The sequence below is a fragment of the Streptomyces lateritius genome (assembly GCF_014649715.1).
Lineage (GTDB): Bacteria > Actinomycetota > Actinomycetes > Streptomycetales > Streptomycetaceae > Streptomyces > Streptomyces lateritius.
Genome location: NZ_BMTO01000014.1, coordinates 21,604 through 73,217, shown reverse-complemented (window position 1 = coordinate 73,217; position 51,614 = coordinate 21,604). Strand labels below are relative to the sequence as shown.

The following is a 51,614-nucleotide window of genomic DNA, read 5'->3' as shown; positions in this document are numbered from 1 at the left end:
GAACGCGCCGCCGGGGGCCGCTCCCTTGCGAGCGCCGGCCAGGATGAACGGCGCCTCCCACGTCGCGTTGCCGATGAGCGCTTCACGCAGCGGCTCCGGGTAGAGACGCGTCTGCCCCTGCAGGGCTTGAAGCTCGCCACTGAGGTCGGCGAGGACGCGTCCGAGGGCGACCTCACCGGCATAGGCGTGGGAGTACACGCCCAGGGGGTGGCCGGGCTGGGTGCCGATCTCGAACTGCCCAGCCCGGCACTGCTGCCAGACGCGGCGGACTCGATCCAGGTCGCGGTAGATCCAGTCGACGCGATGGCCATCGATGGTCAGCCAGCCACCACCGTCCACCCAGGGCCCCCAGCCGCCCGGCTCGGTGACCTGCACCGGTCCTCCGGTCAGCTCGGCTGCCAGCAGACGCAGAGCAGCAGTGTCCAGCGGTGGCCTGTAGTACAGGCCCAGGTCGTAGTCGGAATCGGGGCTGTGCGTACCCCTCGCCCGGCTACCTCCCAGACACACACCGACGACGCCGTTGATCTCGGCCAGCCGATCCGCGATCTCCCTCAAACGATCCACGAGCCGCAGTCTGCCGAGGCAGATCACCGGCCGCGAACGAATTACCCGGCACCCTTGCTCATGTTGCGTCCGGACTCCCCCGCACGGGCTCCCACAGCTTCCTCACCGCGACGTCCGGTCCGGTCCGGTCCGGTGGGAGGGTGCTGCCGGCCCGACGGTTCAGCCGAGACTCGCCGCTATCAGGTCCGCCACCTCCCGCGTGTGTTCGGTCAGATAGAAATGTCCGCCTTCGTACTCCTCGAAGCGGCACCCCTCGGGCGCGTGCCGCTTCCAGTCCAGGACCGCGTCCGCCGGGGTCCGGGGGTCGCTGTCGCCCGTCAGGACCGTCACCGGGCAGGCCGGCTCGGGGCCGAGGCGCCACGCGTACGTACGCACCGCTCGGTAGTCCGCCCGCAGGGCCGGGAGGATCAGCTCGAGTACGGCCGGGTCCTCCAGCAGCTCCCCGTTCGTCCCGTCCAGGGTGCGCAGGTCGGCGACGAGGCCTTCGTCGTCCGTGATCGCCTCCTCGCCCTCGACGCCCCGGGACGGCGCCGGGCACCCTGACACGAAGAGACGGGCCGGTGTCAGCAGGCGAGCGGTCTCGTACGCCACGAGGGCGCCCATGCTGTGTCCGAATAGAACCAACGGACGCTCGTCCAGGACGGGTTCGAGCGCGGCGACGACCTGGTGCGCCACCTCGTGGAGGTCGTCGATCGCGGGCTCGTGCCAGCGGTCCTGTCGCCCCGGGTACTGGACCGCGAGCACGTCCGCGACCTCCGCCAGCTCGGCGGAGAGCGGTACGAAGTACCCGGCCGTGCCGCCCGCGTGCGGAAGCAGGACCACCTGGGCCCGCCGGGTCCCGGGGTCGGGGGTGGCGTGGAACCGGCGCAGCCAGCCCTTGGGTCTCATGACGCGGCCTCCGAGGTGCCGGTGAGGGCGGCGGCGGTCAGTTCGCGGGTCGTGCCGTCCGGGTACGAGAACGTGTACGTCAGTCTCGGCAGCGCCCGCGCCAGGGCGTCGAGCATCGAGGCGTGGTCGGCGCACGAGCCCCAGACGACGTCCAGTGGACGGGTCATCACCCCGCCCGGCAGCTCGGCGCCCGGCCGGACGTACGGGCGGATTCCGATGATGCCGTCGACCTGGCGCACCTCCGTGGCCCCCTGGATCCCCGTCAGCCGGCACGGCTCCACCGGAGCCATGGTGTTGAAGAGGAAGTGGACCTGGCCGGCGAAGTCGAGCTCGGGGATCTCGGGCGTCTCGCCGAGAGCGAGGAGCCCGCCCAGCCGGACCAGATCGACCCCGCAGACCCGGCGGGTCATGAGGTTCATGTGTCCCGACAGACGGCCGTTGACCTCGATGATGCGCGGGCCGTCGGGCGTGAGCTTCAGCTCGGTGTGGGTCAGGCCGAAGCGGACGCCCAGCGCGTCCAGAGCGCGGGTGGTGAGCTCGGTGACCTCCTCCAGTACGGCGGCGGGGAGGTGGGACGGCCAGTAGCTGCCGACCTCCCGGAACGGCTCGAGCAGCGGGAACTTACCGGTGACCGCCAGGTGCCGCACGCCCTGCGGCGTACAGACGCTCTCGACCGACACGTAGTCGCCGTACGGTGCGCTCGGGACGCCCTGAAGCAGTTCCTCGACCGTGTACTCCGCGTCCGGCGCGGAAGCCTGGAAGAGCCGGGGCAGCAGGTCCTCGGCCTCGGCGGCGTTCGTCACCGCGTACGTGTCGCGGCTGCCGCCGCCCCGGACCGGCTTGATGATCGCGGGCAGGCCGACGGCGTCGTACGCGCGCGGCCAGTCCTGGGGAGAGCACAGCGGGTGGGAGCGGACCTTGTCGACGCCCGCGTCGCGCAGCACCTGCCGCTGGCGGACCTTGTCGGTGACGGTGGCGGCCACGTCCGGCGTGTGGGACGACAGCCCCAGCGCCGCGGCCAGTTCCGCGGTCTTGCGGACCATTCGTTCGCTGTAGGTCAGCACCGCGTCCGGAACCAGCCCCCGTACGAGCGCGATGTCGCCCTCGGTGGAGCCGGTGAGCGGCACGACCGCTCCGAAGTTCTCCATCACGGGCCGCAGCAGCTCGGCGTGCGGGGTCGGCGGTATCAGGAACACGATGTCCCCGAGGTCGGCCAGGCCCACGCCGATCTCGCCGGCGGATGCCGCGCCGTCGTCGTAGAGCACCGCCAGGGTGCGTCGCCCCGCGCTCACGCCGGCTCCCCGGCGGCCGCCGTGAGCGCCGCCTCGAAGTGGCGCGCGTACTCCTGGACCCGGGCCTCGTCGAGCAGGGCCGGGTCGTAGGCGACCGAGATCCGGCTGCCGTCGCCGGCGGCGGCGACCTCGAAGTCGACGCGGAAGGGGAAGCTGGGCTTGCCACGGACCCACCACGAACGGGTCTGGAGGCCGGGAACGGTCTCCAGGTCCTCGTAGACGTGGAAGTTCATGTAGTTGAAGACCACGTCGAAGGGCGGACGGCCGAGCCGGCTCTCGATCTGGGCGAGCGGGAAGGCGCGGTACGGAGCCGACTCCCGCTCCCACGCGTGGGCCCGGCGGGCGAGTTCGGGCAGCTCGACGCCGAGGGCGTCGAAGCGCAGCGGCACCGTGTTGAGGTAGAGCCCGACCATGAGGTCGGCGCCGGGCCGCTCGGGGCGGGTGTTGACCACGACGCCGGTGACGACGTCACCGCGGCCCGTCCATGCGGACAGCGCCCGGGTGTGTGCCGCGAGCGCCAGGGACTTGAGCGATGTGCCCGCCGTACGGGCGGTGGCGCGCAGACGGTCGAAGACCGAGCCGTCCACGGTGAAGTCGACGCTCGCCACGGCGTCGGCCGCGCCGTGGAACTGGTTCCGGGCGAAGAGCAGCGGCTCGCTGTCGGCCTGGCGGTGCCAGAATTCGGCGGCCTCGGCGGAGGCGACGAGCTCGCGCTCGGCGAGGATGAAGTCCCGCTCGCCCGCGGCGGGCGGCTCGGGCGGCGTGGCGCTCTCGCCGCGCAGTTTCGCCGCGTACAGGTCGAGCAGGTCCACGATGACGCGGCCGTAGCTCCAGCCGTCGATGATCGCGTGGTGGCTGGCGATCGCGACGTGGAAGGAACCGGGCTGGGCGACCACGTGGCAGCGGAACAGGGGCGGCCTGCTCCAGTCGATGGGCAGGGAGAGGCCCTCGCGGCTCCAGCGGCGGATGCTCTCGTGGCCCTTGCCGGGGTCGTCGTCCCCCAGGTGCTCCACGGTCAGCGGCGGTGTGACGCGCGCCCACTGGAGCTGCACCGATTCCGAGTACGTACCGAGGTCGAAGGAGGTGCGCAGCGCGGCGTGGCGGTCGCACAGCTCGGTCAGGGCCTCGCGGAACAGGCTCTCGTCGAAGTCGGCGACCGTCTCCCAGCCGATGACGGAGTGGTACAGCTCGGGGTCGCCGCTGGTCTCGCACAGGTAGATGATGCCGACCTGGAGGGCGGAGGCGGGCAGCGCCTCGGCGACGTCGGCCGGTACGAGTACGCGGTCGCCGGCGTCGAGGAGCGCGCCCCGGCCCTCGGCCGGCCCCGGCGCGGCGGCCGTGGGCCACGCGGGCACGGAAGCGGCCAGGAACTCGGCGAGTTCGGCCACGGTGGGATGGAACAGCAGGTCCTTCAGGGTCATCGGGATGCCCTGTTCCTGCAGGTCCGTGACCACGCGCAGGGCGATCAGCGAGTCACCGCCCAGGGCGTAGAAGTCGTCGTCGGGCGTGACCTCCTGGCCGCCGAGCCGCCGGCTCCAGATGGCGCTCAGCAGCGTGGTCAGGTCCCTGGCGCCGGTCTGCTCCATGGGGCTGGTGTTCCTCTCGTTCATGTGCCCGCCACCGCCTCCGAGCGGCGCGGGACGGCGCGGACCGGAAGGCTCGTGAAGCCCGCGACGAAGTTGGATGTGAGATGGCTCGGCTCGCCGGCGGGGACGAACTCCTCGAACCGGTCGAAGACTTCCTCGAAGAGCATGCGCAGGGTCAGCCGTGCCACGGTCGCCCCCAGGCAGTAGTGCGCGCCGTAGCCGAAGGCGATGTGCCGGTTGTCCGCGCGCCGTACGTCGAAGCGGTACGGATCGGCGAAGACCTCGGCGTCGCGGTTGGCTGAGCCGACCCAGACGGCGACGGCCTCGCCCTTGGGCACCACTCCCCCGGCGATCTCGACGTCCTCCACCGCGTAGCGCAGGAAGCTGCTCGCCGGGGACGTCCAGCGCAGCCCTTCCTCGACGAGAGCGGGCACGAGCTCGGGGTTCTCGCGCACCGCACGGAACTGCTCGGGGTTCTCCATCAGCGCGAGCACGGTGCCGGCCACGGTGTGCGGCGTGGTCGCGTTGGCGCCGAGGAGCAGGCTGTAGCAGTTCACGACGACCTCCTCGCGGGTCAGTTCGCCGTCCCGCATGGTCATCAGGAGCCGGAAGGCGTCGTCGCCCTCGGTGTCCTTGCGCGCCTCGTACTGCGTGGCGAAGTACTCGAACAGCTGGTGGTGGGCGATGGCGAGGGTCGCGTGCGGGTTGCGGATCATGAAGACCGGGTCCTGCGGCGCGGCGGCCATGCCCGTCCACTGCACCAGGTCCGCCCAGTGCGGCTCGGGCAGGTCCATCAGGGCGCCCGCGATGGCCATCGGCAGCATGGTGGCCCGTTGGGCGATGTCCCACGCGTCCCCGCCGGGTGCGGGAGCGAGCAGGGAGCGCACGGCCGTGCGGATGCGGTCCTCGCTGCGGGCGAGGCCGCGCCCGGTGAACATCTTGTTCAGCGGCCGGCGCAGCTCGCTGTGGCGCGGCGGGTCGGTGGCGACGAGCATCCGGCCGGCCGCGGCGTCGTCGTGCCCGAGCTGGCCGAGCAGGCTGCCCCGCTCGGAGGTGAACTCGCGGTGGTCGCCCAGGACGCGGCAGGCGTCGTGGTAGCGGGTCACGTTGAAGAACGAGCGGCCGTCGGGCAGCCGGCTCAGGTGCAGCGTGGCCCGCTCGCGCATGACCGCCCAGGCCGCGTGCGGGTCGCCCTCGGCGTGGTAGGCGGCGTCGAACAGGTCAACCTGGGAGAGGTCGACGGCGGCCATGTCGGCGGCCGTCACTCGGGCCAGCTTCACCGCTCGACCCCCGCCTGCGTCAGCGCCCGGGCCAGTCCCGCCGGGGTCGGGTCCAGGTAGAAGGCGATCGGGGAGATCTCCACGCCGTACTCCCGGCGCAGTTCGCCGATGAGGGCCACCGCGAGCAGGGAGTGGCCACCGAGCTCGAAGAAGTCGTCGTCGGCGCCGATGCCCTCCAGGCCCAGGTGGTCGGACCACATCCCGGTGACGGCCCCCTCCAGGGCGCCCTCGGGCTCGCGGTGGAGGGCGTTGACCTCGGGGCGCTCGCGGACGGTGCGCTGCTCCAGGGCGGCCCGGTCCACCTTGCCGTTCGGAGTGAGCGGGAGTTCGTCCAGGACCCGGATGAGGGCGGGCACGGCGTACGCGGGCAGGGTGTCCGCGAGGCGGGTGCGCATCCGCAGGGCCGAGGGGCGGGTGTCGTCGGCGGGCACGACGTACGCGATCAGCTGGCGGGTGCCGGAGCCGTCGCGCGGGGCGACGACCTCGGCGCGGGCGACGCCGGGCAGGGCGGTGAGCGCGGTTACGACCTCGCCGGTCTCGATGCGGAAGCCGCGCACCTTGACCTGGCCGTCGGCCCGGCCGAGGAACTCCAGCGTGCCGTCCGCGGCTCGGCGCGCGAGGTCGCCGGTGCGGTACATGCGCTCGCCGGGGACGGCCGGGTCGGGGCGGGCGACGAACCGGGCGGCGGTGAGACCCGGGTTGTTGAGGTAGCCGTGTGCCAGCCCGGCGCCGGTGGCGTAGATCTCGCCCACCTCGCCGTCGGCGACCGGGCGCAGCCGCTCGTTCAGGAGCAGCACGCCGGTGCCTCGGACGGGGCGCCCGATCGGCACGGTGGCCGCGCCGGAGGGCGCGCTCATGGCGTGGACCGTGGTGAACGTGGTGTTCTCGGTGGGGCCGTAGCCGTTGGCCACGACGGTGTGCGGCAGCGCGGCCAGGGCCCGGTCGACGTGCGAGGCCGAGAGGGTGTCGCCGCCGGCCAGCAGCAGCCGCAGCGCGGGAAGCTCGTCGAGGCCGAGGTCCACGGCTTGGTGGAACAGGCCCGCGGTCAGCCACATGACGCTGACCTCCTCGTCCCGTACGAACGACAGCAGCTCGCGCAGGGAGAGGTCGCCGTCCGGCGCGACGGCCAGGCGCGCGCCGTTCAGCAGGGGGCCCCAGATCTCCAGCGTGGAGGCGTCGAACGCGAGCGGGGCGAAGTGCAGGAACACGTCGTCCGCCGTGACGGGCAGGAACTGTGCGCCGACCACCAGGCGCAGCACCGCGCGGTGCGGGACGCACACGCCCTTGGGGGCGCCGGTCGAGCCGGAGGTGTACGCGACGTAGGCGACGCGGTCGCCGGGCGACACGGGGTCGAGCGGGGCGGGGACCGCCCCTTGTTCCAGGGCCGCCCCTTGTTCCAGGGCCACCTCCTGCTCCAGGACCGCGTCCTGGGGCACGATCACCGTGAACGCCTCGTCGAGGTCGTCGGCCAGGCCCTTGTCGGCCAGGACGACGCGGACGGCGGCGTCGCGCAGGATCAGGTCGCGGCGCGCCGGGGGCTGGCGGCTGTCGAGGCCGAGGTAGGCCGCGCCCGCCTTGAGCACGGCGAGCAGCAGCACGGCGGTCGTCGTGGAGCGGCGGGTCGCGAGGGCGACGACGTCGCCCGGACGCACGCCTTCGGCCCGCAGCCGGCCGGCCAGCAGCTCGGCGCGGGCGTCGAGCTCGCCGTACGTCAGCGATGCGTCGTCGCCCGTGACCGCGGTGCGGTCGGGGTGGTCGGCCGCCAGGCGGGCGAACAGGGAGTCGATGGTGTCGGTCATGACGGGTGTCCTTCGACGGGCGAGGAGAGCGCCGGGGCGGGCAGAGGGACGCCGGGCAGCGCCAGCGCGTGCAGCAGCTCGAGCAGTTCGGCCGGGGCGTTGAGGAACGCGTAGTGGGCGCCGGGGAGTTCGGTGAAGGCGACCTCTTCGGCGTACTCCTGCCAGCCCTTCAGCTCGGCAGGCTCGATCTCCGGGTCCTGGCTCCAGTTCAGGGCCGTGATGCCGGAGGGCAGGCGGACCGGATCGGCGCGGTGGTAGACGCGGTTGGCGTCGAGATCCTTGTGGAGCACCATCAGGGTGAGTTCGAGGAGCATGGGATGGGCTTCGCCGCCTCGCGACACGATCAGCTCCGACAGCTCCGCCGACAGTTCCTCGTCGGTCATGTGCAGGAACCGGTCGTTGGGGCAGTGGTGCGGGGCGACCTGGGCGGAGACGACGACCTCCCGCGGGGCCGGTCCGCCGAGCTCGGCCAGGCGCAGCGCGGTCTCGAAGGCGGGCAGGGAGCCCGCGCAGTGGCCGAAGAACACGGCGGGCCGGTCCAGGTAGGGCGTCAGCTCGTCGGCGAGGTCCGCGGCGAGTTCCTGGTAGGTGCCGTAGTGGCCCTCGCGGAAGCGGTTCTCGCGGCCGGGCAGTTGGACGGGGCAGACCTCGACCTCGCCGATCCAGCGCGGCCACTGGTTGAACATGGACGCGCCGACGCCGGAGTAGGGGAAGCAGAAGACGCGGGCGGCGGCGTCCTCGGACGGCTTGCGCAGCAGGGAACGGGGGAACTTGGCGGATGCGGAGGCCGATGCGGCGGCTGAGGTGGTCATGTCTTGCTCGTCTCCGCGACCTCGGCCTCGTGCGCGGCCGGGGTCGCTTCCTGGAAGTCGTCGGACACGTCGGTCACGGTGCGCACCGAGCGCAGCAGCAGGACGGCCGGTCCCGCCAGCACGATCAGCGCGGCGGCGCCGTACAGCGCGTTCGACACGCCCACGGCGTCGGCCACCGGTCCGGCGCCCGCCATGCCGAGGGGCACCAGGGCGAAGGAGCCCAGGGACTCGTACGACATGACGCGCGACAGCGCCTCCGGCGGCACGTTCTTCTGGAGCGCCGTGTCGAGGAGCACCTCGTACACGTCGATGCAGATGGCGGCCAGGAAGGTGGCGGCGGCGATCGCGACGAGTGGCGCCTCGGCGGCCATGAGCAGCACCGAGAGGGGGAAGCCCATGGTCAGCAGGGCGGCGGCGCGCACCGGGCGGCGCGGCCGGAACTTGACGGCGACGACGCTGCCGACGATGAAGCCGACGGCTTGGGCGATGAGGACCGTGCTCCAGGCGCCGGCCCCGCCCAGGGACCGGTCGGCCATGACCGGTCCCAGGACGTAGAAGCTGCCGGCCAGCAGCACGTTGACGTAGGCGAGTTGGGAGACCATGACCCACACCCACTGCTTGGCCGTGAACTCCCGCCAGCCGTCGCGGATCTGGCGCGGCAGCGACGGGCCGCTCTCGGTCGGCGCCTGGCGGGTGACCTTGACGCCGAGCAGCAGGGCCGACGACAGCAGGAACGTGGCGGCGGGCACGACCATGGTCTTGCCCGGCCCGATGGTGGAGACCAGGACGCCCGCCAGGGCGGCGCCGAGGATGCCGCCGCCCCGCATCGAGAGCTTGAGCAGGGAGTTGGCGGACTGGAGGGCGTCGCCGGACACCAGCAGCGGCATGGTCGAGCGCGAGGCCGGTTCGAAGATGGCGGTGGCCGCGCCGGCCAGGACCGCGAGCCCGGCCAGGATCCAGGGCGTGGCGTGCCCGGTGATGACCAGTGTGGCGGCAAGGCCCTGGGTGAGGCCCGCGGCCAGGTCGGCCCCGATCATCACGCGCAGTTTCGGCAGCCGGTCGGCGATCGCCCCGCCCAGCAGGACGAAGGTCACCTGGCTGAGCAGCCGGGCGGCCAGGACGACACCGAGCATCGAGGGTGAGCCGCCGGGCAGGTGCAGCACCGTGAACGCGAGCGCGATCGGGGTGATGGCGTTGCCGAGAAGGGACACCGATCGGGCGGCGAACAGGGAGAGTACGGAGCGGTTCTTGAGGACCGCGAAGTCACGCCTCATACGGCTGTGCCCCCCGCAACAACGGGCCGCAGGTCGGTCCAGTTGGCCTCCACGTACGCCAGGCACGCCTCGCGGCTGTCACCGGGCAGGGCGACCGACCAGCCGGCCGGCGCCTCGAGGGAGTCGGGCCACAGCGAGTGCTGTCCGAGGTCGTTGACGAGCACCCGGAAGCGGCCGGCCGGGTCGTCGAAAGGATTGGTCGTCATCGTTCATTCCCCCTGCGTGTGGCTGCGCGCGGCAGCGGTGGTGTGGGCCAGTGCCGCGCCGAGGACCGGCCCCATCTGGGCGAGCGACTCCGGCTGGTTCATGGCGGTGTGGGTGGTCTTGACGGAGTGCCACTCGACGCGCCCGGTGACGTACTGCTCCCAGACGTCGGGCATCGGGGCGCCGTCGTTGCGGCCTTCGGTGGCGAGGAAAAAGAGGATGTCGCCGAGGAACTTCTCCGGCTCGTGGTCCTTGACGATGTGCCGGTTGTGGGACATCGCGGTGAGCAGGGCGACGAGCTGGTCCTCGGTGAGGCTCGCGAGCGCGCCGGTGTCCTGCTTGAGCACCTCGAGGACGTCGGTGATCTCCTTCGACCCGGCCTGCGGCACCACGCCGGGGCGCTCGGGATCGAGGAGGGCGGCGACCATGTTCTGCTCGTTGACGCGGTAGTGGTCGGGTACTCCCGGATAGCAGTCCAGCAGGGCGAGCAGCGCCGTCTCGGCGCCCTGCGCCTGGAGCTGGGTCGCCATCTCGAAGGCGACCATGCCGCCGAACGACCAGCCGAGGAAGTGGTACGGGCCCTCCGGCTGGATGCGCCGGATCTCCTCGACGTAGGCGGTCGCCATCTCCCGTACCGTCGCGGGCATGTCGTCGGGGTGCAGCAGGCCGCGTGCCTGGATGCCGTAGACGGGCATGTCGTCCGGGACGTACTTGAGGAAGCTGGAGTAGCTCCAGGCGAGGCCGCCGCCGGGGTGGATGCAGAACAGCGGGGGCACGTCGCCCGCGGTGCGCAGCGGCAGGACCGTCTCCAGGGCGGCCGCGCCGTTGTCCAGGCCCGCGCGCTCGGCGAGCCCGGCGACGGTCGGCGCCTCGAAGAAGGACACCATGGACAGCTCCAGGCCCAGCGCCGAGCGGACCCGGGCGATGAGCCGGGCGGCGAGCAGCGAGTGGCCGCCGAGCTGGAAGAAGTCGTCGTCGATGCTGACGTGCGGCACCCCGAGCACCTCGGCGAACAGCTCGCACATCACCTCTTCGCGCGGACTGCGCGGGGCGCGGCCGCCGACGGAGGCGCTGACCTCGGGACGCGGCAGCAGGTCCCGGTTGAGCTTGCCGTTGCCGCGCAGCGGGAGCGCGTCGAGGGTGACATAGGCGGCCGGGACCATGTAGTCCGGCAGCCGGGCGGACACGTGGCCGCGCAACTCGTCGGGCGCCGGGGCCCGCCCGGCCTCGGCCGGGACGACGTAGGCGGCGAGCCGCTTGTCCCCCGGCTGATCCTCGCGCAGGATCACCGCGGCGCGCGCGATGCCGGGGTGCTCGGCCAGGACCTCCTCGATCTCGCCGAGCTCGATGCGGAAGCCGCGGAGCTTGACCTGGCCGTCGACCCGGCTGACGAAGTCCAGCGTGCCGTCCTTGCGCCACCGGGCGAGGTCGCCGCTGCGGTACATGCGCTCGCCGGGCCCGCCGAAGGGGTCCGCGACGAAGCGGCTCGCGGTGAGTCCGGCCCGGCCCAGGTAGCCGCGGCCGACGCCGATGCCGGCCAGGTACACCTCGCCGGTGACGTCGGCGGGCACCGGGTTCAGGTGCGCGTCCAGGACGTGGACCCGGGTGTGGGTCAGCGGGCGGCCGACGGGGATGCGTCCGGTCAGGTCGGCGGGGGTGACCGGGTGGACGCACGACATCATCGTGTTCTCGGTGGGGCCGTACTGGTTGATCACCTCGCAGTCCCAGCTGTGCAGGAGCGCGGCGGCCTCGGGGGCACGGAGGGCTTCGCCGCCCGTGCCGACCAGGCGCAGTCCGGCGACGTCGGCCGGTTCGATGTCGTAGGAGAGCACGGCTTCGAGCAGGGAGGGGACGATGAACAGGATCACCGAGGGGCGCACGGCACGCAGTTCGTCCACGACCGTCCGGGGGTCGCGGGCGCCGTCGGAGGGCAGCAGCGCCACCCGGGCCCCGACCGCGAGCGGCGCGAACAGTTCTCGCACGGACGGGTCGAAGCCGAGTGCGGTGATCTGGAGGCTGGTGTCCTCGGGGGCGAGGCGGAAGCGTTCGATGACGTCGGTGAGGCGGGTGGCCACACCGCGGTGTTCGACCAGCACGCTCTTGGGACGGCCGGTGGAGCCCGAAGTGTAGATGATGTACGCCAGGTCGCCCGGGCCCGCCGTGGCCTCGGTCCGGTGGACCGGGGAGGCGGCCAGCTCCTCGTCGAGGTCGGCGCGCAGGAGCGTCGCCGTCGGCGGCAGGGCGAGGTCGTCGCTCAGACCGGCCTCGGTGAGCAGGACGCTCGCCCCGCTGTCGGTGAGCATGAACTCCCGTCGGTCCACAGGGTGCTCGGGGTCCAGCGGTACGTAGGCACCGCCCGCCTTCCAGATGCCGAGGATCGCCGCGACGGCCTCGGGGCCGCGCCGCAGGCAGAGGGCCACCCGGCTGTCGGGAACGATGCCGAGGGTCTTCAGGCGGTGGGCGTACTGGTTGGCGCGCTCGTCGAGCCGGCGGTACGTCCAGGCGGCCTCGCCCTGGCTCAGAGCGACGGCGTCGGGGGTGCGGTCCGTCTGCCGCTCGATCAGCTCGGCGGTGAGGGCGGTGGCGGCGGGCCGGTCGGAGGTGTCGTTCCACTCGGCCAGCTGCCGCCGCTCGTCCGCGGTGAGGAGGTCGACCTGGCTGAGCCGGGTGGCGGGGCCGGTGACGAGAGCGCGCAGCAGCACGGCGAGGCGGGCGGCGATGCTCTCGGCGGTCTCACGGTCGAAGAGCGCGGTGCTGTACTCCAGGGCGGTCCTGATGCCCCGGGCCTGTCCGTCGGCACCCCGGCGCTCCTCGAACTTGAAGGACAGGTCGAACTTGGCGGTGCCGCTGAGGACCGGGTGTGCGGTGCCGGTCAGACCGGGCAGCCCGAAGTCGTCGGGCATGCTGTTCTGCGAAGCGACCATCACCTGGAACAGCGGGTGCCGGGCCGCGGAGCGGGGCGGGTTGAGGGCTTCGACGAGCCGCTCGAAGGGCAGGTCCTCGTGGTCGAAGGCGGCCAGGTTGACTGCGCGCATCCGGCCCAGGAGCTCGACGAAGCTGGGGTCTCCGGAGGTGTCCGCGCGCAGCACGAGGCTGTTGACGAAGAAGCCGACGAGGTTCGTGAGCGCGTCGTCGGTGCGGCCCGCCACGGCGTTGCCCAGGGGGATGTCGGTGCCGGCGCCCAGGCGGGTGAGCAGGGCGGCCACGGCGGCCTGGAGCACCATGTTGACGGTGGTGCCCGTGGAGCGAGCCACGGCCGCGACGGCGGCGTGCAGTTCCTCGTCGAGGTCGGCGACCACCATGCCGCCGGTGAAGTCGCCGCCGGTGGGGCGGGGCCGGTCGGTGGGCAGGACGAGTTCGTCCGGCAGGTCGGCGAGGGCCGTGGTCCAGAAGTCCAGCTGGCGCGAGACGAGGCTGTCCGGGTCGTTCTCGCCGGTGAGCAGGTCGTGCTGCCAGGCGGCGTAATCGGCGTACTGGACCGGCAGCGGCGCCCAGGTGTGCTCCACCCCGGCCAGGCGCGCGGTGTAGGCCCGGGCCAGGTCGCGGATGAGCGGTTCGAGCGACCAGCCGTCGCCGGCGATGTGGTGCAGCACGAGGAGCAGCACCCACTGGTCGTCACCGGTGCGGAACAGCTCGGCGCGCAGCGGGAGGTCGGTGGTCAGGTCGAACGCGGCACGGGCGAGTGCGGTCACCTCCGCGTCGACGCGCGCCGGGGTCGTCTCGGTGACCCGCAGCGCCAGACTCACCTCCGCCGGGGTGAGGATGCGCTGGTGGGCGACGCCGTCGTGCTGCGGGTAGACGGTGCGCAGCACCTCGTGGCGCAGGACGACGTCGCGCAGGGCCGCTTCGAGGGCGGGGACGTCGATGCGGCCGGTCAGGTGCAGGGCGTGCGGGATGTGGTAGGCCGCGTTGCCCTGGTGTACCTGCTGGAGGAACCACAGCCGCTGCTGGGCGTACGAGAGCGGGGCCTCGACGGCGCGGGAGCGGGCCTCGACGGCGGGGCGGGTGCGACCGGCGTGGGCCCGGGCCCCGAGGGCGGCCGGGGTGGGCGCGTCGAAGAGGTCCTTGACGGCGACTTCGAGGCCGAGGACGGCACGTATGCGGTTGACCAGGCGGATGGCCATCAGGGAGTGGCCGCCGAGAGCGAAGAAGTCGTCGTCGGGGCCGACCGCGGTGCGGCCGAGGACCTGGGCGAACAGCTCGCACAGGAGCTCCTCGCGCAACGAGCGGGACGGCGCCGGGCCGGTGGTCGCGTCGGCGACGGCCACGGCGGCCCGGGGCGTGGGCAGGGCGTCCCGGTCCAGCTTGCCGTTGACCGTCATGGGGAACTCGGGCAGGGCCTGGAAGGCGACCGGCACCATGTAGGCGGGCAGCAGCGTGGCGAGGTGGGCGCGCAGCGCGGCCTCGTCGAGGGCGGCTCCCTCGGCGAGCACCACGTACGCGGCGAGCTCCCGCTCTCCGTCGTACTCCTTGACGGCGGCGGCCGCCTGACGCACGCCCGAATGTGCGGCCAGGGCGGACTCGATGTCGCCGAGCTCGATGCGGAAGCCGCGGATCTTGACCTGGGTGTCGCGGCGGCCGCGGTACTCCAGGTCGCCGTCGGGCAGGCGCCGGGCGAGGTCGCCGGAACGGTAGCCGCGCGTGGGGGCGCCGTCCGCGCCGGCGAACTCGACGAAGCGCTCGGCGGTCAGCTCGGGGCGGCCGAGGTAGCCGCGGGCGACGCCGGGGCCGGTGACGACGATCTCGCCGGTCTTTCCGTCGGCGACGGGGGCGAGGTTCTCGTCGAGCAGCTCGATGCCGAGGTCCGGCAGCGGGTGGCCGATGAGACTGCGGTCCTGGGCCAGGTCGGCCGAGGTCACCCGGCGGTAGGTGGCGTGCACGGTGATCTCGGTGATGCCGTACATGTTGACGAGCTCGGGCGCGGCGTCGCCGTACTTGTCGATCCAGGGCGCGAGGTCGGCGAACTTCAGGGCCTCGCCGCCGAACACCACGCAGCGCACCGGCAGCCGGTCCTCGTGTGTGCGCTCCTCGGCGGTCAACTGGCCGAAGGCGGTGGGCGTCTGGCTCAGCATGGTGACGCCCTCGTCGCGCAGCAGGGCGCGGAAACGGGCGGGGTCCTTGGCGACGTCACCGGGGACGATCACGACGGAGCCGCCGTACAGGACGGCGCCCCAGATCTCCCAGACGGAGAAGTCGAAGGCGAAGGAGTGGAACATCGACCAGACATCGTCGGGCCCGAAGCCGAAGAGCGGCTCGGTCTCGGTGAAGAGGCGCAGGACGTTGCCGTGGGTGACTTCGACGCCCTTGGGGCGGCCGGTCGTCCCGGAGGTGAAGATGACGTACGCGCGGGTGTCGGGCGTGATCTCGGCGGGCACCGGCGCCGGGCAGGTCGCGCCGGCCGGCTCGTCGAGGACGAGGACGTCCTGGCCGGCGGGCAGGACGGGCGCCAGTGCCGCCGTGGTCAGGACGAGCGCCGGGGCAGCGTCCTCCAGGATGGTGGCCAGTCGGGCGGCCGGGGCGCCCGGATCCAGCGGCACGTAGGACGAGCCGGTCCTCAGGACCGCCAGGGCGGTCACGACCATGTCGCAGGAACGTTCCAGCAGGATGGCGAGCGGACGGGCCGGCTCGTCGGTCCGCTGCTGGATCCGTCCGGCGAGAGCGATCGAGGCCGCGTCGAGCTGGGCGTAGGTCAGTGCGTCCGTGCCGCACTTGACGGCCACGCGCTGCGGGTAGCGCTCGACGCAGTCCAGGAAGGCGCTCACCAGAGTCGCTCCGCCCGGATGGTCGGCAGTGTTCTTGGGCATGCCGGAATCCCCCGTTCCCGAGATGAGTGCGGCGGTCGTCCACGCCTGACCGGGAGACCGGTCGGCGGATCCGCACAGATGGTCGAAACTAGAAGTGCTTGCCAAGATTTGTCAAGGCTTGGCAAGTCCTTGCCTGGCCGCTGACAAGCGCCTACCTTCGAGATGCCGCCCCAGCCCCACTCCTCGGCGCGGACGACAGAAATCAGCTCGGCCGTGCCGCACGTGACGTATGTCGAGGCGCGGCGAGAAGGAAGAGGACCATTCATGAAGTTCGTCAGCCGCATCGTTCTGGCGGCCCTCGCCACCTGTGCCGCTCTCGCCCTGTCCGGCGGCGCGGCCGCCGCGTCCCAAGCCGGGACCGCCGGCGGCGGAACGGAGTGGCAGCAGCCCATCGAGTGGCCGTGAGTCTGCCTGCCGTTTGACTTGGCGGGCAGCTGATTACCAACATTGTTCAAACAGTCGCGAACGAACACGCGATCCCACGTGAGGCGATGTCGCGTCCCGTCGTGGGAGGAGTCGCGCGAACGGTCACGCCAGTCATCGGAACGAGCCTGGGAGGGAGCCATGCTGACGCAGCCAGCGTTCGGTCGGCGACTGAAGCAGCTCAGACAGCAACAGGGGAAGACCCAGTCGGACCTCACCGGCCCGGGCATGTCCTCCGCCTACCTGTCTCGTCTCGAATCGGGTGCGCGCCCGCCGACGCAACGCGCTGTCGCCATCCTGGCGGAACGCCTCAACGTCCCCACGGCCGCCTTCGAGGCCACGGCCCCGGCCGACCTCGCCGACGTACTCGCCACGGTCCTGGTGGCCGGGGACGAGTCCGGACACGCGCGGCTCATGCTGGAATCGGCGCTCGACCGTGCGGAACACGTGGGCGTGGGCCTGCAGTGGCAGGCCCACGCCCAACTGGCGAAGATCCTCACGGCCGACGGCGAACGGGCGGCGGCACGCGCCACCCTCACGAAGCTGGTCGAACTCTCGGACCAGATGGGCTACGCCCCGCTCCAGACCTACGCGCACCTGCACCTCGCCCGGTGCCAGCGCGACCTCGGCGAGGTCGACCGCGCCCGGACCACGGCGCTCGAGGCACTGCGGATCGGGCGCGAGGCCTCCCTGGAGAACCGTGACATGATCCGGTGCCGGCTCCTGCTCGCGTCCGTGACCGCCGAGCTCGGGGACCTCGCCGAGGCGTCCCGGCTCAGCGAGGAGGCCTGCGAGGACGTGGGCTCCGAACAAGGTGTGCTCGCGGCCCAGGCGCTGTGGACCGCGGCCACCGTGGCGACCCGCCAGGGCCGTCACGCGCTGTCCGCCGACTATCTGGAACGCGCCATGGCGGCGCTCCCCAGCCGCGAGGACGTCGTCCTGTGGATGCGGCTGCGTCACGCCGCCGCCGCGCTCGCCCTCCAGGCCCTGCCGCCGGACCTGGAGAAGGCCCGGCGCTACCTGGACGAGGCGCGCCCCGCACTGGCCCTGGTCGGCACCTCGCAGCACCAGCAGGAGAGCACGTTCCTGCACGCCCAGCTCGCCCACGCCCAGGGCGAGTACGAGCAGGCGGCCCACCTGTGCGAGCAGGCCTCGGCCGACAAGGACCAGCTGAACTTCCGCGACCGCATCCGCCTGGACATGCTGCACGAGCAGATCCTCGCCAAGCAGTCCGACCCGTCGGCCCGGGCCCGCCTGGGCGCCCTCGCGGCAGAAGCGCAGGCACGCGGGATGCTCGACCTCGCGGCAGAGGTGTGGCGCGCGGCAGCGGAAGCGCAACCCTGACCCACGCGCTCACGGTCTGCGAGGCCCTGAGAGGAAGCCGTCCGCGCCGAGCGATGGCGGCCTCGCAGGTACGTTGTGGTTCCGTCGGGCGTTCAGACAACCCGGGCCGGCAGCGCCTGACGGGGCTGTGCCCCGGTGCGAGGGATGGAGCATCGTCCCAAGCTCACCCTTTGTGTGCTGGACGGGCCCGGCGAGGCCGGGCTCCTCGTCGTCCCCGCCCTCGCGGCCCCGGTGATCGATACAGCCGACCGCGGCATCGGGCCCGGCGACATGGGCGACTGGTGCGCGGACGCCCAACGAGCCGGCGGCGCGGTCGTCCTGCTCACTCGACGAACTGCCCGCGGTGCTCTCGGGCCCACTTGCCCGGTTCCGGCGCCGCCCACGGTGGGTTCATGGCGGGCCTGGACTGACGCCCGCTCGCGAACCGCACGAAGGCCCGCACCCTGTACGGGTGCGGGCCTCGCTCATACTCGGCAGGTCGGCAGCTCCGGCTCAGGCGCGTGGTCATCAACCGGGCCCGGGCGGGGCGGTGCAGGGAGCCCAACGCTGCTTTCATACGCCGACGTCGGGCTTCCTCGTCACGCTTGCGCAGCCGATCCCCTGGAATCGGCCGTCTAGGCCCGGTTCTCGCACAGGGCCGTGTCCAGCAGCGTGGTCAACTTCTGGGCAGCGGGGTTGGTGGCGAGGTAGGCGTTGGTCATGGCGGCGACGTGCCGACCGTCCTTGGTGACCAGGGTCTGGGTGAAGTAGCCGGGCACCGCACCGTTGTGCCCCCAGGCCTCGCCGCCGCACGACAGGCCCACCTTGACGATCCCCAAGCCGTAGCCGCCACCTCCGATGTCTCGCACCTTCTCCATCTCCTCCAGCGCCGCCGGTGACACGACCTTGCCGGACGTCAGGGCCTCGTAGAAGGTGCTGAGATCCCGCATCGTCGAGATCATCGCTCCGGCGGCACTGAAGACGGACGGATCGTAGGAGAGGACCGCGCTCCAGAAGTAGAACGGTCCGATCCGCGCGCCGTGGTAGCCGGGCACGGCCGGGGCGGGCAGGGCACGGTCGCCGGGGACGGGGAAGACGGTGCGGGTCAGGCCGAGGGGCTCGATGATCCGGCGCGTGACGGCCTCGTGGACCGGCAGACCCGTCACCTTCTCAATGAGAAGGCCGAGGATCAGGTAGTTCGTGTTCGAGTACGTGAAGCCGACGCCCGGCGCGGAGACCGGAGCCCGCTTCAGGCCTTCCCTCACGAGCGTGGCCGTCTTGTAGGTGCCGTCCGGTTCGGCCAGGGCGACGGAGGCGAGGGGATCGTACGCCGCGATTCCACCGGTGTGCTGGAGCAGGTGTCTCACGGTGATGCGGGTGCCGTCGTATCCGTTGCCGTTGACCGTGCCCGGCAGGTAGGTGTCGATGTCCCTGTCGAGGGCGACCTTTCCTTCGTCGACCAGTTGCAGGACGGTCGCCGCGGTGAAGGTCTTGGTCTGGCTGCCGATGCGGTAGTGCTCGTCGGCCTGGATCGGCTTGGTGGTGTTGATCGTGCCGGTGCCGGCGGACAGCGTCCAGGAGCCGGTGCTGTCGCCGGCGTACACCGCGGCGCCGGGACCCGCTGCGGACTGGAACGTCTCGAGCGCCGCTCGTGTGGCGAGGTGGTCGTCGGTCGGGGCGGCGTGTGCCGCGGTCGTCGTCAGCATGACGATCGCCGCGGCCACCGCGCCGATGGCGGCCGGGAACCGCTTCCTGCTTCGTTTCACTCTGCTCTCCTCGGTCGGGGCCGGACATGGCGGATCGCCCGCTCAGCGGGTGGTCCAGGCGCCGGGTCGGGGTTCCAGTGGATGGTGGTGTTCCGTAAGTGCTGCGCCCCGCCGAACAGGACGGGGGTGCCGCAGGCCGTGCGCCGCGCGACGGGGGCTGGTCATGCGTTCCTTCGTCGTCGGGGTGGCGGCGGCGCGACCTCGGCTGTGTCCGTAAAGTCCCGCCTGGCCCGCGGGCAGACGGCGCTACCTTCCGGACACGACCTAAGGGTTGATTCCGTCGAACTGCAGTACTCGGTAGGGCGGTTGGTGCAGGACGCCGGGCCACTGGGAGACGAGGAGGGTGAGCGAGGTCGGGCCGGCGCTGCCCGGGTGGATGTAGCCGCCGTACAGGGAGGGGACCTGCGGCTTGCCCCAGTGGCTCGTCGGCCAGCGGTTGTCGCCGACGATCTGCGGCTTGGGCGCGCTCCACACGGCATCGGGCCGCGACGCGGTCCGGGTGCAGATCGAGTAGTCGGTGACATCGAAGTAGCTCATGCAGTACCGGCCGCCGATCCGCTTGACCGAGAACTCGCCGATGTTGTTTCCGGTCAGGATGGGCGAGGGCGGTGCGGCATCGGTCCACTGCCAGCGCCCGTCCAGGTACGCCCAGTTCTGCTGCGCGCCGAAGTTGCCTGCCCGGAAGTCGTCGGGCCATATCCGGAAGAGCTGGATCGCACCGCCGTCGGCGGTGTTGCGGTGGGTGCCGTTCCAGCGCTTGGAGAAGATGTACAGCCAGCCGTCGGGATCGATGCCCGCGAACGACCACATCCCGTACATGGACTGGTTCACGCCCTGGATGTCGCCGGCCCAGTGGTAGGGGTAGTCACGCCATGTGACGCCGTGGTCGTCCGAGTAGGCGACGCCGGACATCACGGACCCGTCGTAGCCCGTCGGCGGTTCCCAGGTGCCGACGGAGGTGTACTGGATGTATGTGCGGCCGCCGAACTCGATGCAGTCGTTGGGTATGCGGCTCACCTCGAAGCCGAACCCGTTGTCCGCGTTGGTCCGGTAGTCGAACAGCTGCCCGGCCCGGCCGCCGGTGGGCATCGCCCAGGTGAACGAGATGGGGGTCGCACCCGAGGCGTCGAAACCCGACTGGCAGAGCATGACCGGCGATCCGAGGTAGTCGCCGTACTGCTGCATCTGGGACCAGGTGTCGCCGAAGACGTAGCCCCAGGTGCCGTCGTGCTCGCGGTAGTACGGGATGCCCAGGTCGCTGGAGCCCACCCCCTGGGCGGCGGCCGAGTCTCCGGGCTCGTCGCAGAGGGGGGTGCCGCGTTGCGCGGCCGAGGCGGGGGCGGCCGAGGCGAGGGCGGTCAGGCCGACGCCGAGGGCGAGGCCGCCGCCGGCCCTGAGGGCGGTACGGCGCGAGACCTGGGGACGGTGGTCGGTGTGGGACGGTTCGGGCATGGCGGCTCCTCCGCAGGAGAGGCGGGGTGGTGGAGGTGTGCGCGGGCGCCGGCACCGGGCGCGGTCCGGTTCCCTGTCGGTCGGTCAGCCGGCCGCGGTGAAGGCGGCTTCGAGGCGGGGGATGTAGTCGGCGAAGGCGGGGGCCCAGCAGCCGTAGTTGTGGCCGCCGTTGCAGCTCGGGGCCAGTGAGACGCCGTTGCCGTAGTTGACGAGGCGGCTGGGGATGCCGAGCTGGTCCAGGCGGGACTTGACGGTCTTGGAGGCAGCCTCGGTGTGGACGTCGATGAGGTCGTTGTTGCCGGTGTAGAGGGTGATGCCGGTGCCGGACAGTTTGGCGAGGTTGGCCGGAGCGGCGGGGTCGACCGCCTTCCAGACGCGGTCGGCGCCGAAGACGGGGTAGGGGGAGCCGAAGATCGCGTCGCTGTCGACGTAGGGGCCGTAGCCGGTGCACTGTCCCGAGCCGGACGAGCTGGATGAGCTGCTGGCCGCGCACCAGGCGCCGGTGAGGTTGAGCTCGGTGGCCAGGACGGCTGCGCGGATCTCCGGCTTGCCGAAGTCGATGCCTCCGGACAGGGCGGCGACGTGGCCGAACAGGTCGGGCCGGGCCTGGGCGTAGTGGAGGGAGCCGTAGCCGCCCATGGACAGTCCGACGACGGCCCGGTGGGCCCGGCCGATGCGGGTGCGCAGGTTGGCGTCGATGAAGGGGACGACCTGGGTGAGGTGGAAGGCCTCCCAGTTCGCGGCTCCTTCTGCGGTGTTCTGCATCAGCCAGTTGGCGTACCAGCCCTTCAGCCCGCCGTCCGGCACCACGGTGATCATCGAGTCCGAGTGCAGTGCCGGTGCGGCCGCGACGTCGTTCACGTTGCCTCCACCGCCGTGCAGGAAGTAGGTGACCGGCCAGCGCCGGCCGGGGTCGGTGTCGTATCCGGCGGGAAGCAGGATGCGGATCTTGTGCTTCCCTGAGAGCTGTTTCGTGGTGACCGTGATCGTGAAGTCGGTGGGGCTGTGCACCTCGGTGGACCCGGGGACCACGGTCAGCCCGTAGCCGTCGCTGAAGCCCGGAACGGTGGAAGCGGAGACCGCGGCAGCGGGCGCGGCGGTCGGCACGTCGGCGTGTGCCGCGCCGGGACCTGTCAGAGCGGCGAGCGTGAGGGCCGCGCCGAACGCGGTGAGGCGCAGGGGTGTCATCGGGAACCCTTCGTCGAGGAGGCTCGCGACACGGTCAGGTGCCGCTGGCCGGACGCCCCGATGCTGCTGTCCCGTACCACCCGGCGGACAGGCCAAACCACCGGTCATTGGTGACCGGCCGTCGCGTCAGCGCTCTGACCTCGACCTTCGCCGTACTTGCCGACATGGTGCTGCTCGTCCTGACCGTTCGTGAGTACTGCCCAGGGGCGTCGGCTCTGCGGCTCGGGGACGGCGCCGCGATCCTCCTCGCTGCCTCGTAGACGCTGGTGCGGGACGTGTGGCAGCTCCGCGGAGCGCCAGTTCAGAACGGTCCGCCCGAGTGTTCCTCGACGGCGAGGACGGCCCCGCACTCGGCTGGAGGTGGCCCTGGCTGACAAGGCGTACTTCTCCCCCGCGATCCGCGAAAATCCACGCCGACGCGGTAGCCGGGCGGTCATCCCCGTCCCGGCTGATCAGAGGGGCCACCGTCTGCGGCGCCGCACCCAGGGCGGCGTGCCGCCCGCCTTCGACCGCGCGGCACGCAACCAGAGCAACACGGTCGAGCGGTGTGTCAACCGCTCGGAGCAAGGGCGGTCTAAGAGAAACGACCTGGGTCAACCGGACGGCGTGACCGAGGACCACACGCCGAACCACTGCTCGGCGCCGTACTCCTCGAACCGCTCGACCTCGCTGAACCCCAACTTCGCCGCGAGGCGCATCGCACGGTCGTTGGCCTTCCTGGTGCAGAGCACCACCGGCTCGCCGGGAAGTGCCTCGGCGAACCAGTCGAGTACCGCAGTGCAGGCCTCGGCGGCGTACCCGCGTCCCCACGCTTGCGGCAGGAGCAGGTAACCGAGCTCGGCCTCACCGGCTTCCGGACGGACGTGGCCCGGACGCCCCGCATCGCGCCGATCGAGCGTGATCATGCCGATCATCGCTCCCTCGAGGTCGATCACGAAAAGGCCAGGGCGCCGCCCGGGCGCCTCAGGCACCGCGCGTTCGAGCTCCTCACGCGGTCGAGGGCCACCGATGTACGCTCCCACCTCTGGCGAGGCGAACAGCTCGATGAACGCCGCGCGGTCGCGCACCTCGGACTCGCGGAGCACGAGCCGTTCGGTTCCTATCGGGGCAGGTGGCCAGGCGACGGGCACGAGTCCAGTCATGGCGGGCAACCTACCGCACGCCCTTGGAGGTTCCCCCCAGAGAAGGTCTGGTCGTCCGAGGCCGCGGCCGACGGCAGTGCCTCGACGACGAGGAACAGGAAGGGTCCGGCATCCCCCTGCCACACGGCCGTACTGGTCAGACCCCCCAGGTGCGGGCCGCCGACACGAGGCGGAGGAGACGCCGACGCGGCTGGAATCAGCGAAAGTAGAATGCCGGATGCCGCCCGGCCGTCACCTGGGACGAGCGAACGTTCGTGGGCTGTCGTCGAGAGGAGCACCGTGGCAGAGCCATTTTCGGTACCCGTCGTCGTGCGGGGGTACGAGACCGACAGCCAGGGCCACCTGAACCAGGCCGTCTACCTCCAGTACGCGGAACACGCCCGGTGGTCGCTGCTGGAGAAGGGCGGTATCGGGCAGGCGGATCTCCTGCAGCGGGGCGTCGGGCCGGTGGCCCTGGAAGTGACGGTGCGCTACCTCCGGGAGTTGCGCGCCGGCGACGAGGTCGAGGTGACGTGCGCCTTCGTCTGGGGCGAGGGCAAGACCTTCCGGATCGAGCAGACGATCCGGAAGGTGGACGGCACCGTGGCTGCCGAGGTGACGGGCGTCGGCGGCCTGCTGGATCTCAAGACACGGAAGATGATGACGGATCCACGCGAGCACTTCCGCACACTGGCCGCCTCCCCCGGGGTCTTCGGCCTCTGACCCCGCCGGTCGACCGGGCGTCGACGCCCGTCCTCGGTGACCCCACCGAACGGACGTCAGGCGCACTGGCGCTGCTCCGCGGTCCGGCCCCGGCCCGCCCCACTGTCGGACAGTGACACCGACCCCGCTGCCACGAAGCAGCAGCTGTCGAAACGACGCCCTCGACCCCGTCACCGAAAAGGGCCATGGACGCCCTGGTGAAGTCCGCCACGACCATGCGCGACCCTGTCGGGCACGTTCACCGCCTACCACGCCGGCCAGTGTGTTCACCCTTCCTCGCTGCCCCTGGCCGGCGAGCAGCTTCGTGGCTGGTTCACCGTCTCAGCGGGACGGAGTTCGGCTTGGCCGACCACAGCGCCGGTACGAGTCGGTACGTCTGCGGGACCGAAGGGCGGCGAGGCCGAAGGCCAGTCCTCCGGCGACGAACCAGGGGTTCCAGAGAGCCAGCGTCCAGACGCGCTGTCCCTCGCTCACGGAGGCGTCCAGGTGCGTCGTGTCGGACAGCAGCAGCACCTCGGTACCGATGCCACGAGCCAGTAGGAGGGCACTGACACTCCAACCCAGCCACCTTGCCAGCAGAGCGGGAACGACCCGGAGCCGGGACCGGGCCAGCAGCCATGCCAGCAAGGCGCCGAGGAGGCAGAGCACACCCACGCCCCACAAACCGGTTACCACGAACCAGAGCGGTCGCTCGGTGGCCAGCGGACCGGCGGAGACGCTCAGGCCCGCATCACCGCCGATGGCCCAGTAGAAATGCAGCCCGGCGAACGCGGCCGCCCACAAGCACGCGATACGCCCCCACAGCGTGGAGGGTTCTGCACCTGTTCCCTCCGGTTGGCGTCTCACCCCCGGTCCTCCCGGGCATCACGCCTGTCAGCGCACGGGCCATCCGCTTCCGATGGCAACACGATGAACGCCGTGCCGTTGGTGAGGTCAACGCTGGAGCGGGGCGGCGCACCGTCGCTCTCGCCGTCCCTTCGCAGCAGTTCCACCCGCCGCTGCTCCAGCTCCACCGTCTTGTTTCCGTTCACGACAGCCGTGAATTCATCGAAGGCGATGTTCGACAACGACCGCCCGGTGCGCCTCCGTAGCCACGGGATCAAGCCCAGCCCCGTGAACCATCGCCACGCGCTCTCCACCAGGGCGAACAGGACCAGCAGAGCCGCGAACGCCGGAAACGACATGAGCAAAAGCGTCACAGCCGGCCCCTCATCGTCCTCAACGGAGAACGCGGGAGGCCAACCATCGGTCCGCGCGTGGCCGCTCGCACAGACACGCCGGCACCCGTCCCGGCGACGTCGTATGTCAGCCCATAGGGACGACTCCCCATCTCGGGGCCCTGCGCTCTGCCCGCAGCGGCCCAGGCCGCTCGGTCCCCTCGACCGCCACCGTGGGGACTCATCTCGCTCATCGCCATGGGCTCACTGTTCTGGATCCGCAGGGCGCAGGAATCAGACCCGCGCATGATCCGCTTCCCCCATGCGGTGGAGACGCCGTCCATGGGAGCTCCACCGCATGGAGGAGTGCCGTGGGAGCAGGCCGGCTTCGGTTGATCCGCCCGGCCGACAGGCGTGGGTGCCGGCCGGGGGCGTGGCGCTCTGCGTGGGGTCGACCGCCGCATCGGCCCGTTTGGCTGCCTTCTCCTCGGCTCGTCTCCGACGGCATGCGTGGAGGAGGCTGTTTTGGACAGGATGTGCGGGGTGATCCTCTCCGACACCGTTTACCTCGCGATGGGCTTGGGTGCGCTCGGCGCGGCCGTTGTACCGAGGCTCGTGTTCAAGCGGCCCCTCTCCATGCCGATGGTCTTCCTCGCGGCCGGCGCCATCGTGGCGGCGCTGCCGTTGCCCGTACCGACTGTGGACCCGGTGCGCGACCGACTCTGGGTCGAGCATGCGACCGAACTGTGCGTGATCGTGTCGCTGATGGGAGCCGGTCTCGCCCTCAACCGGCCTTTCGGCCGGCGCGCATGGGGCGGGCCTTGGCGCCTGCTCGGCATCAGCCTGCCCCTCACCATCGCCGGGACGGCGCTCATCGCCACGCTCCTGCTCGACTGGCCGCCGGCGCTCGCCCTGCTCATCGCCGCGGTGCTCGCACCGACCGATCCCGTGCTGGCGGCGGAGGTGAGAGTGGGCGAGCCCACGGACGAGGAGGACGACGAGGACGAGGTCCGGTTCGCTCTCACCGCCGAAGCCGGGCTGAACGACGGACTGGCCTTCCCGTTCGTCCTGGCCGCCCTCGCACTCGCCACGGCGGCCGGCGACGGGTGGTCGGCGGACTGGATCGGGCGATGGCTGCTCATCGACGTCCTGGTCAAGATCGCGGCCGGAGTGGCGGTGGGGATCGTGGCCGGGCGTCTCCTGGGCAGGATGTTCTTCCGCGCGCAGACGAACGCGCTGCGGCTGTCGGAGCACATGGAGGGGTTCGTCGCCCTGGGCGCCACGTTCCTGGCGTACGGAACGGCCGAGCTTCTCCACGGCTACGGCTTCCTCGCCGTGTTCGTGACGGCCTGCACCATCCGTGCGGCCGAGCGCAGCCACGGCTACCACCGTGTGCTGCACGAGTTCACCGAACAGATCGAACGACTGCTGACCGTGTGCCTGCTCTTCCTTCTCGGGGGCTTCCTCGTCGCCGGCGGCCTGCAAGCCCTGCCCTGGCAGGGGGCCGTCGTCGCCGTCCTGCTCGTCCTCGTCGTCAGGCCGGCCGCAGGGTGGCTCGGCCTGATCGGCTTCGCCGCGGAACCGAGGGAGAAAGCGGTCACCGCCTTCTTCGGTATCCGTGGCATCGGCTCGCTGTTCTACCTCGCGTACGGACTCGGCCACAGCGAAGCCTTCGCAGGCGACGCGCGACAGCTCTGGTCGGTGGTCGCCTTCACCGTCCTGCTCTCCGTCGTCGTGCACGGTGCCGCCGCGACACCGGTCATCCGGCGCCTCGACCGCATGCGCCACTCCTCGCCCGCACCGCCCTGACCCCTGCCCCCTGACCTCTGACCCCTGGCCACTCTGCCCTCTGACCGGCCTGACCCGCCCGCGTGGTGCGAGTCGCGCCGACGCCACGGCCCCGGGCACCTTCGGCCGCGGTGTGGAACGGATCGGTCTGGACGTACGAAGGCGATGAGGCGCACGTGGCCGTGCTGGACGCGCTCCAGCGGTGGGCCGCCGCGGCGGCCCACCGCTTCACGCCGGGACGACGCCTGCGTCGCCTCTGGCAACGCCCGGGCGGTGAGCCCGGTTACGCCCCGGCGGTGAGCCCGGTTGTGCCCCGCCGGTGGATGCCTTCCCTACCGGGTCAGTCCGATCAAGCGCGGCTGCCGATTTCCGGTAACGGCGCGCTCGGACTCAGGATCGTCAGGTGCACAGGAGTTGCGATGCGGGCAGCGGCCGAGGGTGGGACGAGCGCTGCGGTGCGAGGGTACGGGCCCACATGGGCGGCGTGGTCGAGGAGCTCGGTCTGTTGACGGGCAACCGCGGCGAACGGGACGCCCAGATCGTCCGGAGCCTCGGTGGACAGCAGTGATACGCCCAGGAGAAGCCGGTGCGCATGGTTCATGTTTCCTTGGCGGGTCGGGTGAAACGGTCGCTCGGCTCTCCTCGGAGTCGGCCGGCCGGAAGTCTGCGGCCGTAGGTGCGTGTACAGCCGGTTCTCGAGGACGCACCGGTCGAGGCCGAGGGCGACGGTGATGTCCAGCCCGTGCACCACATCGTGGCCGAGCGCCGCAGCGAGCCCGCCCACCGGTGGTGCCCAGGCGTTGGCCCGCAGGAAAGCGGCGAGCACGGTCGTGGAATGGGCGGCCGCGTCCCTGCGCGACTCGGTCGGTCATACGGTTGGCCGGCGAGCTCGACATCGCCGTCCTCGGACTGGCCGGAGAGGCGCCCAACCGCCCGTGGCCGTAGCGGATCGGGGCGCCCCGAGTGGGGGAATGTCTTCGGGCCCTCATAGGCTTCCGCCCGTGAACGACGGAGAATCTGGCAGACGGGTCATCGACGGGCGCTTCGAACTGGAGGCGCCACTCGGCGGCGGTGGTATGGGCAAGGTGTGGCGGGCACGTGACCTGGTCCTGGACCGGGCTGTTGCTCTCAAAGAAGTACGGCCGCCCGATCCGGGGCTGGCCGAGTCGGACCCGCAGGCGGCCGCGATGCTGCGCGCCCGCGTACTCCGTGAGGCCCGGGCCCTCGCCCGAGTCGAGCACCCCAACGTGGTGACCATCCACCACGTCGTGGACGGAGCCGAACACGCCTATCCCTGGCTGGTCATGGAACTGGTGACAGGCGGCTCGCTCCAGGACCGACTCGCGCAGGGGCCGCTGACGCCCGCCGCCGCCGCAAAGATCGGCCGCGAGGTGCTGGCCGCACTGCGCGCCGCGCACGATGTGGGCATCCAGCACCGGGACGTGAAGCCCGCCAACGTACTGTTGCGGCCCGACGGGCGTCCCGTCCTCACCGACTTCGGGATCGCCTCCATCAGGGAGTCCACAGCTCTCACCGCCACCGGATCCATCATCGGCACTCCCGACTACATGGCACCCGAACGCATCTCCGGCGGCGAAGGCGGGCCGGACGCCGACGTGTGGTCGCTCGCGATGATGCTGTACGTCGCCGTCGAAGGCCACCATCCGCTGCGCAGAGGCACCACGCTCGCCACCCTGGCGGCCGTTCTCACCGAAGAACTTCCTCCTCCCCGCCACGCGGGCCCGCTGGCCGGCGCCCTGGCGGCCGTGCTCGTCAAGGACCCTGCCGCCCGGCCCGGTCCGGAGACCTTCGACCGGATGCTCGCCCAGGTTGCGCCGAACGCTGAGGCGGACCAGCCGGCGAGTTCCGCGGACGAGGCCACCTCCTACCGGCTTGCACCCGCGCCGACCCCGGCCGCGTACCCGTCAGCCGTGGCGGACCCGCCCACGGGCTTCGGGCCGCCCACTCCCGGAACACCCGCCGCGGGGCCTGTAGGTGAGCCGTTCAAGACCCCTGTATCCCCACGGGGCCTCGGGGCTCCGTCCGCCCCGCACACCCACACCCCGTATCCCGGGGGCCCCACCCACCCGGCTGTCTCTCCGCCCGCCCGCTCCTCCCGGGCGGGTAGGCGGGTCGCGATCGCCTCGTCCGCCGTGGCGACCGTGGCCGCCGGCGTCCTGACGTGGTCCCTGCTGCCGGACGCCGAGGAGCAGGGTGCCGGCGGGCCCCCGGTATCCCCCGCCGCCTCCACCTCGGCGTCCGCCTCCGCCTCCCCCGGCCCTCGTACCCCCCTCGCGCCCGGTCCCACGAAGACCGCGGCCGAGGCGAACCTCCTCACGCCGGACGGCATCCGGGTGGCCGTGAAAGAACTGAAGGCGGCCGCGGGCACCGACCAGGTGGGCCGGTTCGTCGTGTACCCCGAGTACGTGTCGGCGGAGATGATGGTCAAGGGCAGCAAGACCCGCTACGAGAGTTACTCGTATCGGGTCGGCGAAGGCGTCAGTCAGACCTCGATGAAGGGCACGCTGATGGGGGGCGATCTCCCGGTCGGTCTGGACACCTACGACTGGGACATACTGCCCGCCCTGATCGCCAGGGCGGAGAAGGACCTCAACGTCAAGGAACCCACGACGCGCTACCTGGTGATCAGGCAGCCCAACAACCTGTTCGACACCGAGGCCGGCATCGCCGTCTACATCGGTGACGAATACGATTCCGGCTACCTTGACGCCGACCGCAAGGGCAAGGTGACCCGCGTGATGCCGGCCGACAGCTGACCGCACGGCGCATCTCCTGTGCGACGGTCGTGTCGGCCCTGTTCTCCCGAAGCTACGGCGAAGTGACAAGTAGCTCTCTGTAATCAGAGTGACGCTCGGTCAGGGAGGGCGGGGCCGGGGACTTCGCCGGCCTGGAGGGCGGCGAAGTCGGCGTGGGTCTGTTCAACGGCTTCGGGGTACGCCTGGCGCTTGGCGTGTTCGGCGAGCGACCGGTAGATGCTGGCGACGGAGGGGTTCTGTCCCTTGCGCTTGCCGGTGGGGATGATCAGGTCGGGCTGGATCTGCTCGACGGACTCGCCGCCTGCGCGGCGCCGGAGCACGGTGTGGAGCATGTCGTCGGTGATGACCGGTGGCCGGCCGCCGTGCTTGCCCTTGCGGGCCGCGGTGTCGAGCCCTTCGAGTGTGGACTCGCGGATGTTCTCACGCTCGGTCTCCGCCATCGCGGCGAAGAATGCGAACAGCAGCTTGCCGGGGCCGGTGGGGTCGTAGATGCCGGGCAGGGGGCCGGCGAGCTTCTCGCTGAAGATCTTGTCCCTCGGGATGCCGTGCTTGCTCAGCGCGTCGAGCTGGGAGTCGAGTTCTTGCCCGAGGTTCGAGCAGCGGGCGTAGCCGATGCGGATGTCCGCGCTGGGCAGGTCCGGGTCGATCGGCGCCGGCGGCGGGGTGCCCGGCCGCCACGGCCTGCCCGGGCCACGGTCGGCCGGGGTGCCCCTTGAGCCCGCCAACGTTTGTGAGAAACCGGGCTGGGGTGAGTTACGAGTTGGGTTCCGCTGCCAGCGCCTCCCGCGCATCGGCGAACCTCACGGGGCCGCGCGGATCGGCGTCGGGCCCGGCCTGGCTACGATTCCAGGAATCCAAGCGCCCGTGCGACGAATTCGTCGTGGTACTGGAAGATGCCCCCATGTCCGGCATCCGGGTAGAGGGGGACGAGTTCGCCCCGGGGTAGCCGCGCGGCCAGGTCGAGTGTGTTCTCGCTCGGCACCATCCGGTCGCTCTCGCCGTTGGCCACCAGGACCGGCTGGCCGATGCGTGTCAGGTCGGCCGGCGGCTGGAGGCCCCATCGGCGGATGGCCTTCAGCTGGGCGCGGAACGACCTCGGCGAGATGGCTTTGTCGCGGTCTTCTGTGCGTTCCTCCAGCCGTTCCAGGAAGGCGCGCGCTTCCCTTCGGCCGTGCTCGGTGTCGGTGAAGAAGAGGAACTGCTTGGGGTCCTTGCGGGTCAGGAAGCCCTTCAGGGTGTCCTGGAGGGTGAGTGCGGTGACCTTGTCGATGCCGGGGCCTCCGGCGGGGCCTGTGCCCGTGAGGATGACCTTGCGCACCAGCCGCGGTTCCTGAGTCGCGATGACCTGGGCGATGAAGCCGCCCATCGACAGGCCGAGCAGGTCGACCTGCTCGAAGCCCAGCGCGCGGATGAACAGCACCGCGTCGCGGGCCATCACTTCGATGGTGTCGGGCGTGGAACCGCCCGACGCACCGACTCCGCGGTTGTCGAAGGTGACGACCCGGCGCCGGGCTGCGAGGCCGTCGATGACGCGGGGGTCCCAGTTGTCCAGGACCGCGGCGAGGTGGTGGAGCAGGATCAGCGGTACGCCGTCTGTTTCCGGACCGAGCTGCCGGTAGACGAAGTCGACGCCGCGCACGGACACCGAACGAGTCGGTGCCTCCTCGTACGACGACGGGGCGGGCGTGGGGGAACTGCGCGGCGCGTTCATGATCGGCTCCTGTGCGGATGGGGGTGGCTGGGAGACGGAGTGCTCTCGTTGCCAGCGCAGGTGGGGCGATGCGCGCCTCAGGCCGCGTTCGGCGATGCGGCCAGGCTCTGCTTCACCTGCCGGGTGATCTCGTCGGCAAGGATCTCGGGCAGTCCCGCCTCGATGCCGTCCAGGGCCTGCGCGGCGACCTCGGCGGGGTCGGCCTTCCGGTCGGCGGGGACGCTCGCGGCCATGCTGGTGTCCATGTATCCGACGTGCAGCGCCGAGACGGCTATGCCGCGGGGTGCCAACTCCTCCCGGACCGCGCCGGTCAGCGCCCACGCTGCGGCCTTGGCCGCCGCATAGGCTCCGAGGTCGGCCGGGTGCAGCCAGGACAGGACGGACAGGACGTTGAGCACGGCACCGCCGCCGTTGGACTCGATGACGGGGGCGAAGGCCCGCGTCACGGCGAGCGGGCCGAAGAAGTTCGTGTCCATCTCCAGGCGCACCGCGTCAGGGCCGCCCGCGATCAGCGGAGTTCCGGTCGAGATGCCGGCGTTGTTCACCAGCAGCGTCGCATTGGAGGCGATGCGCGCCGCGGCCCGGATCGACTCCTCACCCGTCACGTCGAGCAGCAGTGGGGTGACCCCCGGCAGGTCCACCGTCTCGGGGCGCCGGGCCGCCGCGTACACCGTCGCTCCGCGCTCGACGAGCTGGGCGGCCAGATGCCGCCCGAGCCCCCGGTTGGCGCCGGTGACCACCGCGACCGCGTCCTTCAGTTCCATGCCCACTCCCAGCGTTACGGCCGTCGGCGAGCGGCCGACGGCGCTAAATTAGATTACATCCACAATCTAAACACTGGTCTAGGATAGATGCCAGTCGACATCCAACGGGAGGTGGCCCATGAGCCGCGTATCACAGGCGCAGGCAGAGGAGAACCGCCGGCGGGTCGTGGAAACCGCGTCTCGCCTGTTCCGGGAACAGGGAACTCACGCCAGCGTCGCCGACATCATGAAGGCGGCCGGACTGACCCATGGCGGCTTCTACAAGCAGTTCACCTCTAAAGAGGCACTCATCGACGAAGCCACCGCCCACGCCTTCAACGAACTCACCCGGCATCACAAGGACGAATTCGAGCAGCACGGCGGACAGCGCGCCGCCGCCCAGCGGGCCCTGATCGACGCCTACCTCTCCCCTGGACACCGCGACAGCCCGGCGGACGGGTGTCCCGTCGCCGCACTCGTCATCGACATGGCGCGGGAGGGCGAAGGCCAGGAAGCCCGCCGGATCTACACCGAAGGCGTGGGCGACTTCGCCGAGTGGCTCACCACTGAGGACCAGGACGGCATCACCCGGCTGTGCACCATGCTCGGTGCACTCGTCCTGGCCCGGGCCACCAACGGCTCCCCGCTCTCCGAGGAGATCCTCACCACCGCGCGCGCGGCAATGACGGCATCCGGCTGATCCGTTCCACAGTCCGCCCCGCACAAACGGATGGCGTGGCAATGCACCCCACCGGATTTAGCCCTCCGGGCGACGTCGGAGGTACCGGCTTTCAGGTTGCCGACCTGGCCGAGCCGCCCGCCGCCGACCGGGCGGTTCCCGTCTCGGGCGGGGTTCGGCGGCCGGGCACCATGGACGCCGCGGCGGCGAGGGCGGGGTGTGAGTTCATGTCCAGCTCGAACCGGCCGTAGGGGTTCACGTGGGTCCAGAACAGCGGGGACAGGGCCCGCCGGTCGGCGTCAGTGAGCCGCTTCTGCCACTTCTCCTCGCTCAGGATGCCCTGGAGGAGCAGGGTGTTGAGTGCACCAAAGCGGACTGGAGCAGGTGCAGGGCGAGCATCGAGACCTCCTGGGACTCCTTGTCGGAGCCGATCGGGTCGCCGTCCTTGCCGTAGAACAGGTCGTGGTTGGCGGAGTTCCAGTTCTCCACGACCTGGAGCCCGTCGTTGATCTCGCGGCGCAGGTCGGCGTCGGCGAGGTAGTCGCAGATGAACGCCGTACGCACTGCCCGCCCGAGTTCCTCGATCGCGCGCTTGGGCCCCCGCGGGTGAAGCGGCGCAGCACCTGCTCGGCCTCAGCGGTGCCCAGACGTGGGGCGGTGGTGTATTTGACGATCTGGTCGTACTGCTGGCGGATCAGGTCCCAGTCGATCGTCTTGGTCGACAGCACCGGCGCCAGGTGCGGCCACTTCTCGTCCTGACCGGCCGCTGGCCGGTACAGCCGCGCTGAGCCGACGTTCTTCAGCCTCGGGAGCAGGTTGAAGCCGAGCATGTGGGCGAAGGCGAAGCCGACGACGGAGGCGCCGTGTGTGTCGGTGTACTGCCGGTCGATCTCCACGTCCGTGCAGTGCCGAGCACGCCCTCGATCATCGCGGCGACCTCGGAGGCCGAGCAGGACTCGAGCTGGCTGTAGACGCACAGCGACTTCTTCTCGACGTGCCAGTAGATCATCACCCCGGGCCCGCGGTACCGCTGGTGCCACTCGGTCATGAAGTTGCTGGACCAGGAGCCGAACTTCTTGGAGTCGCTCGCGCACGCGGTGCCCTCGCCCCACCACGCGCATCGCGGGCGGCGAAGGTGGCGTTGACCAGCCGCACCAGCGACGCGCGCAGGTTGGTCCGGTTGACGAACAGGTGCCGTACCCGGCGCAGGACGGCCTCGCTCTCGCCGTGCTTGCCGGTGACCGCGACCCGCTTGATGCCCATGTTCGTGCCCAGCGCGAACAGCACCAGCAGCAGCCGGCGCCGCAGTACCGCCTTCGGGACCGCCTCCCTGGTGGCGACCGAGGTGAACTCGCCGGTGAAGCCGGTGGCGAAGTCGGCCTCCTTGAGGATGTCAATCAGGTCGATGGTGCCCCAGCGGCGTTCGATCTCCGCCTTCAGGGCGACGAGGTTCTCCGGTTCCTCCTGCTTGCCCAGCGGTGAGACCTTGATCCACGGCTCGCCCTGCTTTCTGACGATGTCCACCCCGCCCGTGGTGCCCAGCTCCAGCGCGGTGTCGAAGCGGGTCAGGGCCTCGCGCAGCCGCTTCTGTAGGGCCTCGATGAACTTCTCCGGGTCCTGCGGCCGGCGGATCGCGTCGTAGTGCACATCGCGGTTGTCCTCGAAGTCCGGCGGCAGATCGTCCTCCGGGTTCCGCCACCGGTTCGCCCCCGGCACCCAGATCTCCCGCCGCCGCAGAGCGTCCCGCAGACCTGCTGGGCGCCGTACGACACCGCCGACACCGGGATCTCCCCGGCGTCCTCCGGGAACCGGGCCTCCACCTCGAAGAACTTCAGCAACAGCGCGAACCCCAACCGGTTTGCCCCTGACTTGTTCCGCAGCCGCTCCTGGTCCTCCTCCAGCAGCGTCCAGACCTCGATCAGGTCCTCCGGCTCCCACTCTTGCCGCACCCCGCGCTCCCTCCGGTCGTCATGACCGGACCAACCTCGCCGAGCACGGCCCCCGATGAGCCCAGAAGATTAAAAACGCTGACAAGCACCCCCAGATCCGCTACAGAGAGCTACTTGTCACTTCGCCGTAGCTTCGGGAGAACAGGGCCGTGTCCGGCGGCATCGGAAGCACAGTGGCCGCGGAAGCGTCAGACCTGACGCGGTCAACAGCGGAACAGCGCTCGGCCGGCTGATGGACGGTGCGGCCGCCGGAGAGGCGCGGCGCCGCGGCGCCTCGAAGGAGAGCTGGTCTCCCGGCCGCACGACCACGTCGCCGTCGAGGACCGGGCCGTGCGGCGATGTTTCGCCGCGGTGACGCGGTCGGGGCTGCCGCGCGGCGGCCGCGGCAGCGTCGTCCCGCCCCGGCGGGGCGGGACGAACAGCAGGTCTGGTATTCGTCGGACCCTTCGCCGCCGCGGTCGCACTCGAACCGGGCCCGTCACTGCGTGGTGAGCACACAGGCTCGGCGGCCTTGGCCTCCGGCCCCCCCTGACCGGGGAGATGTTCGCCCATGTGGCAGTCTCCTGTGGCCGACGACCTCGGCCGCCCTGAAGCTGGCTGCGGTGCCCTTGCGAGTGCAGGGACGTAGCTGGAAGGAACTCAGATGTCGGAACGCAACACGGTTATGCGCAGTCTGCATGACATCGGTTTGGCGGCTTGGTTCGGGGGCTCTCTGATGGGAGCGGTCGGACTGAACAAGGCGGCGGGCAACGTCGTGGAAGAGCCTGCTCTCGCCTCACGGATCGCCAGTGCCGGGTGGGCCGCCTGGACACCGGTGAACGCGGCCGCGATCGGCGCGCATCTGGTCGGTGGGGCCGCACTTCTGGGCGCCAACAGCGCGCGGGTGGCCTACCAGAGCGGTGTCGGCGCCTCCACCGTCGCCAAGACGGTTCTCACCGGAGTGGCGCTCGCCGCCACCGCCTACAGCCGTGTGCTCGGCAAGAAGGTCGAACTCGCCTCGTCGCCGGACGCCGGGGATCAAGAGGCGGCCGCCGGCCATCCTGTGGAACTGGAGCAGGCACAGCGTCACCTTGCGATGCTGCAGTGGGCCGTACCGGCTCTGACCGCCGGGGTGCTGGTACTCAACGCCCTGCACGGAGAGCAGCAGCGCCCTGAGCAGCAAAAGGCGGGAATGCTGCGCCGGGCCACCTCGCCCCTGGCCATGGCGGGCGGAACGGGTATGGCCGCCGTACGCCGGGCCACCCACCACGGCGCGACGACGGGCCACTGCTGAGCTCTCCGGCAAGACCAGGGAAACGCCGGACCGACCCTCCGCGCATCCCGAACGGCTGCGCCGTCAGCTTCCCGCCGGCCCGTGGACTCCCAGTCCGCTGTCCACACCCTTCATCATCACGCGAGGAGAGATGCCATGCCCAGAGCTGCCACGACCAAGGTGACGCAACCCGTCACGGACGACAGCATCAAGGTGCGCCAACTCAGCCACTACCAGTTCAGCTGGGTTGCCGGTGAGCCCGCTGCCCGAGGCACCCTCACCCTGCAACTCGTACTGGACGAAGGCGCCTGGGAAGAGGTGCTGACCCTCGACACCGACGACGCCGACGTCCTCCAGGACCTCCTGCGCAGCACACCGACCGTGCACTACGACGTCAGCCGTCGCACCCTGATGTTCGGCGTCACCGCCGTCGGCAGCTGAACGCGGACTCGCAGCCGGATCTCGGACAGGCGCGGCTACCCGCGCCATGACTACGCCGGCTCCACGCGCCCTGCCCGCACCGCATCCGCGCGCCGCCAGACGGAGGAGCAAGTGTCCGCTGCGCGCGTCGGGTGTGCGGGCAGGTGTTCACCGGCAACACCGCGTTCACCGCGGACTGTCGTGATCACCTGGTTCACCGCTCCTACCGCCCCGACCGTTGCCTTTCCCCTTCCTCACTGACGCGGCGAGCAGGCCGTGGCTGGACCACCGCCTCGCCAGGTACTCACACGCGCCGCACGACGCGGGAGACACGCAGTGTGGCGGACGGTCAGGGGCCCGCAGCGGCGAGCGGTCACAACAAGTGAACGTGATCATGAGCAGCAGGCCGCCCACCTGGCCGGCCACCCGTTCCGCCGACGCCCCGTCGCCATCGGGAAAGCGGAAGGCGGTCATGCTGGACCGTCGCGCGGCAACCTCCGCCGCCGTATCCCGGTCTGCTGTCATCGGCGGACTCCCGCTCCGGCCTGCCCCCCCCCACCGGCGTTCCGTCTGCCCCCGGCTTCCCCCGGTCGACCCGCGCGGCGTCCGACCGGGGTGACCGTACGCGGCCCTGTGCTCGATGCGGTCCCCGATGCCTGGGCCGAAATCATCGCGCCCCAGGTCATGGCGGCGATCCGGCGCGACGAAGGCAGCACCGGTTGGGCACCACTACACGTACGAAGGCCCCGGACGGTGACAGGCTCTCGATTCTGCGACGCCGGGCGCCTGTAGCCGCCCGCAGAGCGAGCACCGGTTGGTCGAAGAACGCGCGGACGAGGCCCGGTCGCGTCCCGCCTGACCGCCCGGGTGACCTGTCGCTCGCACGTACGCCCCTGCGAGCAGGTGCCGCAACCAAATTCCGGGGCATACGTGCACACCCCCACACCCTCAGTGCCCCCATGCCGCGCACCACACCAGGAGGTAGCCGCCGTGACCGCCACCGAGAAGGAGCCCGTCGCCCTGGACGACTCGAGCGTGTACTTCCTGGAGGAGCCGCCGGACCCGACGATCGCCATCCGCGGGGCGAACGACCAGCCCTTCGTCACCATCCACCTGAACACGAGCGAGCTGACCTACGGCCCCGGCTACACCCCGGACCACGCAGCCCGATCGTTCTGGCACGCGCTGACGTTCTGGAACACCCTCGGGGCGGTCAACACGGACGACGCACCCCGCCAGGGACGCCTGGCCCTCCTCGCGGACCAGCTCTGCCGCTCGTACACGTACGGCGTCGGCCTGGCCGAGCTCGAGAAGACGAACCCGGGGGGAGCCGAGGCGCACCGTAAGGCCGCTGAGCGCCTGCTGCCGTGGCTGAGGCAGGCCCCGGAGCAGGAGGTGAAGGCGGCGTTCGACCGTGGCTGGGCGAAGGGCCGGGAGAGCGCCATGAAGAATCCGCGGCGCGTGGGCGAGGAGCGGTGAGCATGAGCCGGCCCGGGTGACGTGGGTGTCACCCGGGCCGGGTCGGCCGCAGCGGCGGGAGGGCCGCTGACGCACCATGGCCGGGGCAAGGGAGCCGCCGAACCGCGCGGGGCCCACAGCAAGGGGGATGCCGCACGGGCGGGGAGGATGGCGAAGCTCCGTCTCCGCCCTGGCCGTCGCCCCGACGGGGGCAACAAACATTCGGCGCAGGCCGAAGCGCGCTGTACCGAGGGGCAGGGGGCGGTTGGCCACGTGCGCCACAGGAGGGGCTACCTCCAGCCGCTTCCCCCCGCCCACGGCAGAACTTGCTGAAAGTTTCTGCAACAGCCTTGTTGAATGGGGTGGTTGGTGCCAGTGTTGTCCGGTCTGGATCAGACCCTCAACGGGAGGCGCAGTGCGCAACGCGAGACGAATTCTCCTCAGATTCGGCGCCATGGCGAGCTCAGCACTCACGGTCGCAGGCATCGGCCTCATAGCAGCCCCTCCGGCCGCGGCCGTCGACTACTACTACGAACTTCCCTACCCGTCGGGCGAGTCCTATCTCGTCACCCAAGGTCCAGAGGGCACTTACTCGCACACCGGCCCGTACAACGAGTACGCCTGGGACTTCGGGCTGCCGGCGAACTACGAGGTCTCCGCCGCGCAGGGCGGCACGGTTCTCGTCTCGGACTGGTCGCCGTACTGGCAGAACGGCATCGAGGTCATCATCCGCCACTCGAACGGCCAGTGCACTCACTACGCGCACCTGAACCGCGCGATCTACAACACGGGCGACTGGGTCCCGCAGGGCCGGATCATCGGCTGGTCGGGCGCCACCGGAGCGGCGAACGGCGCGCACCTGCACTTCCAGGTCATCAACTGCAACACCCGCGTCGGCATCCGGGCCACGCTCCAGGGCTGGACACCGCCCACCGGATCAAGGCCGGTGAGCGTCAACACTCGCGCCTGACACCGGCCTCGCCCCCGCCACACCCGGCGTGACGAGCGACCCGAGTGGCGGGGGCGTACCCCCACCCGCACACCTGACGCATGACCAGATCGCGGGAACACGGCCCTGCCACACGCCGGGCCCGACGCTCCCGAACGGCGTGGGACGAGTCTGCCTTCTCGGCCGAAACAAGGCCGCCGGACCTTCGCGTGATCGCGACGCCTTCCTTCGCCCGACCGGCGATGCAGCTCTGGGCGGACGCGGCCAGACTGCGCCACCTGCACCCACAAGTAACGGACAGGGCAGAACATGTGACAGATCGTCCTATATGTCAACACGCTTAGTGTTTCACTTTTCGTGCTCGTCGCTGCCCTGGCGTCCGTACTCTTGACGAGGTGGACTGCCTCCGCCCCGGCGGAGCGCCGAAGGATCGCTTGCCTCCTGTTCTTCGCCGGCCTGGCCGTTGTGCTCGTGGCCACCATCATGCCCACCCAGTTGCCAGGGTCCGGGATCAGGTACATCTCACTGACGCCTGGTGGCGCCTTCTTCGACTCTGAGAGCGCGGGCATGTATCCGATGGAGCGGCGCATGGCTACCGCCACTTCGATCGCCAATGCTGCCATGTTTGTACCGCTTGCGATCTTCTGGTACGCGGCAGCGAAGAGGTCCTCTGGACGACGAGTCCTGGTCGGGGGCCTCTCTCTGAGCGTGGGGATCGAAATCGTGCAACTCATCATGAACGCTGGACGCGTTGTGGACATCGACGATGTCCTCTTCAACACCACCGGGGCGCTTGTCGGGGTGCTCGTGGCTGGCGCGTCAGCGCGTTGGGGCGGTAAGGGCCCGAAGGGCGGGCGGCACAGAGTCGATCCCTCCGAGGGTGCAGTCGCTCGCACGTAGACAGGTGGGTACGCCTACCGGGCTGACCTGACGGTCGAAGGCCCGGACGCCTACCAGGACTGACGCCGAGGCTTGCGTCGCTGAGGAAGCACACAGCTAGCACCACATCGGACCGTTGCCGGATGCGGCACTAGCTGTCGGCGCGCTGGTCGATCCAGGCCAGGGCCGCCGCGCGTTCGGCCTCGGTCGGGGCGGGCCTCAGCTGGTCCGGGTAGCGGACGAGGTAGTGCTCACGGGCGGTCCTCAGGCCGACTGCGCGGGCCTCGGTAGAGAGGCCGGGGTGCTCGGCGACCTCCAGGGCGCGCTGCCACCAGCTTCTGCTGCGTGTGTCCACGGCGTAGTGCCACAACGGCTGCCCGGGGTCGGCCACGCCGATCAGCACCCGGTGCAGGACGTGGTCGCGGATGCCGGGGGTGCCGAGCAGCCGGTCGGCCACGAGCAGCGGGGGCTCGCCGTCGAGACGGGCCCGGACCAGCACCCAGGTCATCAACTGGCCCACGTCGTGGGCGGGCGAGGTGACGAAGTCCCACAGCTCGGCGGCTTTGGCCTCGTCGGGCGCGCCGAGGTGGGTGAGGAGCCGCAGCTCGTCCTTCCAGAGCGGCCGGGCCCCGTTCCACCAGGAGACCAGCTTTCCCGCGGCCGGATGATCCAGGTCGAGGGCGAGACAGGTCAGGGTGACGAGCGGGTGGCGCCACTCGGTGTACGTGGTCCGGTACTTCTTGGTGAGGTCCTTCAGCCGGCGTGGCAGCAGCGCCTCGACATCGGACTCCGTGGCCAGGCCGTGGGCGAGGAGGAGTTCGAGGCAGAAACCTAGCCCCCGCAGACCGGTCCTCGGGTCGGCCACCTGCTCCCGCAGCCACCGCACGTCGGCGTCGGTGAGCGTCCGGAACCGGTGCCACGCGTCACCCAGCCTGCTGTCGGAGGCGGTGAGATCGGGCCCGGTCGTGGACAGGAGCCCGTCGCGGACGGCCTCGTAGCGGGCCACTGCGGCCAGCACGTCGGCGGGGTCGAGGCCGGTGAACACGGTCTGTCCGGGCCGGAGCGCCTCCTCCCGTACGTGGTCCACCCGGTCGCGGGCCGCATCCGCGGAAAGGACGCGCAGAGCGCGCGGCAGCCTTTCGTCGGTCGCGAAGCGGACCGCCGCGAGGCCTGCGTAGGACCGGCCGGCGTGGTGGTTCGCCCCTGTCTCCCGGCGCCAGTCGGCCGTGACGGCCTCGATCAGCGCGTCGCGCAGCCCGTGCAGTGAGGTCTTCGGCAGGTCGTGCGCGGCCAGTTCCGCCGCGAGGGCGGCCGCGGCCTGTACCGCGTCAGGCTCGTGGAGCGACCGGTGCAGCGCCAGCCAGGCATGGACCGTGACGCGGGAGCCCGCGAGCGCGACCCCCCGCACGACGGCCAGGCCCCGCTCGGACGGCACCCGGGACAGGACACCGGCCGCCCGGGAACCGAGGGTGCCGACGATCTCCCACGCCTCCTCGTGGCCGTGGCGCAGCAGCGCGTGGAACAGCTCCTCCCAGGCGCCCCACTCCGTGAGCCGTCCCTCGTACTCCTCGCGCCAGGCGCGCAGCAGCCGCTCCGTCTCGTCGCGGGTGAGCCCGTCCCGCCGCTCGAGCGAGACCGCGAACCGGGTCGCGGCGGACAGATCCAGGGGGCCGCGCAGCCGTTCGTGGAGCCACGCGGCTTCGACGGCGGACAGCGGCCGGTACCCGAGGGAAGGAGCGGTGCGGTCCACCGGCTCGTCGAGCGCGTCGAGGAACTGCCGTACGCCGTCGGGGTCCGTGGGGTCCGGCAGGCCCGCGTCGTCCCGGTGGGTGATCCGGTCCAGCCGGAAGGCGCCCCGCGGTCCGCCGTCCACGACCCGGAAACCGGCCGGCCCCTCGCCGAGCCCGGCGGCGACGGCGGTGTGGTCGCCGCCCCAGTGCAGCAGCAGTTCGCCCCTCAGAGCGCCGGCGCGGTCGAAGGCCCGCCCGTGGGACTGCCAGTGCCAGTACGCGAAGGAGACGGGGTCGGTGAGCCCCCGCGCCGCGTGCAGTTCGGCGGCGTCCTCGTGGCCGTCGGACTGGGTGTAGCGGTCCCGGTTCGGCGGCGGAAGCACGAGGAACTTGTCGCCGCCGAGCCCCTGCCACCAAGCCGTGACCACGGCGAGGTCCGAACGTCTCCGCTCCGTTCGGCGGCCGTCCGGCGCGGTGTCGGCGTTCTTCACGTGCTGCTCCTGTGGCTCCGCGGGATACCCCCGCAGACGGCTCTTCCGTCCGCGACCCACCCTGTCACGAGGATCGGACACCCCCTTCGTCCCCGGTGGTCAGCCGCCGGCTACCTGATGGTCGCGTGGCGCCGCGGACTCGCGAGGTGATCTGCGAGAAGCGCCCTGGGGGGGCCCGCTCGGGCACGATGCCTACGGCGTGCCGGGAAGCCGGACCGTGACAACGAGACCGCCGGCGGGGCGGGGGACGAGGTCGAGAGTCCCGTCATGGGCGCGGACGATGCTGTGCACGATGGCCAGGCCGAGGCCGACGCCGGCGTGCTCGTCGGTGCGTACGCGTTCCGTTCCGCGCTGGAAGGGTTCGGTGAGAGTCGGTACCCGTTCCGGTGGGAGCGGGTGCCCCGTGTTCTCGACCCGCAGCACGCTCGTGTCGCCCTGCGTTTCGGTGTGGACTGCCAGGGTGCCGTGGGCGGGGAGGTTGTGGACGATGGCGTTCTGGACGAGGTTCGTCACCATGCGCAGCAGGAGCTCCGCGGAGCCGCTGGTCTGGGCCGCCCCGCCGGTGACGTCGAGGGTGATCCGGCGCTGTTCGGCGAGGGGAAGCAGCGTTTCGGCGGCTTCCTCGGCGACGAGGGAAAGGTCGACGCTCTCACGGGTGAAGTTTCCGCGGTCGCCGCGGCTGAGCAGCAGGAGGGCTTCGGTGAGGGCGATCGCACGCGTATTGACAGCGTGCAGGCGTTCGATGAGTTCGCCCCGGTCACGCGCGGGGTCCTTGCGGACGACGTCGAGGAGCGTCCGCGAGATCGCCAGGGGGGTGCGCAGCTCGTGGGAGGCGTTCGCGGCGAACCTCTGCTGCTCTGCGACGTGGGACTCGAGTTGTTCGAGCATCGAGTCGAACGCATCGGAGAGTTCACGGAATTCGTCCTGCCGGCCCTTCATGTGGATCCGGTGGGACAGCGATCCGTTCCCGGCCCTCCGTGCCGCGGCCGTGATCTGTGTGAGTGGTGCGAGCATCCGGCCGGCGAGGGCCCATCCTCCGACGAGGCCGAACCCGAGCAGGAAGACCATCGCCACGGCAGCGGCGGGGGCGAAGGTGCGCACAAGGAGGTAGCGGTTGGCGCCCGCAGCGGTACCAGGCTCACCCGGCCGGGGACGGTGCCCGCCCCGGCGCCCGGCATCATGGTCATCCATATGAACGGCACCGTCCCGTGGACCATGCCCACCTCGGCCAGCGACTTCCGCCACGCCGCTGTGACGCCCGTGGCACGCCGACGGTGCGCCACAGCCCACACCACCAGCACGGCCAACGGCAGCGCCGACAACGTGATCAGCACCACACCGTTGAACGTGTCGAAGCAGCCGTGCCACCGCCCGGCCATGCACATCGGAGCAGCCATCATGAGTGGCCGCCGCAGGACGAACGCGGCGCTCGCCAGGCCGAGGATCGCCAGGCTGAGGAGCACCATCCGGCGCGTGCGGCGGGGCGGTGCTGTCAGGGACGCGTGGTGGCTCATTCCCCCATTGGAGACGGAGAGCCGTTGCGATGGCGTATGCGATTTTCGATACGCCCGCGATACGCGCAATCCTCGACGTCGAGGAACTGGCGCAAGCCGGCACGTAAATGGTCCCGCCGCTGGAGATGGCGCCGACCCAGCCCTGCAGGTGCCGGACGACTCGTCCGTGGACATCGCCGCCGAGCATCCAGGACGAGCGCGCTGTCCCCGAGAACCGGGCCGCCCCGCTCGACCGGTTTGCTGCGCCGGCCGGCCCACTGCTCAGGAGCGCCGCGATCCGGCTCGTCCAGCTCCAGGGGGGAGTGCTGGTGGCAGTAGTGTGCTTCCGGCCGTCCAGGGGATACGAGCCCACATGTCGACAGCTGAAGCTGCACCCCCGACGGCCGCGACCGAGCCTTCTCTCCAGCGGGCCCTCACCACTCCCCTGCTCTTCTTCTTCATCCTCGGAGACGTCCTCGGCGCCGGTGTCTACGTCTTGATCGGCCAGGTCGCCGCCGACGCGGGCGGCGCCGTGTGGGTGCCCCTCGTCGTCGCCCTCCTGCTGGCTCTGCTGACCGCCGCCTCCTACGCGGAGCTGGCGACGAAGTACCCGAGGGCCGGTGGGGCCTCCCACTACGCCACACGGGCGTTCGGTCCGGTCGTCGGCTTCGTCGCCGGATTCTGCATGCTCGCCGCGGGAGTCGTCTCGGTCGCGGCACTCGCCCGAGGTTTCGGCGGCGCCTATCTGTCGGCGTTCGTGACGCTGCCCGTCGGATTGGTCGCCGTCGTCTTCCTGGCCGCTCTCGCACTGGTCAACGCGAGAGGCATCAAGGAATCGACTCGTGTGAACGTCGTCGCCACCGTCATCGAGGTCGGAGGCCTCGCCGTCGTCGTCGGCCTGGGCGTCTGGCTGCTGGTGCGTGGCGAAGGCGATCCGAGCCGCCTCACCCAGCTCGGCACCTCGGAGAAGGGCGCTGCCACCGCTGTCCTGAGCGGTTGCGTGCTGGCGTACTACTCCTTCGTCGGCTTCGAGACGTCGGTGAACGTCGCCGAGGAGACCCGAAACCCACGACGCTCCTATCCGCGAGCGTTGTTCGGCGCGCTCGCGACGGCGGGCGCGGTATACGTGCTCGTCGGAATCGCGGCCTCCGTCGCCGTGCCGACCGACAGGCTCGCCGAGTCGAGCGGTCCACTGCTCGAAGTCGTCAAGGCGGCGGGCGGCGTTCCGACATGGCTGTTCAGCGCCGTCGCACTCGTCGCCGTCGCCAACGGCGCGCTGCTCACCGGCATCATGTCGTCCCGCCTCGCCTATGGCATGGCGCGTGACGGGCTGCTGCCGAGCGGACTGACCAAGGTGCTGCCCGGCCGCCGTACGCCCTGGGTCGCGATCGCGGCCACCACCGGGCTGGCGATGCTCCTCGCGCTGACCGGCGGTGTCGCCGAACTGGCCTCCACACTCGTCCTGCTGCTCCTTGTGGTGTTCCTCATCGTCAACACCGCGGTCCTCGTCCTGCGTCGGGACGCGGGCGAGACCGACCACTTTCGGGCTCCGACCGCGATCCCCGTCCTGGGCGTGGTCTCTTGTGTCGTGCTCGCCACACAGATCGAGGCTCTGGTGTGGCTTCGCGGTCTCATGGTGATCGCGGCCGGTGTGGTGCTCGCGGCGGTCGCCGCCAGGAGGCGGGTCAAGGCCACCGGCGCGAGGCGGGGTGAAGTTGTCGGCACGAGCGGCTCGGACGAGGCGCCGGGCGCGGGTACGGCTGAAAAGAAGTAGGCCGTCGGTCGAAATTCCCACACGATCCGGACCGCGCGGTGCCGTCCGGTCGTCAGTGTGGGGCGCCGGAGCAAGCCGACCACCTTCCCAGGGCCGCAGCCTTCCAGGCACGTCCGAAGGAGCGTCTCACTGCGCCGTGCGGCTGACGTCCTGGGCAGCGCTCGCGGCGGCCGCCTCGACAAGCTCCCTCCGGCATCCGAAGGGCCGGAAGGGCATGTTCACGCTGTACAGGGCAGCCTGGTGACGTACCGCGTCGACCATGTCACCTGTCCCAGGCCGCACCCGGGGTGCCGTCTCCTCACCGCATCGGGTCGGCGTGGTTCCCCGGCGGGCCACCGCCTTCGAGAACCGCGCCGAGGGGCGGCGGCTCCGGGACGCCGGGCCGGCGGTGGCCGAGGGCGGTGCCGTCTGCGGCATCTTCTTCCCGCAGGCGACGCTCTCTGTCTCGATCTCGATCGCCTTGGGTTCAGCTTCCGCCCAGGACCGTGGCGTACGCCGCCTCACGGACTTCCTGCTCGGGGTGGCGGCGCAGTTCGACAACGGCCGCGCGGCAGCTCTCCGGCCAGTTCTGGCGGGTTCCGAGGGCCGTGGCGAGGCCGACGGCGAGGAGGCCTTCCACGAGGCCGCCGTCGCTGCTCAGGGCACCCACCACTTCGAGGGCGGCGGCGGGGCCGGCAAGCGGGTTGCCGTACCGGTGTGCTTCCTCCACGTCCTCGGCCACGCGGGCCCCGAGGACGGCGCGACCCTCGATCGCAGCGGTCAGTTCGCCGAGCGAGAGCAGCAGGTCGGGCGCGGCAGCCTCCAGGTCGATCGCCCGTACGAGGAGGGCGGTGCGGATGGCGGTGACTGCCGGTTCGGCCGCCAGCCGCCGGGCCAGGGCCGCGCACATCCGGTGGTCACGGATCGACGAACCGATGAGGGATTCCAGACGACGGCGTGCCGGTAGATCCTTGCCGCGCACGCCGCCGCCCACCTCTTCGCCGGCAGCGATGAACGCCAGAAGCCGGCCCACGACGTCGTGGAGAAGGCTGCCGGGCTCCACGCCGCCGATCGGGTGGGGAAGTTCGGACTGGGCCAGCTCCGTCAGCCCGTAGCCCGCCCGCCACACACTCAGTGGCGAGGTGAGGTCGGTGTAGACGTCAGCCAGTGCCGTGCCGGCCGCCGGCGTGTACTGCGCCCAGTCGCGGAGGTTGAACAGAGCCTGCTCCGCCGTCTGTTCCTCGGCCACGAAGGGCAGTCGGGCGACGAGCTCCCCGAACCGCGTCCGATGGGCCGGGGCCAGATCCGCCGGAGTCACGTCCAGGAGCGTGCGCCGGGCGGCATCCGGCCCGTCGCTGGCCGCCGACTCCAACAGGGCCCACATCTCCTCGTCCGGCAGCAGCGTCGTGGCGAGACCGACCACGGTGGCGTGGACGTCCGGATGGACGCCCGGGGTGCTGCCCACGGTGGACAGGAGCGCGGCGGCGGCGCGCGGGGGCAGGTGGCGGGCGGCGAGCCGGGCGGCCGCCTTCCTGACGGTGACCTTCACCCCGCTCTCGCGGGTCAGCACATCACGGAGCAGGGCCGCGACCTGGGTGGGCCGGGCGTGGGCGGCGGCGCGGGCGGCGGCGGACCAGGCGGCCGCGGCCCGGTCGTCACCGGCGTGGTCGAGCAGGGCGCCGAGGGCGGAGGCCGGGTCGTCCGTATGGGCGGCCGCGTCCAGAGCCGCTGCCGTGAGAACGGACTCGGCATGGCCGGAGGTGGACGTCGCGGTGTCGCCGGAACCGGCTACGGGCTCGGTCGGCAGGGCGGCGGTGTACCGCTGGAGCAGGGCCCTCCCGTGCTCCGGCACCCGGGCCACCGCACGGAGCAGCGCCGCACGTTCGTCGAGACCCCGACCGGGATCGGCGCTGACGGCCGCGGCCAGCCGGACCGCGGACTCCTGCTGCCGGGGCAGCCACCGGTCGGCGTACCGGAAGGGGGGAAGCGGCCGGGGAGCGCCCGCCGAAGGGAAACGGCCGCCCGGGGTCGGGACTTCGGGCAGGGCCCGGTCCAGCAGGTCGGTGCGCTCCGCTGCGAGTACGGCGAGCACCTGAGGCAGGAAGACCGCGGACGGCTCCCGTGCCAGCAGCTCGCCCACCCGGTCCCCCCGGGTCGCGCGGTCGGCCAGCCAGGCCGCGGCGACCTCACCGAAGACCCCGTCCGGGCAGGTGCGCAGAGCCTGTTCGAGGCGGTCCTGGAGTTCCGGGATCCGGTACGCGCGGTGTCCGCAGGACCGGACCAGCGCGAGCAGGGGGCCGACGTCACCGCGGACGGCGGCCCGGTCCAGCCAGGGGCCGACTGCTTGGAGCAGGGCCCGTACCCCGTCGCCGCGCACCGTGCTGCCCAGACGGCCGAGTTCCACCGTTCCGGTGTGAGCGGTCAGCGCCTCCATGAGGCGTACGGCCGTGCGCAGCGCGTCGGCGCCAACGGCACCCGCAGGTGCGTCCGTGGGCGGGGCCGCACCGTCGGCTGCGGCCCCGCCCACGGACGTGGCGAGCAGGGTCACGGCCAGGGTCCGAATGGTGTCCCGGGTCCCGGGTGAACAGTCCCGGGCGCCCAGGGCGTCCAGGCACAGCCGTTCCAGAGATTCGGCCCCGGTACGGCGCCCGGCGCCCGCGCCGGCCCCGAGGGCTGCCACGAACAGTTCTGCCGGCAGGTCGGCGAAGGCGGACAGGGCCTCCCCGCGTACGGGGTCGCGCTCGTTGGTCAGTCGGTCGGCGGCCAGCGCGAGGATTTCCGCGACTTGCTCCGGATCACGGGTGTGGCCGGCGTTGACGGTCAGCCGGTCCCAGATCGTCCCGCGCTCCTCGGCGTCACCGGTACGGAGGGCGGCCAGCAGTTCGGGGCGGGCCTCGGCGGTCGGCAGCAGCGCCAGCAGGCCCCAGAGCTCCCAGACCGAGCGGCGTTCGGCGCGAAGTGTCTCGACCGCCGCACGGGCCCGGGCGTGCCGCTCGGCGGTCGGCAGCAGGGCGAGCACCCCTTCATGCACAAGGACGTTCCTGCGCGGATCGCCCGCGGTGACGACGGCGTCCACGAAGCCGGGCCGGCGCGCCGGTGGCATCGAGCGCAGCAGAGCACCGAAGGCCGTCCGGTGGAACCACCGGGCCCCGAGCATCGGCAGAGACGGCGGATCCGCCGCCACCAGCTGCCGCATGACCCCCCGGCCGGGTGTCCGTTCCCACCGCGCGGCCGCCCGGCAGGGGTCGGCGAGCCAGCACGCGACGCGCTCGGCGTCCACCGCGACGAGGTCGCCCAGCCGGTCGTGCACCGGACCGGGTAGGTCGTCGGGCCCGAACCGCTCGAGCAGATCCAGCACACGGTCCGGCGCGGCGGGCAGGGCGGCGGCGATTCCGACGGCGTGCCGCCTCCACCAGTCATGGCGCGACCGCTCGGGGAGGCCGCCGAGTTCCCGCTCCATGTGGGCGAGGACGGCGCCGGGATGGCGTACGGCCAGTGTGCTCCAGTCCTCGAACGCGAGCGCTCCGGCGAGCTCGGGCAGCATCCGCGCGGTGAACTCCGTCGAGCAGCCCGGCAGCAGCCGGGCCGCGTCCTGGTCGCCGTACTCGGTGCGCACGCGGAGCACCAGCCGCTCGGCGAGCGCGGGCCGCCGCCCGTCGCGCAACAGCCGTGCGAGGTCGGCGCGGACCACGGCGGGCGCGTCGTCGTGAGCGGCCTCGACGGCGGCGTCGGGGACGGGCAGTCGGCGGGCGCCGCGCAGCGCGTACCGGCGGACCACCGGGTCCGGGTCGCCGAGCCGAGCCATCAGGTGCCCGAGCTCCCCAGCGGTCAGGGCCGCCAGCGCGGCGAGGCGGCGCTCGTACGGGCCGAGTGCGTCCAGAGTGGTGAGCAGAGGCCGTAGTCCGCCTCGGGCGGCGAGCCGGTGAGCGGTGACGGCGGTGTACCGGAGGCGGGCGGCGTGCGGCAGGGGTTCGAGGGCGGCGAGCAGCTGGCCGGCAGTGGAGATCATCGCGGGCATTGTGTCTGATGGCGCGACCCCGTCACCATCGAATATCGGACCGGCCGCACGGACGACGCTCCGCTCCTCAGACGCTCGGACCCGCCGCCGCTCATGAGGCCTCATCGCGGTCGTCAGCACCTTGGGGACGCGTACGGCGTGCTGATCAAGCCGTGTCTCGTAAGGCGGGTCAGAAGTGGTCGCGGACCGTCTTCCGGAACTCGTCGATCGAGGCGGTGGACAGCCTGTCGCCGATCTCGTACCGCACTTGACCGGGCGTCATCCCCCACGGCCAGGCCCTGCGAGAGTGGGCGAACCGGCGGGGTGTGTGATCAAGCCATCGTTCCGTCACCGCGTCGACCCATCAGGTCCTAGAGTGTGCGCGTGACCGAGCAGAATTCCGAACTCATCGCCGGCCGGTACCGGCTGGTCGAACGCATCGGCCAGGGCGGCATGGGCCGGGTCTGGCGGGGCGTCGACCAGCAGCTCTTCGGGCGTGAGGTCGCCATCAAGGAGATCCTCTTCCCGACGGGTCTGGACGAAGGCGACCGCGCCACGCTGCTCAGACGCTTCACCGGCGAGGCCCGCGCGGCGGTCACTCTCAGCCATCCCGGGATCATCACCATCCACGACGTCGTGGAGCACCGCGGCGCCCCCGTGATCGTCATGGAGTTCATCCGGGGGCAGTCTCTCGCCGCGGCCATCCAGCGGCAGGGCCGGCTGCCCGTGCGGCGGGTGGCGGAGATCGGCTCCGCCATGCTCGACGCGCTCGCCGAGGCGCATGACGCGCGGATCGTGCACCGCGACATCAAGCCGGACAATGTGCTCCTCGCCAAGGACCGCGTCGTCCTCACCGACTTCGGCATCGCCCACCTCGCGGACGCCACGACCAAGCTCAGCCACAGCGGGATCGTCATCGGCACCCCGCAGTACATGTCACCGGAGCAGCTGGAGGGCAAGCGCCCAACGCCCGCCAACGACCTGTGGGCACTCGGCGCCACCCTCTACCACGCCGTCGAGGGGCACCCGCCGTTCCATGCCGAGGGGCTCCACGCCCTTGCCGTGGCCGTCTTCACGCGCCCCCATCGGCCGCCGACCCACGCCGGCCCGCTGGCGCCGGTGCTGGACGCGCTCCTCACCAAGGACCCGGAGCGACGCGCCGGCGCCGCCGAGGCCGCCGAGCTGCTGGCGGCGGCGCTGCGGTCCTCCCGTTCGCGGGCCGACGTCACCCCCGAGGCCGTCCTGCGCGAGTCGGAGCCGGGGGCCGCCCCGGATCCGGCGTCCGTATCGGCCGCGGTGACGGAGCAGGCCCCCACCCCGACGGAGCGGGAGGCGGAACCGCCGTCCCCGCCGCCCACGGTGAGGGACTCGGCGTCCGCCCCCGGTGCCCCCCGCCACCCCGTGCCGGACCGGCCCCCCCACCCGCCGCTCCCGCCCACGCCCGTGCCCTCGGCCGAGGACGTGGTCTCGCTCGGCGGGACGGACAGGGAGGGGCGCGACGAGGAGGCGTCCGCCCGGCGGCGCGCCCTCACCCGGCGCTCCGCCGTCCTGGGAGTCGCCGTGGCCACCCTGGCCGTCGGCTCCGTCCTGACCTGGAACCTCAAGGATGACGCACCGCCCGGCGGCAAGGCGTCCGGAAGCGGCTCCACGGCTTCCCCCGTCACAGTGGTGATCGGGGTGGACGCACCGCTCAGCGGCGACCTGGCCTCTCTGGGCGTCGGCATGAAGAACTCCGCCGACCTGGCGGCCAGGACCTCCAACCGGACCCGGCACGTACCCGGCGTGAACTTCGAGATCAAAGCTCTGGACGACGCGGCCGCTCCCGCCAAGGGCCGGCCGAACGCGACTCAGTTCATAGCCGACGACAAAGTGCTCGGCATCGTGGGCCCCCTCAACTCCGGCGTCGCCCGAACCATGGTGGAGCCGCTCGGACAGGCGAACCTGGTCAACGTGTCACCGGCCAACACCGACCCCGTGCTGACGCTGGGCCCGCACTGGGCCAAGGGCGCCAAGTCCCGCCCGTACAAGACCTATTTCCGTACCGTCGCCACGGACGTCGACCAAGGGCCGTTCGCCGCCCGGTACCTCCACGACGAGGCCGGGAAGACGAAGCTCTACGTCATCGACGACAACAGCGCCTACGGCACCAGCCTCACCCCGGGCTTCAGGGAAGAGTTCACGAAGCTCGGCGGGACGGTCGTCGGCACGGATCAAGTCGATCCTGTGGAGAGCGACTTCTCGGGCCTTGCCTCGAAGGTCCGGGCCTCCGGCGCCGACGCCGTGTACTTCGGCGGTTACCACACCGTCGCCGGGCCGCTCTCCGAGCAGCTCAAGCAGGCGGGCGTGAACATCCCCCTGATGGGCGGCGACGGCGTCTTCGACCAGCAGTTCATCACGACCAATGCGAAGGCCGAGGGCGACCTCGCCACCAACATCGGCGTACCCGCCGAGAGCCTGGCAGGAGGAGAGACCTTCCTCGCGCGGTACCGGGAGGCGGGGTACCCGGAGGCGGCCGGACCGTACGGCCCCTACGCGTACGACGCGACCTGGGCCGTCATCGAGGCGGTGAAGGCCGTAGTGGAGGCCCACGGCGGTACCCTCCCCCGAAATGCCCGGGCGCAGATGCCACAGGCCGTGGCGGGGCTCGCGTTCGACGGCGTCACGGGTCACGTGGCCTTCGACGAGTACGGCGACACCGTCAATCGCCGACTGACGGTGTACGCGGTGAAGGGCGGCAACTGGACGGCTGTGAAGAGCGGATCCCTCGACCCCTGACCGGGTCTCAGGGCAGTGCGGCGGACGGCGACCTCGGCCCGACAGCACCACGCCCTCGCCTCATCACACCAGCCCGGTCGGGGCGGCCCACCGGGCAAGATCACGGCGCGGCTC

General features: G+C 71.5%; 38 protein-coding genes and 3 pseudogenes. 15 read left to right on the top strand and 26 right to left on the bottom strand.

Annotated features, from left to right (window positions below):
* The 10 genes from IE136_RS26090 to IE136_RS26045 all read right to left on the bottom strand — a co-directional run.
* On the bottom strand, positions 1 to 564 hold a 564-nt coding region (locus tag IE136_RS26090), incomplete at its 3' end, for a nucleotidyltransferase domain-containing protein (RefSeq protein ID WP_189601563.1).
* A 159-nt stretch (positions 565 to 723) separates the two neighbouring features.
* Positions 724 to 1,452, bottom strand: coding sequence for a thioesterase II family protein (locus tag IE136_RS26085; RefSeq protein ID WP_158983876.1), 729 nt, complete (start codon positions 1,450 to 1,452; stop codon positions 724 to 726).
* A complete protein-coding gene (locus IE136_RS26080; RefSeq protein ID WP_158983878.1) occupies positions 1,449 to 2,744 on the bottom strand; it encodes an ATP-grasp domain-containing protein in 1,296 nt (431 codons plus the stop codon). Before IE136_RS26080 ends, IE136_RS26085 begins: the two co-directional genes overlap by 4 nt.
* The gene (locus IE136_RS26075) at positions 2,741 to 4,354 is read right to left on the bottom strand and encodes a condensation domain-containing protein (protein ID WP_158983880.1); all 1,614 of its coding nucleotides are present in this window, start codon (positions 4,352 to 4,354) and stop codon (positions 2,741 to 2,743) included. Before IE136_RS26075 ends, IE136_RS26080 begins: the two co-directional genes overlap by 4 nt.
* Entirely contained in the window at positions 4,351 to 5,610 is a 1,260-nt protein-coding gene (locus tag IE136_RS26070; RefSeq protein WP_229819156.1) for a cytochrome P450, read from the bottom strand. Before IE136_RS26070 ends, IE136_RS26075 begins: the two co-directional genes overlap by 4 nt.
* Positions 5,607 to 7,409, bottom strand: a complete 1,803-nt coding sequence (locus tag IE136_RS26065) for a non-ribosomal peptide synthetase (protein ID WP_189601562.1) — start codon at positions 7,407 to 7,409, stop codon at positions 5,607 to 5,609. Before IE136_RS26065 ends, IE136_RS26070 begins: the two co-directional genes overlap by 4 nt.
* Positions 7,406 to 8,221 (bottom strand): thioesterase II family protein, encoded by an 816-nt coding sequence (locus tag IE136_RS26060; protein ID WP_158983884.1) that lies wholly within the window; start codon positions 8,219 to 8,221, stop codon positions 7,406 to 7,408. Before IE136_RS26060 ends, IE136_RS26065 begins: the two co-directional genes overlap by 4 nt.
* A complete protein-coding gene (locus IE136_RS26055) occupies positions 8,218 to 9,495 on the bottom strand; it encodes an MFS transporter (protein ID WP_158983886.1) in 1,278 nt (425 codons plus the stop codon). The genes IE136_RS26060 and IE136_RS26055 overlap by 4 nt, the downstream gene beginning before the upstream one ends.
* Positions 9,492 to 9,701: an MbtH family protein gene (locus IE136_RS26050; RefSeq protein WP_158983888.1), complete on the bottom strand. Its 210-nt coding sequence runs from the start codon at positions 9,699 to 9,701 to the stop codon at positions 9,492 to 9,494. Before IE136_RS26050 ends, IE136_RS26055 begins: the two co-directional genes overlap by 4 nt.
* A gap of 3 nt (positions 9,702 to 9,704) precedes the next feature.
* Positions 9,705 to 15,503: a non-ribosomal peptide synthetase gene (locus IE136_RS26045; protein WP_189601561.1), complete on the bottom strand. Its 5,799-nt coding sequence runs from the start codon at positions 15,501 to 15,503 to the stop codon at positions 9,705 to 9,707.
* 264 nt (positions 15,504 to 15,767) lie between these two features.
* On the opposite strand from IE136_RS26045, the gene IE136_RS26040 reads away from it, so the two are divergent.
* Positions 15,768 to 15,908: a hypothetical protein gene (locus tag IE136_RS26040; RefSeq protein WP_158983893.1), complete on the top strand. Its 141-nt coding sequence runs from the start codon at positions 15,768 to 15,770 to the stop codon at positions 15,906 to 15,908.
* Between the two features lie 159 nt (positions 15,909 to 16,067).
* On the top strand, positions 16,068 to 17,270 hold the full coding sequence (locus tag IE136_RS26035; protein ID WP_158983895.1) for a helix-turn-helix domain-containing protein: 1,203 nt from the start codon (positions 16,068 to 16,070) through the stop codon (positions 17,268 to 17,270).
* A 614-nt stretch (positions 17,271 to 17,884) separates the two neighbouring features.
* On the opposite strand, the gene IE136_RS26030 is transcribed toward IE136_RS26035, so the two are convergent.
* From IE136_RS26030 to IE136_RS26020, 3 genes are all read right to left on the bottom strand, one after another.
* A complete protein-coding gene (locus tag IE136_RS26030; RefSeq protein WP_189601560.1) occupies positions 17,885 to 19,015 on the bottom strand; it encodes a serine hydrolase domain-containing protein in 1,131 nt (376 codons plus the stop codon).
* A gap of 264 nt (positions 19,016 to 19,279) precedes the next feature.
* On the bottom strand, positions 19,280 to 20,467 hold the full coding sequence (locus tag IE136_RS26025) for a glycoside hydrolase family 183 protein (RefSeq protein WP_189601559.1): 1,188 nt from the start codon (positions 20,465 to 20,467) through the stop codon (positions 19,280 to 19,282).
* 84 nt (positions 20,468 to 20,551) lie between these two features.
* Positions 20,552 to 21,655: an alpha/beta hydrolase gene (locus IE136_RS26020; protein ID WP_189601558.1), complete on the bottom strand. Its 1,104-nt coding sequence runs from the start codon at positions 21,653 to 21,655 to the stop codon at positions 20,552 to 20,554.
* Positions 21,656 to 21,765: 110 nt separating this feature from the next.
* On the opposite strand from IE136_RS26020, the gene IE136_RS26015 reads away from it, so the two are divergent.
* On the top strand, positions 21,766 to 21,915 hold the full coding sequence (locus tag IE136_RS26015; protein ID WP_189601557.1) for a hypothetical protein: 150 nt from the start codon (positions 21,766 to 21,768) through the stop codon (positions 21,913 to 21,915).
* Positions 21,916 to 21,967: 52 nt separating this feature from the next.
* Positions 21,968 to 22,228 (top strand): annotated as a pseudogene (locus tag IE136_RS35965) (IS5/IS1182 family transposase); the annotation flags it as partial.
* Positions 22,229 to 22,248: 20 nt separating this feature from the next.
* On the opposite strand, the gene IE136_RS26010 reads toward IE136_RS35965, so the two are convergent.
* The gene (locus IE136_RS26010; RefSeq protein ID WP_158983904.1) at positions 22,249 to 22,797 is read right to left on the bottom strand and encodes a GNAT family N-acetyltransferase; all 549 of its coding nucleotides are present in this window, start codon (positions 22,795 to 22,797) and stop codon (positions 22,249 to 22,251) included.
* Positions 22,798 to 23,076: 279 nt separating this feature from the next.
* Between IE136_RS26010 and IE136_RS26005 the strand changes: the two genes are divergently transcribed.
* Complete coding sequence (locus tag IE136_RS26005) at positions 23,077 to 23,499, top strand: acyl-CoA thioesterase (RefSeq protein WP_158983906.1); 423 nt, start codon at positions 23,077 to 23,079, stop codon at positions 23,497 to 23,499.
* A gap of 321 nt (positions 23,500 to 23,820) precedes the next feature.
* Here IE136_RS26005 and IE136_RS26000 read toward each other — a convergent pair whose 3' ends face one another.
* Together IE136_RS26000 and IE136_RS25995 are read right to left on the bottom strand one after the other, a co-directional pair.
* Positions 23,821 to 24,345, bottom strand: a complete 525-nt coding sequence (locus IE136_RS26000) for a DUF3995 domain-containing protein (protein ID WP_189601556.1) — start codon at positions 24,343 to 24,345, stop codon at positions 23,821 to 23,823.
* Positions 24,342 to 24,698: a DUF6191 domain-containing protein gene (locus IE136_RS25995; protein ID WP_158983910.1), complete on the bottom strand. Its 357-nt coding sequence runs from the start codon at positions 24,696 to 24,698 to the stop codon at positions 24,342 to 24,344. The genes IE136_RS26000 and IE136_RS25995 overlap by 4 nt, the downstream gene beginning before the upstream one ends.
* A gap of 492 nt (positions 24,699 to 25,190) precedes the next feature.
* On the opposite strand from IE136_RS25995, the gene IE136_RS25990 reads away from it, so the two are divergent.
* Positions 25,191 to 26,465, top strand: coding sequence for a cation:proton antiporter (locus tag IE136_RS25990; protein WP_158993855.1), 1,275 nt, complete (start codon positions 25,191 to 25,193; stop codon positions 26,463 to 26,465).
* Positions 26,466 to 26,793: 328 nt separating this feature from the next.
* On the opposite strand, the gene IE136_RS36805 is transcribed toward IE136_RS25990, so the two are convergent.
* A complete protein-coding gene (locus tag IE136_RS36805) occupies positions 26,794 to 27,270 on the bottom strand; it encodes a hypothetical protein (protein ID WP_373309138.1) in 477 nt (158 codons plus the stop codon).
* Positions 27,271 to 27,445: 175 nt separating this feature from the next.
* Between IE136_RS36805 and IE136_RS25980 the strand changes: the two genes are divergently transcribed.
* A complete protein-coding gene (locus tag IE136_RS25980; RefSeq protein WP_229819154.1) occupies positions 27,446 to 29,221 on the top strand; it encodes a serine/threonine-protein kinase in 1,776 nt (591 codons plus the stop codon).
* Between the two features lie 83 nt (positions 29,222 to 29,304).
* On the opposite strand, the gene IE136_RS25975 is transcribed toward IE136_RS25980, so the two are convergent.
* The 3 genes from IE136_RS25975 to IE136_RS25965 all read right to left on the bottom strand — a co-directional run bounded on the left by IE136_RS25975 (position 29,305) and on the right by IE136_RS25965 (position 31,696).
* Positions 29,305 to 29,946, bottom strand: coding sequence for a recombinase family protein (locus IE136_RS25975; RefSeq protein WP_189601555.1), 642 nt, complete (start codon positions 29,944 to 29,946; stop codon positions 29,305 to 29,307).
* 113 nt (positions 29,947 to 30,059) lie between these two features.
* Entirely contained in the window at positions 30,060 to 30,932 is an 873-nt protein-coding gene (locus IE136_RS25970) for an alpha/beta fold hydrolase (protein ID WP_158983916.1), read from the bottom strand.
* Positions 30,933 to 31,009: 77 nt separating this feature from the next.
* On the bottom strand, positions 31,010 to 31,696 hold the full coding sequence (locus IE136_RS25965; RefSeq protein ID WP_158983918.1) for an SDR family oxidoreductase: 687 nt from the start codon (positions 31,694 to 31,696) through the stop codon (positions 31,010 to 31,012).
* Positions 31,697 to 31,814: 118 nt separating this feature from the next.
* On the opposite strand from IE136_RS25965, the gene IE136_RS25960 reads away from it, so the two are divergent.
* Positions 31,815 to 32,375 carry a TetR/AcrR family transcriptional regulator gene (locus IE136_RS25960; RefSeq protein ID WP_158983920.1) on the top strand — a complete coding sequence of 187 codons (561 nt, stop codon included), beginning with the start codon at positions 31,815 to 31,817 and terminating at the stop codon, positions 32,373 to 32,375.
* Positions 32,376 to 32,466: 91 nt separating this feature from the next.
* Here the strand turns inward: IE136_RS25960 and IE136_RS36485 are convergent.
* The 3 genes and pseudogenes from IE136_RS36485 to IE136_RS36795 all read right to left on the bottom strand — a co-directional run bounded on the left by IE136_RS36485 (position 32,467) and on the right by IE136_RS36795 (position 34,303).
* Positions 32,467 to 32,918: pseudogene (locus IE136_RS36485) on the bottom strand (Tn3 family transposase).
* Between the two features lie 95 nt (positions 32,919 to 33,013).
* Positions 33,014 to 33,878 (bottom strand): annotated as a pseudogene (locus tag IE136_RS36800) (Tn3 family transposase); the annotation flags it as partial.
* Between the two features lie 41 nt (positions 33,879 to 33,919).
* Complete coding sequence (locus IE136_RS36795) at positions 33,920 to 34,303, bottom strand: DUF4158 domain-containing protein (protein WP_189601552.1); 384 nt, start codon at positions 34,301 to 34,303, stop codon at positions 33,920 to 33,922.
* A gap of 643 nt (positions 34,304 to 34,946) precedes the next feature.
* Between IE136_RS36795 and IE136_RS25935 the strand changes: the two genes are divergently transcribed.
* From IE136_RS25935 to IE136_RS25915, 5 genes are all read left to right on the top strand, one after another.
* On the top strand, positions 34,947 to 35,576 hold the full coding sequence (locus tag IE136_RS25935) for a hypothetical protein (protein ID WP_229819153.1): 630 nt from the start codon (positions 34,947 to 34,949) through the stop codon (positions 35,574 to 35,576).
* Between the two features lie 135 nt (positions 35,577 to 35,711).
* Positions 35,712 to 35,996 carry a hypothetical protein gene (locus tag IE136_RS25930; RefSeq protein WP_158983926.1) on the top strand — a complete coding sequence of 95 codons (285 nt, stop codon included), beginning with the start codon at positions 35,712 to 35,714 and terminating at the stop codon, positions 35,994 to 35,996.
* Positions 35,997 to 36,965: 969 nt separating this feature from the next.
* A complete protein-coding gene (locus IE136_RS25925) occupies positions 36,966 to 37,454 on the top strand; it encodes a hypothetical protein (RefSeq protein ID WP_189601551.1) in 489 nt (162 codons plus the stop codon).
* A gap of 433 nt (positions 37,455 to 37,887) precedes the next feature.
* Entirely contained in the window at positions 37,888 to 38,403 is a 516-nt protein-coding gene (locus IE136_RS25920; protein ID WP_158983930.1) for a M23 family metallopeptidase, read from the top strand.
* Positions 38,404 to 38,739: 336 nt separating this feature from the next.
* Positions 38,740 to 39,282 carry a VanZ family protein gene (locus tag IE136_RS25915; RefSeq protein ID WP_373309137.1) on the top strand — a complete coding sequence of 181 codons (543 nt, stop codon included), beginning with the start codon at positions 38,740 to 38,742 and terminating at the stop codon, positions 39,280 to 39,282.
* Positions 39,283 to 39,412: 130 nt separating this feature from the next.
* Here IE136_RS25915 and IE136_RS25910 read toward each other — a convergent pair whose 3' ends face one another.
* Both IE136_RS25910 and IE136_RS25905 read right to left on the bottom strand, forming a co-directional pair.
* A complete protein-coding gene (locus IE136_RS25910; protein ID WP_189601549.1) occupies positions 39,413 to 41,482 on the bottom strand; it encodes a hypothetical protein in 2,070 nt (689 codons plus the stop codon).
* A 192-nt stretch (positions 41,483 to 41,674) separates the two neighbouring features.
* Positions 41,675 to 42,673: a sensor histidine kinase gene (locus tag IE136_RS25905; protein ID WP_189601548.1), complete on the bottom strand. Its 999-nt coding sequence runs from the start codon at positions 42,671 to 42,673 to the stop codon at positions 41,675 to 41,677.
* A 675-nt stretch (positions 42,674 to 43,348) separates the two neighbouring features.
* Here IE136_RS25905 and IE136_RS25900 point away from each other — a divergent pair.
* Positions 43,349 to 44,749, top strand: a complete 1,401-nt coding sequence (locus IE136_RS25900; RefSeq protein WP_189601547.1) for an APC family permease — start codon at positions 43,349 to 43,351, stop codon at positions 44,747 to 44,749.
* A 466-nt stretch (positions 44,750 to 45,215) separates the two neighbouring features.
* On the opposite strand, the gene IE136_RS25895 is transcribed toward IE136_RS25900, so the two are convergent.
* Positions 45,216 to 48,737: a hypothetical protein gene (locus tag IE136_RS25895; RefSeq protein ID WP_189601546.1), complete on the bottom strand. Its 3,522-nt coding sequence runs from the start codon at positions 48,735 to 48,737 to the stop codon at positions 45,216 to 45,218.
* Between the two features lie 372 nt (positions 48,738 to 49,109).
* Here IE136_RS25895 and IE136_RS25890 point away from each other — a divergent pair, with 372 nt between their 5' ends.
* Positions 49,110 to 51,500: a bifunctional serine/threonine-protein kinase/ABC transporter substrate-binding protein gene (locus IE136_RS25890; protein ID WP_189601545.1), complete on the top strand. Its 2,391-nt coding sequence runs from the start codon at positions 49,110 to 49,112 to the stop codon at positions 51,498 to 51,500.
* Positions 51,501 to 51,614 lie beyond the last annotated feature (114 nt).

Excerpts from the sequence above, each read along its gene's own strand:
- IE136_RS26085 (WP_158983876.1), bottom strand. The coding sequence starts at position 1,452 with ATGAGACCCAAGGGCTGGCTGCGCCGGTTCCACGCCACCCCCGACCCC.
- IE136_RS26075 (WP_158983880.1), bottom strand. The coding sequence starts at position 4,354 with ATGAACGAGAGGAACACCAGCCCCATGGAGCAGACCGGCGCCAGGGAC.
- IE136_RS26065 (WP_189601562.1), bottom strand. The coding sequence starts at position 7,409 with ATGACCGACACCATCGACTCCCTGTTCGCCCGCCTGGCGGCCGACCAC.
- IE136_RS26060 (WP_158983884.1), bottom strand. The coding sequence starts at position 8,221 with ATGACCACCTCAGCCGCCGCATCGGCCTCCGCATCCGCCAAGTTCCCC.
- IE136_RS26055 (WP_158983886.1), bottom strand. The coding sequence starts at position 9,495 with ATGAGGCGTGACTTCGCGGTCCTCAAGAACCGCTCCGTACTCTCCCTG.
- IE136_RS26050 (WP_158983888.1), bottom strand. The coding sequence starts at position 9,701 with ATGACGACCAATCCTTTCGACGACCCGGCCGGCCGCTTCCGGGTGCTC.
- IE136_RS26045 (WP_189601561.1), bottom strand. The coding sequence starts at position 15,503 with ATGCCCAAGAACACTGCCGACCATCCGGGCGGAGCGACTCTGGTGAGC.
- IE136_RS26040 (WP_158983893.1), top strand. The coding sequence starts at position 15,768 with ATGAAGTTCGTCAGCCGCATCGTTCTGGCGGCCCTCGCCACCTGTGCC.
- IE136_RS26035 (WP_158983895.1), top strand. The coding sequence starts at position 16,068 with ATGCTGACGCAGCCAGCGTTCGGTCGGCGACTGAAGCAGCTCAGACAG.
- IE136_RS26025 (WP_189601559.1), bottom strand. The coding sequence starts at position 20,467 with ATGCCCGAACCGTCCCACACCGACCACCGTCCCCAGGTCTCGCGCCGT.
- IE136_RS26020 (WP_189601558.1), bottom strand. The coding sequence starts at position 21,655 with ATGACACCCCTGCGCCTCACCGCGTTCGGCGCGGCCCTCACGCTCGCC.
- IE136_RS26010 (WP_158983904.1), bottom strand. The coding sequence starts at position 22,797 with ATGACTGGACTCGTGCCCGTCGCCTGGCCACCTGCCCCGATAGGAACC.
- IE136_RS25990 (WP_158993855.1), top strand. The coding sequence starts at position 25,191 with ATGTGCGGGGTGATCCTCTCCGACACCGTTTACCTCGCGATGGGCTTG.
- IE136_RS25970 (WP_158983916.1), bottom strand. The coding sequence starts at position 30,932 with ATGAACGCGCCGCGCAGTTCCCCCACGCCCGCCCCGTCGTCGTACGAG.
- IE136_RS25965 (WP_158983918.1), bottom strand. The coding sequence starts at position 31,696 with ATGGAACTGAAGGACGCGGTCGCGGTGGTCACCGGCGCCAACCGGGGG.
- IE136_RS25960 (WP_158983920.1), top strand. The coding sequence starts at position 31,815 with ATGAGCCGCGTATCACAGGCGCAGGCAGAGGAGAACCGCCGGCGGGTC.
- IE136_RS25935 (WP_229819153.1), top strand. The coding sequence starts at position 34,947 with ATGTCGGAACGCAACACGGTTATGCGCAGTCTGCATGACATCGGTTTG.
- IE136_RS25930 (WP_158983926.1), top strand. The coding sequence starts at position 35,712 with ATGCCCAGAGCTGCCACGACCAAGGTGACGCAACCCGTCACGGACGAC.
- IE136_RS25920 (WP_158983930.1), top strand. The coding sequence starts at position 37,888 with ATGGCGAGCTCAGCACTCACGGTCGCAGGCATCGGCCTCATAGCAGCC.
- IE136_RS25905 (WP_189601548.1), bottom strand. The coding sequence starts at position 42,673 with ATGGATGACCATGATGCCGGGCGCCGGGGCGGGCACCGTCCCCGGCCG.
- IE136_RS25900 (WP_189601547.1), top strand. The coding sequence starts at position 43,349 with ATGTCGACAGCTGAAGCTGCACCCCCGACGGCCGCGACCGAGCCTTCT.
- IE136_RS25895 (WP_189601546.1), bottom strand. The coding sequence starts at position 48,737 with ATGATCTCCACTGCCGGCCAGCTGCTCGCCGCCCTCGAACCCCTGCCG.